Annotated in this window: 48 protein-coding genes and 4 pseudogenes (2 of these 52 cut by a window edge); 30 read left to right on the top strand and 22 right to left on the bottom strand. The window is 69.9% G+C overall.

Translation table 11 applies throughout. The annotated features are described in order from the left end of the window. Window positions 1-702, bottom strand: partial view of a MarP family serine protease gene (locus OHU89_RS15420; RefSeq protein WP_405643196.1) — the 5' portion only. The gene continues 483 nt to the left of window position 1, outside the view; 702 of the gene's 1,185 nt are visible here — the first part of the coding sequence; the start codon lies at window positions 700-702; its stop codon lies off the left edge, out of view. Between the two features lie 304 nt (window positions 703-1,006). Here OHU89_RS15420 and OHU89_RS15415 point away from each other — a divergent pair. Next, window positions 1,007-1,756 (top strand): annotated as a pseudogene (locus OHU89_RS15415) (peptidoglycan recognition protein); the annotation flags it as partial. A gap of 213 nt (window positions 1,757-1,969) precedes the next feature. On the opposite strand, the gene OHU89_RS15410 reads toward OHU89_RS15415, so the two are convergent. Both OHU89_RS15410 and OHU89_RS15405 read right to left on the bottom strand, forming a co-directional pair. Continuing rightward, entirely contained in the window at window positions 1,970-3,097 is a 1,128-nt protein-coding gene (locus OHU89_RS15410) for a lipid II:glycine glycyltransferase FemX (RefSeq protein ID WP_405643195.1), read from the bottom strand. 101 nt (window positions 3,098-3,198) lie between these two features. Beyond that, on the bottom strand, window positions 3,199-3,507 hold the full coding sequence (locus OHU89_RS15405) for an STAS domain-containing protein (RefSeq protein ID WP_405643194.1): 309 nt from the start codon (window positions 3,505-3,507) through the stop codon (window positions 3,199-3,201). Here OHU89_RS15405 and OHU89_RS15400 point away from each other — a divergent pair. Beyond that, on the top strand, window positions 3,506-4,519 hold the full coding sequence (locus OHU89_RS15400; protein ID WP_405643193.1) for a methyltransferase: 1,014 nt from the start codon (window positions 3,506-3,508) through the stop codon (window positions 4,517-4,519). The genes OHU89_RS15405 and OHU89_RS15400 overlap by 2 nt on opposite strands. 108 nt (window positions 4,520-4,627) lie before the next feature. Continuing rightward, window positions 4,628-4,840, top strand: a complete 213-nt coding sequence (locus tag OHU89_RS15395; RefSeq protein WP_361477060.1) for a hypothetical protein — start codon at window positions 4,628-4,630, stop codon at window positions 4,838-4,840. 3 nt (window positions 4,841-4,843) lie between these two features. On the opposite strand, the gene OHU89_RS15390 is transcribed toward OHU89_RS15395, so the two are convergent. The 5 genes from OHU89_RS15390 to OHU89_RS15370 all read right to left on the bottom strand — a co-directional run bounded on the left by OHU89_RS15390 (window position 4,844) and on the right by OHU89_RS15370 (window position 10,821). Next, window positions 4,844-5,383, bottom strand: a complete 540-nt coding sequence (locus OHU89_RS15390; protein WP_405643190.1) for a carboxymuconolactone decarboxylase family protein — start codon at window positions 5,381-5,383, stop codon at window positions 4,844-4,846. 20 nt (window positions 5,384-5,403) lie between these two features. Next, a complete protein-coding gene (locus OHU89_RS15385; RefSeq protein ID WP_405654507.1) occupies window positions 5,404-5,922 on the bottom strand; it encodes a DUF4240 domain-containing protein in 519 nt (172 codons plus the stop codon). Between the two features lie 56 nt (window positions 5,923-5,978). After that, the gene (locus tag OHU89_RS15380) at window positions 5,979-6,956 is read right to left on the bottom strand and encodes a helix-turn-helix transcriptional regulator (protein ID WP_405643188.1); all 978 of its coding nucleotides are present in this window, start codon (window positions 6,954-6,956) and stop codon (window positions 5,979-5,981) included. Window positions 6,957-7,019: 63 nt separating this feature from the next. Then, window positions 7,020-9,725 carry a pyruvate dehydrogenase (acetyl-transferring), homodimeric type gene (aceE, locus tag OHU89_RS15375; RefSeq protein WP_405643186.1) on the bottom strand — a complete coding sequence of 902 codons (2,706 nt, stop codon included), beginning with the start codon at window positions 9,723-9,725 and terminating at the stop codon, window positions 7,020-7,022. A 463-nt stretch (window positions 9,726-10,188) separates the two neighbouring features. Continuing rightward, window positions 10,189-10,821: a GntR family transcriptional regulator gene (locus OHU89_RS15370; protein WP_046257782.1), complete on the bottom strand. Its 633-nt coding sequence runs from the start codon at window positions 10,819-10,821 to the stop codon at window positions 10,189-10,191. Window positions 10,822-11,108: 287 nt separating this feature from the next. Here OHU89_RS15370 and OHU89_RS15365 point away from each other — a divergent pair, with 287 nt between their 5' ends. Further along, window positions 11,109-11,774, top strand: a complete 666-nt coding sequence (locus OHU89_RS15365) for a hypothetical protein (RefSeq protein ID WP_405643184.1) — start codon at window positions 11,109-11,111, stop codon at window positions 11,772-11,774. 63 nt (window positions 11,775-11,837) lie between these two features. Here OHU89_RS15365 and sucB read toward each other — a convergent pair whose 3' ends face one another. The 3 genes from sucB to OHU89_RS15350 form a co-directional block, all read right to left on the bottom strand. Beyond that, on the bottom strand, window positions 11,838-13,658 hold the full coding sequence (gene sucB, locus OHU89_RS15360; RefSeq protein WP_405643182.1) for a 2-oxoglutarate dehydrogenase, E2 component, dihydrolipoamide succinyltransferase: 1,821 nt from the start codon (window positions 13,656-13,658) through the stop codon (window positions 11,838-11,840). 67 nt (window positions 13,659-13,725) lie between these two features. Next, entirely contained in the window at window positions 13,726-15,114 is a 1,389-nt protein-coding gene (gene lpdA / locus OHU89_RS15355) for a dihydrolipoyl dehydrogenase (protein ID WP_405643181.1), read from the bottom strand. Between the two features lie 393 nt (window positions 15,115-15,507). Next, the gene (locus OHU89_RS15350; RefSeq protein ID WP_405643179.1) at window positions 15,508-17,028 is read right to left on the bottom strand and encodes a leucyl aminopeptidase; all 1,521 of its coding nucleotides are present in this window, start codon (window positions 17,026-17,028) and stop codon (window positions 15,508-15,510) included. Window positions 17,029-17,409: 381 nt separating this feature from the next. Between OHU89_RS15350 and OHU89_RS15345 the strand changes: the two genes are divergently transcribed. The 5 genes and pseudogenes from OHU89_RS15345 to OHU89_RS15325 all read left to right on the top strand — a co-directional run bounded on the left by OHU89_RS15345 (window position 17,410) and on the right by OHU89_RS15325 (window position 23,928). Beyond that, window positions 17,410-19,395 (top strand): hypothetical protein, encoded by a 1,986-nt coding sequence (locus OHU89_RS15345; RefSeq protein WP_405654505.1) that lies wholly within the window; start codon window positions 17,410-17,412, stop codon window positions 19,393-19,395. A gap of 136 nt (window positions 19,396-19,531) precedes the next feature. After that, window positions 19,532-21,084: pseudogene (gene pelF / locus OHU89_RS15340) on the top strand (GT4 family glycosyltransferase PelF). Next, entirely contained in the window at window positions 21,081-22,532 is a 1,452-nt protein-coding gene (locus OHU89_RS15335) for a hypothetical protein (RefSeq protein WP_405643177.1), read from the top strand. Before pelF ends, OHU89_RS15335 begins: the two are co-directional and overlap by 4 nt. Then, window positions 22,529-23,155, top strand: a complete 627-nt coding sequence (locus tag OHU89_RS15330) for a spherulation-specific family 4 protein (protein ID WP_405643175.1) — start codon at window positions 22,529-22,531, stop codon at window positions 23,153-23,155. Before OHU89_RS15335 ends, OHU89_RS15330 begins: the two co-directional genes overlap by 4 nt. Next, on the top strand, window positions 23,152-23,928 hold the full coding sequence (locus tag OHU89_RS15325) for an endo alpha-1,4 polygalactosaminidase (RefSeq protein WP_405643173.1): 777 nt from the start codon (window positions 23,152-23,154) through the stop codon (window positions 23,926-23,928). Before OHU89_RS15330 ends, OHU89_RS15325 begins: the two co-directional genes overlap by 4 nt. A 32-nt stretch (window positions 23,929-23,960) precedes the next feature. Here OHU89_RS15325 and OHU89_RS15320 read toward each other — a convergent pair whose 3' ends face one another. Further along, the gene (locus OHU89_RS15320; RefSeq protein ID WP_405643171.1) at window positions 23,961-24,755 is read right to left on the bottom strand and encodes an adenosylcobinamide-GDP ribazoletransferase; all 795 of its coding nucleotides are present in this window, start codon (window positions 24,753-24,755) and stop codon (window positions 23,961-23,963) included. 60 nt (window positions 24,756-24,815) lie between these two features. On the opposite strand from OHU89_RS15320, the gene OHU89_RS15315 reads away from it, so the two are divergent. Next, window positions 24,816-25,565, top strand: a complete 750-nt coding sequence (locus OHU89_RS15315; protein ID WP_405643169.1) for a hypothetical protein — start codon at window positions 24,816-24,818, stop codon at window positions 25,563-25,565. A 328-nt stretch (window positions 25,566-25,893) separates the two neighbouring features. Here the strand turns inward: OHU89_RS15315 and OHU89_RS15310 are convergent, their stop codons facing one another. Next, a complete protein-coding gene (locus tag OHU89_RS15310) occupies window positions 25,894-26,568 on the bottom strand; it encodes a hypothetical protein (protein ID WP_405643167.1) in 675 nt (224 codons plus the stop codon). A 184-nt stretch (window positions 26,569-26,752) separates the two neighbouring features. After that, the gene (gene cobT, locus OHU89_RS15305) at window positions 26,753-27,847 is read right to left on the bottom strand and encodes a nicotinate-nucleotide--dimethylbenzimidazole phosphoribosyltransferase (RefSeq protein WP_405643165.1); all 1,095 of its coding nucleotides are present in this window, start codon (window positions 27,845-27,847) and stop codon (window positions 26,753-26,755) included. Window positions 27,848-27,984: 137 nt separating this feature from the next. Here cobT and OHU89_RS15300 point away from each other — a divergent pair, with 137 nt between their 5' ends. After that, window positions 27,985-28,500 (top strand): methyltransferase domain-containing protein, encoded by a 516-nt coding sequence (locus OHU89_RS15300; protein WP_405643163.1) that lies wholly within the window; start codon window positions 27,985-27,987, stop codon window positions 28,498-28,500. Here OHU89_RS15300 and OHU89_RS15295 read toward each other — a convergent pair. After that, complete coding sequence (locus OHU89_RS15295) at window positions 28,489-29,691, bottom strand: bifunctional adenosylcobinamide kinase/adenosylcobinamide-phosphate guanylyltransferase (protein WP_266893475.1); 1,203 nt, start codon at window positions 29,689-29,691, stop codon at window positions 28,489-28,491. The two genes, OHU89_RS15300 and OHU89_RS15295, sit on opposite strands and share 12 nt — an antisense overlap. Window positions 29,692-29,840: 149 nt before the next feature. Between OHU89_RS15295 and OHU89_RS15290 the strand changes: the two genes are divergently transcribed. Further along, window positions 29,841-30,053 carry a hypothetical protein gene (locus OHU89_RS15290; RefSeq protein ID WP_266893477.1) on the top strand — a complete coding sequence of 71 codons (213 nt, stop codon included), beginning with the start codon at window positions 29,841-29,843 and terminating at the stop codon, window positions 30,051-30,053. Window positions 30,054-30,256: 203 nt separating this feature from the next. Here the strand turns inward: OHU89_RS15290 and OHU89_RS15285 are convergent, their stop codons facing one another. Both OHU89_RS15285 and OHU89_RS15280 read right to left on the bottom strand, forming a co-directional pair. Next, the gene (locus OHU89_RS15285) at window positions 30,257-30,958 is read right to left on the bottom strand and encodes a methyltransferase domain-containing protein (RefSeq protein ID WP_405643161.1); all 702 of its coding nucleotides are present in this window, start codon (window positions 30,956-30,958) and stop codon (window positions 30,257-30,259) included. Between the two features lie 83 nt (window positions 30,959-31,041). Next, a complete protein-coding gene (locus tag OHU89_RS15280; protein WP_405643160.1) occupies window positions 31,042-31,719 on the bottom strand; it encodes a DUF3043 domain-containing protein in 678 nt (225 codons plus the stop codon). Window positions 31,720-31,924: 205 nt separating this feature from the next. On the opposite strand from OHU89_RS15280, the gene OHU89_RS15275 reads away from it, so the two are divergent. The 7 genes and pseudogenes from OHU89_RS15275 to OHU89_RS15245 all read left to right on the top strand — a co-directional run bounded on the left by OHU89_RS15275 (window position 31,925) and on the right by OHU89_RS15245 (window position 40,709). Next, window positions 31,925-32,719 (top strand): PspA/IM30 family protein, encoded by a 795-nt coding sequence (locus OHU89_RS15275; RefSeq protein ID WP_266893481.1) that lies wholly within the window; start codon window positions 31,925-31,927, stop codon window positions 32,717-32,719. Between the two features lie 23 nt (window positions 32,720-32,742). Continuing rightward, window positions 32,743-33,021: a PspA-associated protein PspAA gene (locus OHU89_RS15270; RefSeq protein WP_266893482.1), complete on the top strand. Its 279-nt coding sequence runs from the start codon at window positions 32,743-32,745 to the stop codon at window positions 33,019-33,021. Between the two features lie 115 nt (window positions 33,022-33,136). Then, entirely contained in the window at window positions 33,137-34,357 is a 1,221-nt protein-coding gene (locus OHU89_RS15265) for a sensor histidine kinase (protein WP_405643157.1), read from the top strand. Between the two features lie 73 nt (window positions 34,358-34,430). Beyond that, window positions 34,431-35,114: a response regulator transcription factor gene (locus tag OHU89_RS15260; protein ID WP_266893484.1), complete on the top strand. Its 684-nt coding sequence runs from the start codon at window positions 34,431-34,433 to the stop codon at window positions 35,112-35,114. 241 nt (window positions 35,115-35,355) lie between these two features. Then, window positions 35,356-36,292, top strand: a pseudogene (locus tag OHU89_RS15255) (efflux RND transporter permease subunit); the annotation flags it as partial. A gap of 337 nt (window positions 36,293-36,629) precedes the next feature. Further along, window positions 36,630-38,354 (top strand): annotated as a pseudogene (locus OHU89_RS15250) (efflux RND transporter permease subunit); the annotation flags it as partial. Between the two features lie 111 nt (window positions 38,355-38,465). Next, the gene (locus OHU89_RS15245) at window positions 38,466-40,709 is read left to right on the top strand and encodes a protein kinase domain-containing protein (RefSeq protein ID WP_405643156.1); all 2,244 of its coding nucleotides are present in this window, start codon (window positions 38,466-38,468) and stop codon (window positions 40,707-40,709) included. 18 nt (window positions 40,710-40,727) lie between these two features. Here OHU89_RS15245 and nadA read toward each other — a convergent pair whose 3' ends face one another. Then, window positions 40,728-41,912 (bottom strand): quinolinate synthase NadA, encoded by a 1,185-nt coding sequence (gene nadA / locus OHU89_RS15240; protein WP_307031907.1) that lies wholly within the window; start codon window positions 41,910-41,912, stop codon window positions 40,728-40,730. Window positions 41,913-42,179: 267 nt separating this feature from the next. Here nadA and OHU89_RS15235 point away from each other — a divergent pair, with 267 nt between their 5' ends. Next, entirely contained in the window at window positions 42,180-42,536 is a 357-nt protein-coding gene (locus OHU89_RS15235) for an iron-sulfur cluster assembly accessory protein (protein WP_266893491.1), read from the top strand. A 108-nt stretch (window positions 42,537-42,644) separates the two neighbouring features. Here OHU89_RS15235 and OHU89_RS15230 read toward each other — a convergent pair whose 3' ends face one another. Both OHU89_RS15230 and OHU89_RS15225 read right to left on the bottom strand, forming a co-directional pair. Beyond that, window positions 42,645-44,579 carry a hypothetical protein gene (locus OHU89_RS15230; protein WP_405643153.1) on the bottom strand — a complete coding sequence of 645 codons (1,935 nt, stop codon included), beginning with the start codon at window positions 44,577-44,579 and terminating at the stop codon, window positions 42,645-42,647. A 151-nt stretch (window positions 44,580-44,730) separates the two neighbouring features. Next, window positions 44,731-44,940 carry a hypothetical protein gene (locus tag OHU89_RS15225; RefSeq protein ID WP_046262616.1) on the bottom strand — a complete coding sequence of 70 codons (210 nt, stop codon included), beginning with the start codon at window positions 44,938-44,940 and terminating at the stop codon, window positions 44,731-44,733. A gap of 131 nt (window positions 44,941-45,071) precedes the next feature. Between OHU89_RS15225 and OHU89_RS15220 the strand changes: the two genes are divergently transcribed. Then, the gene (locus OHU89_RS15220) at window positions 45,072-46,046 is read left to right on the top strand and encodes a carbohydrate kinase family protein (RefSeq protein ID WP_405643151.1); all 975 of its coding nucleotides are present in this window, start codon (window positions 45,072-45,074) and stop codon (window positions 46,044-46,046) included. Between the two features lie 87 nt (window positions 46,047-46,133). Here the strand turns inward: OHU89_RS15220 and OHU89_RS15215 are convergent, their stop codons facing one another. Beyond that, window positions 46,134-47,510 (bottom strand): cysteine desulfurase/sulfurtransferase TusA family protein, encoded by a 1,377-nt coding sequence (locus OHU89_RS15215; RefSeq protein WP_405643149.1) that lies wholly within the window; start codon window positions 47,508-47,510, stop codon window positions 46,134-46,136. Window positions 47,511-47,757: 247 nt separating this feature from the next. On the opposite strand from OHU89_RS15215, the gene coxB reads away from it, so the two are divergent. From coxB to OHU89_RS15195, 4 genes are all read left to right on the top strand, one after another. Beyond that, window positions 47,758-48,717 carry a cytochrome c oxidase subunit II gene (gene coxB, locus OHU89_RS15210; RefSeq protein ID WP_266893500.1) on the top strand — a complete coding sequence of 320 codons (960 nt, stop codon included), beginning with the start codon at window positions 47,758-47,760 and terminating at the stop codon, window positions 48,715-48,717. Then, complete coding sequence (gene ctaD, locus OHU89_RS15205) at window positions 48,714-50,447, top strand: cytochrome c oxidase subunit I (RefSeq protein ID WP_405643147.1); 1,734 nt, start codon at window positions 48,714-48,716, stop codon at window positions 50,445-50,447. The genes coxB and ctaD overlap by 4 nt, the downstream gene beginning before the upstream one ends. After that, window positions 50,444-50,842: a cytochrome c oxidase subunit 4 gene (locus OHU89_RS15200; RefSeq protein ID WP_405643146.1), complete on the top strand. Its 399-nt coding sequence runs from the start codon at window positions 50,444-50,446 to the stop codon at window positions 50,840-50,842. The genes ctaD and OHU89_RS15200 overlap by 4 nt, the downstream gene beginning before the upstream one ends. Window positions 50,843-50,972: 130 nt before the next feature. After that, window positions 50,973-52,235 (top strand): Ig-like domain-containing protein, encoded by a 1,263-nt coding sequence (locus tag OHU89_RS15195; RefSeq protein WP_046261220.1) that lies wholly within the window; start codon window positions 50,973-50,975, stop codon window positions 52,233-52,235. 9 nt (window positions 52,236-52,244) lie between these two features. Here OHU89_RS15195 and OHU89_RS15190 read toward each other — a convergent pair whose 3' ends face one another. After that, on the bottom strand, window positions 52,245-52,646 hold the full coding sequence (locus OHU89_RS15190) for a hypothetical protein (protein ID WP_405643143.1): 402 nt from the start codon (window positions 52,644-52,646) through the stop codon (window positions 52,245-52,247). Between the two features lie 189 nt (window positions 52,647-52,835). Between OHU89_RS15190 and OHU89_RS15185 the strand changes: the two genes are divergently transcribed. The 5 genes from OHU89_RS15185 to trpD form a co-directional block, all read left to right on the top strand. Further along, entirely contained in the window at window positions 52,836-53,456 is a 621-nt protein-coding gene (locus OHU89_RS15185) for a heme-copper oxidase subunit III (RefSeq protein WP_171141838.1), read from the top strand. A 63-nt stretch (window positions 53,457-53,519) separates the two neighbouring features. Next, window positions 53,520-54,329 (top strand): c-type cytochrome, encoded by an 810-nt coding sequence (locus tag OHU89_RS15180; RefSeq protein ID WP_405643141.1) that lies wholly within the window; start codon window positions 53,520-53,522, stop codon window positions 54,327-54,329. Then, window positions 54,326-55,387 carry a Rieske 2Fe-2S domain-containing protein gene (locus OHU89_RS15175; RefSeq protein ID WP_405643139.1) on the top strand — a complete coding sequence of 354 codons (1,062 nt, stop codon included), beginning with the start codon at window positions 54,326-54,328 and terminating at the stop codon, window positions 55,385-55,387. The genes OHU89_RS15180 and OHU89_RS15175 overlap by 4 nt, the downstream gene beginning before the upstream one ends. Beyond that, window positions 55,384-57,024, top strand: coding sequence for a cytochrome bc complex cytochrome b subunit (locus tag OHU89_RS15170; protein WP_405643137.1), 1,641 nt, complete (start codon window positions 55,384-55,386; stop codon window positions 57,022-57,024). Before OHU89_RS15175 ends, OHU89_RS15170 begins: the two co-directional genes overlap by 4 nt. Before the next feature lie 120 nt (window positions 57,025-57,144). Beyond that, window positions 57,145-57,671, top strand: partial view of an anthranilate phosphoribosyltransferase gene (trpD, locus tag OHU89_RS15165; protein ID WP_405643135.1) — the start only. Its footprint extends 538 nt past the window's final position; only the first 527 of its 1,065 coding nucleotides appear in the window; it begins with the start codon at window positions 57,145-57,147; the stop codon falls past the right edge of the window.

The following is a 57,671-nucleotide window of genomic DNA, read 5'->3' as shown; positions in this document are numbered from 1 at the left end:
GCCGGCCACCACATGGGCGTTGGTCATGACGTGCTCGGTGGAGTAGACGAAGCCGCTGCCCTCGCGGCCCTGGGTGCCGGAGATGCCCTCGATCTTCACGGTGCTGCGCTTGGCCGCGTTCGTGGCGCTCGCGGTGACGCTGTCGCCGGTGGGCTTGGCGACCCGGGCCGTCGACTCGTTCTCGAAGGGGTTGAAGACCTGGGGGAAGCCCGCCTCGGTGAGCGCGGACGTGGCCCGGGAGAACCAGGCCGGAGTGGTGTCCGGCATGGCGTTCTGCACGGCACCCAGCAGCCGTGAGTCCTGGATCGCCGTGGTGAGCACCGCGGACGAGGACGCGCCCAGCACGCTCGCCGCCACCCACGCCACGATCAGCACGGCGATCGAGTTGGCAGCGGCGCCGCCGACCCCGTCGGCGACCCGCAGCGGCCCCTGGTCCAGCTCCCGGCGCAGCCGCAGCGCCAGACGCCCCGCGAGTTCGTGCCCGACGACGGCCGGAACCAGCACCGTGAGCACCGCCGTCACCGTCGCCGAAGTGCTGCCCGGGGTCACCAGGTCCATCATCCAGGGCAGCACCCACACGCCGATGATCGCGCCGCCCACGAAACCGGCGAGCGAGACACAGCCGGCCACCAGGCCGCGCCGGTAGCCGGATGCCGCATAGGCCAGGGTCACCAGCACCAGCAGGATGTCGAGCAGGTCCACGGAGCCGCCTTTCTCTTGGACCCCTTATTACGGAGGGGACGGGCCCAGTGATCAGCAGACACGCGCGCGTGACACCCGGAACCGGCCACGCGTGCGTGCACACGCTGTGCGTGTATCCGGAGAAACGCCCCGGACCAGGACGATGGTTCCACCGGGTGGCACACCACACATCGCGGACGCGGAGGATCCGTCCGAGAGTGGGACCATGCGTGTCCGAAGAGCGCGGGGGATACGACGGCGGCGAGCGGTCCGAATACGGACCGGGGCGCCGCGCCGGAGGATCCACCTGCCGACCGGAGTGCTGCTGCTGCTCGCCTGTGTCCCCGGGCTGGCGGCCGTCGTGGTCCTCGTCCTCTGCGCGCACGGCGTCGAGCGCCGGGCCGAGGCCCGCTCCGCACACCCCCTCGCGGCCCGCCCCGCCGCACTCCACCACGCGGCGAAGCCGCGCATAGTGCCGAGGTCGGTCTGGACAACGGACACGGGCGAGGCCAACACGGCCGCCCTCACCCCGCCCCCGGCCCGCTACGACGACAAGGTCGTCGCCGTCTTCATCCACCACACCGACTCGCCCAACACCTACGACTGCGCAGACGCGCCCCGCATCATCCGCTACCTCGCCGCCGGCCAGACCGGCGCCCGCGACTGGGACGACATCGGCTACAACTTCCTCGTCGACCGCTGCGGCACGATCTACGAGGGCCGCGCGGGAGGTGTCGACCGCCCCGTCACCGGCGCCCACACCCAGGGCTTCAACCACCGCACGTCCGGCATCGCGGCCCTGGGCACCTTCACGGCGGGCGTCCCGGTACCGCAGGCGATGACCGACGCGATCGCCTCGCTGGCGGCCTGGAAACTGGGCCTCGCGGACGTGGACCCGCGCAGAACCGTGAAACTGACATCGAGCAACGGCCTCAGCCGCTACGCCGCCGGCACCACCGCCGCCCTCCCCGCCATCGCCGGCCACGAGGACGGCTACATGACCAGCTGCCCCGGCGCGGCCCTCTCGGCCCGCCTCCCGGAGATCAGACAGACGGCGGCGAGACTCCAGGGCAGGTACCCGCCGTCGACCTCGCCACAGAGCGGCCTCCCGACGACGGGCGACCGGGTGGCGTTGCCGCAGCGCGGCTTCACCGCCCCCGGCGACCGGACGATTCCGCCGTGGGGTGACGCTCCGGCGCCGGACAGCCGCGTCCCCGGGCCACAGGCGGGCCGCCCACCGTCCGAGCAGCCGCCCCCGCCCGCGCCTTGAGCGTCGTCATCGACCGGCTCACCGGCGCCCGAGATACGCCCGCAGGGCCCGCTGGAGCACCTTCCCCTGGCTGCCGACGGGCCGTTCCCACTCGCCGAGGTACTCCACGGCGTAGCCGCCCGCGCCCGTCTTGAAGCGCAGGCGGCCCAGCAGCCGGTCGTCGGTGAGGGCGGGGGTGATGGACCGCAGGTCGTACGTCTCGCAGCCCGCCGACCGCGCGTCGTTCATCATCCGCCACAACAGGGCGCTGCTGGGCCGCAGTTGACGCCCCTGTCGCCCGGACGCGGCGTAGGAGTGCCATGCGCACGAGCCGACGTTGATCATGAGCGCGGCGGAGAGCACGATGCCGTCGTACTCGGCGAGATAGAGCCGCACCCGGTCGTCGTCCTCGGCGTTCAGGGCCTTCCACATTCGGCGGAAGTAGTCCAGCGGCCGGGCCTTGAAGCCGTCGTGCGCGGCGGTCGAGACATACAGCCGGTGGAAGTCGGGCAGGTCCGACGCCGAGCCCCAGGAGACCCGGACCCCGGCCCCCTCCGCCGTACTCAACGACTGCTCCCAGTGCGGGGCGAGGCCCTCGCGCAGATCGTCCGCCGTGCGCCCCTCGAGCGGGACGAGGCACCCATAACGCGGCTGACCGAGCCCGAAACCGTTCCCGTCGCCCTCCGCGCACCGCCGCCACCCGAGCCGCCCCAGCCGCTCGGCCGCGTCCAGCGCGTATCCGTCGATGGCGGCCGCGGGCAGGTCGTTGAGATGGCCTACGGCGGGGTCGGCGATGCCCGTCGCGACGGTCCCCGGGTCCCACTGCCGTACGACGACCGGCGGCCCGATCCGCACCGAGAACGCCCCGCGCGCCTCCAGATGGGCGATGAGCGGGTCCAGCCAGCGCTCCAGCCGGGGGTCCCGCCAGTCGATCCCGGGCCCGTCGGGGAGGTACGCCAGGAAGCGCCGCGTCCCGGGCAGCGGCCGGTACAGCACCAGCGCCGCCGCGGCCAGCGCCTCGCCCTCGAACCAACCGACGCTCTCCGCCCGCCAGTCCGGCTTCGCATCGCCCCACTCGGGGATCTGGAGATGGCTCGCGTCGGGATGCAGCCGCAAGTGGGCGAGATGTTCCTCGCGCGATATCTCCCGCACGTCCGGGCTGGTCATGGGCAGGGTGCTCCTGTTCGGGGCCGCCACGGTACGCCGGGGATCACGGCACCGGTCAAGAGTTCAAAGGTGAACCTTCCGGACGCGTCCCGTGACGTCGGTCACCGGATCGCCCGCAGCGCCTCGGTCAGCCGGGGGTGGACCTCCAGGTGCCGGTCGGCGGCGGTGAGACGCAGGACGCGGCGGGTGAGCGGGTGCGGGGCGACGACGAGGAGCCTGACCGTCACCGAGTCGGCGAGGTCCCGTAGGTCCTCCAGTACGTCGACACCGGCCGAGGTCAGACACGGATCGCGCAGGTCGACGACGACCGTGCTCGCCTCCTGGCCGCGGGCGCGCAGCAGTTGGCGTACGAGGGAGGCACGTATGTGTTCGGCGTTGGCGATGTCGATGATCTCGTCCACCCCGACCATGCCGACCGATTCGCGCAGTTCCGCCGCATTCCTCGTCGAAGAGTCGCTGGGCTACCTCTTCCCCGCCGCGCTGCGTGCGGCGGCGGCCGTCGGGGTGGCGGACCACCTCACCGATGGCCCCCGCTCGCCCGCCGAACTGGCCGAGGTCACCGCCACGGACGCCCGCAACCTCTACCGGGTGCTCCGACTGCTCGCCACCCGCGGCATCGTCGCGGAGGACCCGGAGGGCCGCTTCCGACTCACCGCCACCGGCGACGCCCTGCGCACCGACGCCCCGCACTCCGCCCGCTCGGCGATCCTGATGAACACCGACCGCAGCCTGTGGCTCCCGGCCGCCGAGATGGGCCGCTGTCTGACCGAGGGGACCTCGGTGTTCGAGGGCATCTTCGGGATGCCGTTCTTCGCACACTTCGCCCAGGACGAGGCGACCGCCGCCGTCTTCCACACAGGGATGGCCGCCATGTCCGACCCCGAGAACGAACCGATCGCTGCCGCGTACGACTTCCTGCGGACGGGCACGGTCGTCGACGTGGGCGGCGGCCACGGAGGCCTCCTCCTGGAGGTCCTGCGCCACAACCCGGGCCTGCGGGGTGTGCTCTACGACCAGCCGCACGTACTGGCCGGCCATCGCCTCGACGTCGAGGAGACCGCGGGCCGTTGGAGCGTGGCGGAGGGCGACTTCTTCACCGCCGTGCCCCCGGGAGACGTCCACCTCCTCAAGCGCATCCTCCACGACTGGGAGGACGACCGGTGCGTGACCGTCCTGGAGCGCTGCCGGGAGGCCATGGCGCCGGGCGGCCGGATCCTGGTGGTGGACGCGGTCGTTCCCCGGGACAACGCACCCCACCAGGCCAAGACCCTCGACCTCCTGCTGATGTCCGCCCTCGTCGGCCGCGAACGCACCGAGGCCGACTTCGCCGGACTGTTCGCGGCGGCGGGCCTCAGGATCTCGCGCATCGTGCCGACACCGACGGTCCTGTCGGTCGTGGAGGCGGTGGCCGAGTCGACGTAGCCGAGCCCACGCCCGGTCCGCTCACAGGTTCCTCGCAGGCGACTCATGGATCACCCCGAAACTGCCGCCCTACCGTCATGCCATAGGCACTGACTGGAGGTGGGGAAGATGAACAGCAGTCACAGCAACACCAAGATGTCCCGCGGCCCCTGGGCGGCCCTGTGCGCCGCCGTGGCCGTCGTCCTCGGCCCGGCCGCCGTCACGGCCTCCGCCCTCGACCAGGCGAACGCGGCCCCGATGCACCACGTGGTCCTGAAGGTCGACCAGACCCAGGCGTACATCCCGACGGACACGACCCGCAGGCGCGCGACCGCCGTCTGAGTCTCACCCGGGTCCGTCGCCCGTCAGACCGAGGAACTGTTCCCCGGACGGGTCGACGTCCACTCCGAGGCCGTTCATGAGGCCCGCCAGCATGACGTAGTAGCCGACCGTCGTGACGATCTCGACGACCTGGCGATCGGTGAAGGAGGCGCAAAGAGCCGTCAACACGCCCTCGGACAGGGTGTATCGGGAGACGAGCTCGAAGGTCGCCGCGACCGCAGCCGACTCCGCCGGGTCGAACTCCGGCCCGCTGGAGCGCAGTTCGGCGATGGTCGTCAACTGGGCGTCCGACACACCGGAGTTGAGCGCGATCGGCCGGTGCTGCGCGGCTTCGTACGCGCACTCCGTGCCGGCGGCCACCGCCATGATCACCAGCTCGCGCAGCCGGACCGGCAGCGTCGACTCGAGCAGGACCGCCAGGCCCAGGTCGATCGCCGTGTCCGTGAGCGGCGGGGCGTGGGAGAGCATGCGGAAGGCGTTGAGCGGCACGGGAAGCTTCGCGACACCGTCGGCGGGATGTTCCGGGTACGGGATTCGAGCCATGGTTCCCCCTGAAGTAGACGTCAGCCCCTGAACCGCTCCCACAGCTTCGGATACCGCTCCGACAACACCCGCTCGCTCTCGAAGTCGACCGGTGTCCCCTCCGGCTCGGGCGGCGCGGGCGGGATTCCGAGGTCGGGGGCGACGACGCCGGTGAGCTGTTCGTACGCCTCGTCGGCGGCGTACCCCAGCTCCTCCCCGTCGCCGTCGATCTCTTCGTCGAAGTCGTTCAGGAGGTCGGACAGCGAGTCGGGTGCGTGCACGGCACCCTCGTACACCTCGCGCCCCTGCCCGATCAGCCAGCAGCGGAAGAAGTCGAAGGCGTCGTCGCTGGCCCCGTCGAGCAGGACCCAGGCCGCGCCCCACAGGTCCCAGGTGTACGCACGGTTGTAGCGGGCCTCGAAGTGACGGGCGAAGTCCAGGACCATGTCGGGGTCCATCTGGAGGAGCCGGTCGATGAGAAGGTCCGCCTGCTCCTCGGGGTCGCCCTCGGCGGCCCCGCGGGCGGCGTCCACCAGCTCCCAGAACTCCGTCTCGTCCATCACGGGTCCAGCATCGGCCCTGGACGGGTGAGGCGCACGTGGAGTGCGGCGGATTGTTATGTCCCGTACAGACCGGCCAGACGGCGCGCGTCCTCCGCGAAACATGCCCGCAGACCCTCCGGAGCCAGCACCTCCACCTCCGGGCCCAGCGACAGCAACTGCGTACGGGCGACCTTCTCCGACTCCACGGCGACCGTCACGGTCACCCAGCCGTCCTCGTCCGGCGCCCCCGCCCGCTCCAGCGCCTCCCCGGTGGAGACCCGGTCGGCCAGGGCGTACGGCAGCCGGCGCACCCCGTCCGGTGACAGCCGTACGACGACCTCGGCCCGCAGGATCGACCGTGCGAACCGCTCCGCCTGGTCCTCCCAGAAGGCGGGGAGATCGAACTCCTCGTCGCGTTCGAAGCGGTCCGCCGAGGGTTCCACCGTCGTGAACCGGTCGATCCGGTACACCCGGAAGGAACCGGGGTCGGGAATCCGCGCGCACAGGTACCAGACCCCCGCCTTCAGCACGAGCCCGTACGGCTCCAGCTCCCGCTCGACCTCCACCGCCCCCTTGCGATAGCGGGCGGTGACCCGCCGGTCGTCCCACACCGCGTCGGCGATCGCGGGCAGCAGCTCGGGCGTCTTCGGCTCGCTCCACCAGTTCGGGGCGTCCAGATGGAAGCGCTGGGACGCCGTCCTCGAGGCGTCCCGGAGCGAGGGGAGCAGCGCCGCGGAGACCTTCAGACGGGCGGCCGAGGCGGCGTCCTCCAGGCCCATCTCGCGCAGCGCCCCGGGCACACCGGACAGGAACAGCGCCTCCGCCTCACCCCGCGCCAGCCCGGTCAGCCGGGTCCGGTACCCGCCGATCAGCCGGTAGCCCCCGGCCCGCCCCCGATCCGCGTACACCGGAACCCCGGCCTCCGACAGCGCCTGCGCATCCCGGGTGATCGTCCGCTCGGACACCTCCAGCTCCCGCGCCAGCTCGGCGGCGGTCATGGAGGGCCGGGACTGGAGAAGCAGGACCATCTTGATGAGGCGGGCGGCACGCATACAGCCCATGATGCAATGGGGCCCCCGCCGAAGCGGGGGCCCCATCACACAACCACCACAGACCTACAGGCCGTACTTCTCGCGCGCTTCCTTCACCGCCGTCGCCTTGACCTCGCCGCGCCTGGCGAGCTGGGCCAGGGCCGCGACCACGATGGACTCGGCGTCGACGCCGAAGTGGCGGCGGGCCCCCTCGCGGGTGTCCGAGAGGCCGAAGCCGTCGGCACCGAGCGACGAGTAGTCCTGCTCGACCCACTGCGCGATCTGGTCCGGGACCTGGCGCATGTAGTCGGAGACCGCCAGCACCGGACCCTCGGCGCCGTGCAGCGCCTGACGGACGTACGGCACCCGCTCCTCGCCGCGCAGAAGGGCCGCGTCGGCCTCCAGCGCGTCGCGGCGCAGCTCGGTCCAGGAGGTCGCGGACCATACGTCGGCGGCCACACCCCACTCCTCGGCCAGCAGCTTCTGCGCCCGAAGCGCCCAGTGGATCGCCGTGCCGGAGCTCAGCAGCTGGATGCGCGGGGCGTTCGCCGCGGCCACGTCGAGGCCCGCCGACTCCGCCGTGTTGAAGCGGTACAGGCCCTTGACGATGCCCTCGTCGATGCCGAGCCCGGAGGGCTTGGCCGGCTGCGGCATGGGCTCGTTGTAGACCGTGAGGTAGTAGAAGACGTTCGGGTCCTCGCCCGGGGCCGCCTCGCCGTACATCCGGCGCAGACCGTCCTTGACGATCGCCGCGACCTCGTACGCGAACGCCGGGTCGTACGTCAGGGAGGCCGGGTTCGTCGCCGCGATCACCGGCGAGTGACCGTCCGCGTGCTGCAGCCCCTCGCCCGTCAGCGTCGTACGGCCCGCCGTCGCACCCACCAGGAAGCCGCGGCCCAGCTGGTCGCCGAGCTGCCACATCTGGTCGGCCGTGCGCTGCCAGCCGAACATCGAGTAGAAGATGTAGAACGGGATCATCGCTTCGCCGTGCGTGGAGTACGCGGTGGACGCGGCGATGAAGTCGGCCATCGAACCGGCCTCGGTGATCCCCTCGTTGAGGATCTGGCCGTTCTTGGCCTCCTTGTAGTACATCAGCTGGTCACGGTCGACCGGCTCGTACGTCTGGCCCTTGGGGGAGTAGATGCCCAGGGACGGGAAGAGGCTCTCCATGCCGAAGGTGCGCGCCTCGTCGGGGACGATCGGCACCCAGCGCCTGCCCGTCTCCTTGTCGCGGACCAGGTCCTTGATCAGGCGGACGAAGGCCATGGTGGTGGCCACGTTCTGGGAGCCGGAGCCCTTGTCGAAGGAGGCGAAGGCCTTCTCGGCGGGGGCGGGCAGCGGGGCGAGCGCGTGCGTACGACGGGCCGGGGCGGGACCGCCGAGAGCGGCGCGGCGCTCCTGGAGGTAGCGGACCTCGGGGGAGTCGGCGCCGGGGTGGCCGTAGGGCACGACCCCGTCGACGAACTGAGCGTCGGAGATGGGGAGTTCAAGAAGATCACGCATCGTCTTGAACTCGTCCACCGTGAGCTTCTTCATCTGGTGGTTGGCGTTCTTCGACGCGAAGCCCTCGCCGAGGGTGTTGCCCTTGACCGTCTGGGCCAGGATGACCGTCGGGGCACCCTTGAACTCGACGGCGGCCTTGTAGGCGGCGTAGACCTTGCGCGCCTCGTGGCCACCGCGGGAGAAGTGGAAACACTCGAGGATCTTGTCGTCGCTCAGCAGCTTCGCCATCTCGGCGAGCGCCGGGTCCTTGCCGAAGAAGTCCTCGCGGATGTAGGCGGCACCGCGGGTCTGGTACGTCTGGACCTGCGCGTCCGGTACCTCGCGGAGCCGTCGTACGAGCGCACCCGTGGTGTCGAGCTGGAACAGCTCGTCCCAGGCCGTGCCCCACAGCGTCTTGATGACGTTCCAGCCGGCGCCGCGGAACTGGGCCTCCAGCTCCTGCACGATCTTGAAGTTCGCGCGGACCGGGCCGTCGAGGCGCTGCAGGTTGCAGTTGATGACGAAGGTGAGGTTGTCGAGACCCTCACGGCTCGCGAGTGCGAGTGCCGCCGTCGACTCCGGCTCGTCCATCTCGCCGTCGCCGAGGAAGGCCCAGACGTGGGAGGCGGAGACGTCCTTGATGCCGCGGTTGGTCAGGTACCGGTTGAAGCGCGCCTGATAGATCGCGGAGAGCGGGCCCAGACCCATGGAGACGGTCGGGAACTCCCACAGCCAGGGCAGCCGGCGCGGGTGCGGGTAGGACGGCAGACCGTTGCCCCCCGACTCCCGGCGGAAGTTGTCGAGCTGGTGCTCGTTCAGTCGGCCGTCGAGGAAGGCGCGGGCGTAGATGCCGGGGGAGGCATGGCCCTGGATGTAGAGCTGGTCGCCGGAACCGTCGGCTTCCTTGCCCTTGAAGAAGTGGTTGAAGCCGGTCTCGTAGAGCCAGGCCGCGGAGGCGAAGGTGGCGATGTGGCCGCCGACGCCGTATTTGGAGCCACGGGTGACCATCGCGGCCGCGTTCCAGCGGTTCCACGCGGTGATCTTCCGCTCGATCTCCTCGTCACCGGGCGCCGAGGGCTCGGCGGCGGTGGGGATGGTGTTGACGTAGTCCGTCTCGAGCAGCTTGGGCAGCGCGATGCCGTTGCCCTCCGCGCGCTCCAGCGTGCGGCGCATCAGGTACGCGGCACGGTGCGGGCCGGCAGCCGTGGCGACCGCGTCCAGTGAGGCCTGCCATTCGGCGGTCTCCTCGGGGTCACGGTCCGGGAGCTGGTCGAGCTCGCTCGGCTGGATGGCGTTGGGGTCGGTCATGTCGCCGCCTTCCTCAGTCGAAGGGGGTTCCCTCATCGGTAAGGGTTCGGGGGTGCCCTAGGTCTTTGGCAGGACAGGGCTCAAGCCTCGGTGGAGGCCAGTCAGCCTCGGTAGAGGCCCGTCGGCGACTTTAACTCCCTGATCGATGATCGATCAAAGGGTTGAAGGGCAAAACCTCTCGATTGCGAGAAAGTAGGCACGGGGTGCCTCCGGCGGTGGCACGGGGTGACGTTATCGCTCCGGTGTTTTTGCAGGTGAGAGTGCGTTTGAGCGAGGGCACGCTCGGTTGGCCAGGGGTGCGGGCCTGTGGCGATGTGCGGCTCTGCCGCGCGGGCGTGACCAGCCCCGCGCGACCGCAGATACACACGCATCCGCAACACCCCTGGCGGGGTCGAAGGGGCGCCAGCCCCTGGGGACGGGACGGGTGGGGGCGGCGGGGGCGAAACACCTCCGGCGACGACGGCTAGTCGGCTTCGTGCCGCGGCGCGCAGCCCAGCACATGCGCCTTCACCAGCTCCGCGATCCGCGGATCCCGGCGCCGGAACGCCTGTACGAGCTCCTCGTGCTCCTCCGCGTACGACTGCTGGACCGTGCCCAGCCAGCGGATCGACAGGGCCGTGAAGACCTCGATGCCGAGCCCCTCCCAGGTGTGCAGGAGGACGGAGTTGCCGGCCGCGCGGACCATCTCCCGGTGGAAGCCCACCGTGTGCCGCACCTGTCCCGTCCCGTCGGACGCGCGGTCGGCCTCGTAGAGCGCGGCGACATGCGGCTCGAGCGCCGAGCAGTCCTGCGCCAGCCGCTCCGCCGCCAGCTCCGCCGCGATCGCCTCAAGACCGGCCCGGACCGGGTAGCTCTCCTCCAGGTCGGCCGCCGTCAGGTTCCGCACCCGCACGCCCTTGTTCGGCGCCGACTCGATCAGCCGCAGCGACTCCAGCTCGCGCAGCGCCTCCCGCACGGGGGTCTGACTGACCTCCAGCTCGGTGGCGATCCGTCGCTCCACGATCCGCTCGCCCGGCTTCCAGCGACCGCTGACGATCCCTTCCACGATGTGCTCGCGGATCTGTTCGCGCAGCGAGTGGACGACGGGCGCGGTCATGAGTGCTCCTTAGGGAGGGGCCGCCCATCGGCCCCGGGGGCGTTTGACGTTTAGACAATAAGGCCGCACGCGCTTTCCCGAGGGGCGCACGGGGGCGCTTTCATGCAGGTGAGACGAGACTTACACGCTCCACAGGGCGGCTCACCCTGTAAAGACCCGTACCGGGTACGGCCCGGAGCGGTCACCACCGTGTCACCACCGGAACCCTGTGAGCCCCCACCCCCGTCGCGGTCGGCGTGGGAGTGCCCGCCAGGGGCGCCCCCTTGCACCAACCATCGGGGGATGGCATGAACAACCAAGGACGACGCGGAGCCCTCCGCTGGGCGGCCACGGCGGCCGTGATCGGTATGGTCCTGGGCGTGACGGGCTGCCAGCAGACGTCGACCCGGGCGGCGGCGAAGCCCCAGGCCTCGGAAGCGATCACCGGCAAGGCGGCCTCCGGTTCCTCCGGTGGCGCCTGCGTCTTCATCAAGCCCGACGGCGCCCAGAAGTTCGGCCACGTCGGCTGGGGCTTCCGCGTCGCGGGCACCGACCGCTGGGTGTACGGCGCGGTGGAGAACCCGAGCGGCAAGCTGTACACGCCTCCCGGCGGCAACATCGGTGCGTGGCATGCGGAAGGGTCGTACGACCGCATGCTCGGCGAGATGTCCCGCGACGCCCACTACCCCGGCAACTCCGAGCACCCGTACAGCCGTTACCGCTGCACGAAGTCGTCGACACACGACACGAACGCCGCCCGCGCGATGATCCGCACCGTCGAGTCCCGCGGCTTCCTCGTCGGCTTCGACCCGAAGACCGGCGACCTCACCTCCCGGGACTGCCTGGACGCGACGTACGACGTCCTGAAGGCGTACCGCACCAAGGGACTCACACGCGCCGACAAGCTGTCCGTCCCGAACGCGTGGGTCGAGCTGCTGTGGGGCTGGTCGGACAAGCGGCTGACGCCCCGGTGACACGACGGTGCCCCGTCCGGAAAGCTCCGGGCGGGGCACCGTACAGGCACTGCTTCCTGAGGCTTACAGGCCGAGCTCGACCTCGAACTCGCCCGCCTCCAGGATCGCCTTGACCGCGGTCAGGTAGCGGGCCGCGTCGGCGCCGTCCACCAGACGGTGGTCGTAGGAGAGGGTCAGGTAGGTCATGTCGCGGACGGCGATGACCGTGCCCTCTTCGGTCTCCAGGACGGCCGGGCGCTTGACGGTGGCGCCGATGCCGAGGATCGCGACCTGGCCCGGCGGCACGATGATCGTGTCGAAGAGCGCACCGCGCGAACCGGTGTTGGAGATGGTGAAGGTCGCGCCGGACAGCTCGTCGGGCGTGATCTTGTTGGCGCGGACCTTGCCGGCCAGCTCCGCCGTGGCCTTCGCGATGCCGGCGATGTTGAGGTCCCCCGCGTGCTTGATGACCGGGGTCATCAGGCCCTTCTCGGAGTCCACCGCGATACCGATGTTCTCGGTGTCGAAGTAGGTGATCGTGCCTTCGCCCTCGTTGATCTTGGCGTTGATCGGCGCGTGCGCCTTCAGCGCCTGGGCCGCGGCCTTGACGAAGAACGGCATCGGGGAGAGCTTGACGCCCTCACGGGCGGCGAAGGAGTCCTTCGCGCGGCCGCGGAGCTTCATCAGACGCGTGACGTCGACCTCGACGACCGAGGAGAGCTGCGCCTGCTCGTGCAGCGCCTTGACCATGTTGTCGCCGATGACCTTGCGGATGCGCGGCATCTTGACGGTCTGGCCACGCAGCGGCGAGGCCTCCAGCGTCGGCGCCTTCTTGGCGGCGGGGGCAGCCGGGGCGGCAGCGGCCGGAGCCGGAGCAGCGGCGGCGGCCTTCGCGGCCTCGGCGGCGGCGATGACGTCCTGCTTGCGGATACGACCGCCGACGCCGGTGCCCTTGACGGCGGCCAGGTCGACACCGTTCTCGGCGGCGAGCTTGCGCACCAGCGGGGTCACGTAGGCACCGTCGTCACCCGCGGTGGCGGCGGGCGCGGCCGGAGCGGCGGCGACCGGAGCCGGAGCGGCCGGCGCGGGGGCCGGGGCAGCCGGAGCCGGGGCAGCGACGGCCGGGGCCGGCGGAGCCACGGGCGCGGCGGGGGCCGGAGCCGGGGCCGGCGGGGCCACGGGGGCGGCCGGGGCAGCCGGAGCCGGAGCGGCGGCGGCCGGGGCCGGAGCGGCGGCGGCCGGGGCCGGAGCGGCGGGAGCCGGAGCAGCGGCCGGAGCCGCACCCGGGGCACCGATGACGGCCAGCTTGGCGCCGACCTCAGCGGTCTCGTCCTCGCCGACCGTGATCTCCAGCAGCACACCCGAGGTGGGCGCCGGGATCTCGGTGTCGACCTTGTCCGTGGAGACCTCGAGCAGCGGCTCGTCGGCCTCGACGGAGTCACCGACCGACTTCAGCCAGCGGGTGACGGTGCCCTCGGTGACCGACTCGCCGAGCGCGGGCAGGACGACGTCCGTGCCCTCGGCGGAGCCGGCGCCGGTGGCGGCCTCGGCGGTCGGAGCGGGCGCCGGAGCGGCCTGCTCGGTGGAGGGGGCCGCAGCTGCCGGCTCCGGAGCCGCGGCGGGCTCGGGCTCGGCGGCGGGGGCCGGGGCGGCAGCGGGCGCGCCCGAGCCGTCGTCGATGACGGCCAGCTCGGCGCCGACCTCGACCGTCTCGTCCTCGGCGACCTTGATGGAGGCCAGGATGCCGGCGGCGGGGGAGGGGATCTCGGTGTCGACCTTGTCGGTCGAGACCTCGAGCAGCGGCTCGTCGGCCTCTACTCGCTCACCCTCGGCCTTCAGCCAGCGGGTGACAGTGCCCTCGGTGACGCTCTCGCCGAGCGCCGGAAGGGTTACGGAAACCGCCATGGTTTCGGTTGCTCCTTACGAATTGCGGAAGTCTGTGTCGTCGCGAAGTCGCTTCGTCGACCGAGGGTCAGTCGTGAGCGTGCAGCGGCTTGCCGGCCAGTGCCAGGTGGGCCTCGCCCAGCGCCTCGTTCTGCGTCGGGTGGGCGTGGATGAGCTGGGCGACCTCGGCCGGCAGCGCCTCCCAGTTGTAGATCAGCTGGGCTTCGCCGACCTGCTCGCCCATGCGGTCGCCGACCATGTGGACGCCGACCACGGCACCGTCCTTCACCTGGACGAGCTTGATCTCGCCCGCGGTGTTCAGGATCTTGCTCTTGCCGTTGCCCGCCAGGTTGTACTTCAGAGCGACGACCTTGTCCGCACCGTAGATCTCCTTGGCCTTGGCCTCGGTGATACCGACGGAGGCGACCTCCGGGTGGCAGTAGGTCACGCGGGGGACACCGTCGTAGTCGATCGGGACGGCCTTGAGGCCGGCCAGACGCTCCGCCACCAGGATGCCCTCGGCGAAGCCGACGTGCGCGAGCTGGAGGGTCGGGACCAGGTCGCCGACGGCGGAGATGGTGGGGACGTTCGTCCGCATGTACTCGTCGACCAGGACATAGCCGCGGTCCATCGCGACGCCCTGCTCCTCGTAACCGAGACCGGCGGAGACCGGGCCACGGCCGACGGCGACGAGCAGAAGCTCGGCCTCGAACTCCTTGCCGTCGGCGAGGGTGACCTTGACGCCGTCGGCGGTGTACTCGGCCTTCGAGAAGAAGGTGCCCAGGTTGAACTTGATGCCGCGCTTGCGGAACGCGCGCTCAAGAAGCTTGGAGGAGTTCTCGTCCTCGAGCGGGGCGAGGTGCTTGAGACCCTCGATGATCGTGATGTCGGTGCCGAAGGACTTCCAGGCGGAGGCGAACTCGACGCCGATGACACCGCCGCCGAGGACGATGGCCGACTTCGGCACGCGGTCCAGGACGAGGGCGTGGTCCGAGGAGATGATGCGGTTGCCGTCGATCTCCAGGCCCGGCAGCGACTTCGGCACGGAGCCGGTCGCGAGGAGGACGTGGCGGCCCTGGATGCGCTGGCCGTTCACGTCGACCGAGGTGGGGGAGGACAGCCGGCCCTCACCCTCGATGTACGTCACCTTGCGGGAGGCGACCAGACCCTGCAGGCCCTTGTAGAGCCCGGAGATCACGCCGTCCTTGTACTTGTGGACCCCGGCGATGTCGATGCCCTCGAAGGTGGCCTTCACGCCGAACTGCTCGCTCTCGCGGGCCTGGTCGGCGATCTCGCCCGCGTGCAGCAGGGCCTTGGTGGGGATGCACCCTCGGTGCAGGCAGGTACCGCCGACCTTGTCCTTCTCGATCAGGGCGACGTCAAGCCCCAGCTGCGCCCCGCGCAGGGCCGCGGCGTAACCGCCACTACCACCGCCGAGGATCACTAGGTCGAAAACGGTGCTGGCGTCGTTCGCCACGTCACGTCCTCCATGCATGTGCGCCGTACGCCGGTCTCCTGTGACCGCGCGGCGGCTGGTGTCCGGCCGCTCTTTCTTCGGCCCTGTGGTGGGGGCCCTGTCCTGCCGAGTGCCATCTTCGCACTTGTCGGAGGAGAACGAGACGCCGGGCCGGGGTGTGAGACACCACACGCTCACATGTGAGCACCTCACTTTGAGGCAGGGGCCGCGGTGAGACACGTAGGGGCGCGGGGCTGTGTCGATGTGCGGCTCCGCCGCGCGGGCGCGATCAGCCCCGGGGGCGGTCGGGCGTACGGGGCACCGACCCACCCGGGGGCGCGGGGAACTGCGCGACCAGCCACCACCGGTCCGCACTCGCCCACGCCCCTCGGCGACCGAGCTCTCAGGCGAACGTCACCCCAGGTCACCCGCAGCCGTCAGCTCCGCCAGCCGCACCAGCGTCCTGACAGCGGTACCCGTGCCCCCCTTGGGCGTGTACCCGAAAGGCCCACCCTCGTTGAACGCGGGACCCGCGATGTCGAGGTGCGCCCACGTGATGCCCTCACCCACGAACTCCCGCAGGAAGAGCCCCGCGACCAGCCCGCCACCCATCCGCTCACCCATGTTCGCGAGATCGGCCGTGGGGGAGTCCATCCCCTTGCGCAGGTGCTCCGGCAGCGGCATCGGCCAGGAAGGCTCGCCCACCTCTGCCGCGGCCTCGTACACCGCGGAGCGGAACGCGTCGTCGTTCGCCATGATCCCGAACGTCCGGTTGCCCAGCGCCAGCATCATCGCGCCGGTCAGCGTCGCCACGTCGACGATCGCGTCCGGCTTCTCCGCGGAGGCGGCCCACAGCGCGTCCGCGAGGACCAGCCGGCCCTCGGCGTCGGTGTTGAGCACCTCGACGGTCTTGCCGCTGTACATCCGCAGCACGTCACCCGGCCGCACGGCGGAACCCGACGGCATGTTCTCGGCGAGCGCCAGCCACGCGGTGACGTTCACTTCCAGACCCAGCCGCGCGACGGCCACGATGGCGGCGAAGACAGCGGCCGCCCCGCTCATGTCGCACTTCATCGTCTCGTTGTGACCGGCCGGCTTCAGCGAGATGCCGCCCGAGTCGTACGTGATGCCCTTGCCGACGAGCGCGAGGTGCTTCTTCGCCTTGGGCGAGGTGTACGTCAGCTTCACCAGCCGGGGCGCCGCCGCCGAACCGCCGCCGACGCCCAGGATGCCGCCGTAGCCGCCCTTGAGCAGTGCCTTCTCGTCGAGCACCTGCACCTTGATGCCGTGCTCCTTGGCCGCGGCCTGCGCGACGGCCGCGAAGGCCTCCGGGTACAGGTCGTTCGGCGGGGTGTTGACGAGGTCACGGGCCCGGTTGAGCTCCTCGGTGACCGCGAGGGCACGCTCCACGGCCGCCTTGTACGCCTTGTCGCGCGGCTTGCCGCCGAGGAGGGTGACCTCGGCGAGGGGCGCCTTGCCGTTCTTCGGGTCCTTGGCGTTCTCCTTGTACGCGTCGAAGGAGTACGCGCCGAGGAGAGCGCCCTCGGCGACCGCGCCGGCGTCGGCGGCGTCCGTCAGCGGCAGCGCGAAGGCGGCCTTCTTGGAGCCGGTCAGCACGCGGGCGGCGGCGCCGGCGGCCCGGCGGAGCGCCTCGGAGTCGAAGGAGGAGTCCTTCTCGGGCTCCGGGCCGAGCCCCACCGCCACCACGAGGGGAGTCTTGAAGCCGGACGGCGCCGGCAGCTTCGTCACCTCGCCCTCGGCGCCGGAGGCACCGAGGGTCTCCAGGACGCCGGCGAGGCTGCCGTCGTAGGCCTTGTCCACAGCTTCGGCGCCCGGGGCGACGACCGGGCCCTTCGCGCCCTTGGCGACACCGATCACGATCGCGTCGGCCCGCAGGCCGGGCGCCGCGGCGGTGCTGAGAGTGAGAGCAGTCACGGTGGTGAAATCTCGCTTCCGATGTGAAGTTCAGTTGGTCGAATGTGGGTGGGTCGACCGGGCCCGACAGCCGACCCTAGAACCGTGTCCGGGGGCGGCATCGACCGGGGCCTTCACCCCGTCGATGAACACCCGGAACGAGCCTACGCGCGTATGGCTGGTTCGCTCATTCCTACGGGCGTTCACCTGTGAGTGGCGTCATGGCCACTTCTCAATCCTTACTCCCGGTGAGCTCAGTCACACTCCTCGTGTTCCGGTGAGCGCATCGCTCACCGCTTTGCATGATTTCCACTGATCATCCTTGGATTTACCACAAGGGGATCTTCTGGGGGAGGACACACACAATGGAGTGCGCACAGATGGAGGGGCGCGGCCGCTTCCCTGACCGCCGCCGGGCTACTGGCGTTGGGTCTCGGAGCACCAGGTGCGGCGGCCGCGGTGACGCCGCGCATCGATCTCAAAGTGCTGGTCGTGGACAACGGCGACAGCCTCGTCCAGGCCATCACCGCCCAGCTGAAGAGCACGGGCATCCCGTACACCACCGTCGACCTGAACGACGCGAACCGCCCCGCCATCACGGCCGCGTTCCTCAGCGACACGGTCAACGGCACGCCCCGGGCCAGGTACCAGGGCGTCGTCCTGCCCAACGAGGCCCCGTTCGGCGCCGGTTCGGCCGAACAGACCGCGCTGGAGACGTACGAGAAGACGTACGGCATCCCGCAGGTCGACGCCTACACCTGGGCGCACCCGGGCGTCGGCCTGGAGTACAGCAGCTACTCCGGCTCGCTGGACGGTCAGGCCGCGGGCATCACGGCCGCCGGCAGGTCGGGGTACTTCGGATACCTCGACGGCGCCCTCGCCTTCGAGGACAACTCCCCGTCGGTGATGGAGAGTTACGGCTATGTGGCCACCCCCGGGGCGGGCTTCACCAGCTATGTCGACACCGCCGTGCCCGGCGGCTCGGGCCGCGGCAGCCTCGTCGGCGAGTACGTCCACGACGGGCGCCGCGAACTCGTCGTGACCTTCGCGTACAACCAGTACCAGCAGCAGTTCCGGGTACTCGCCCGCGGCATCGTCGAGTGGCTGACCCAAGGAGTGCACCTGGGACAGGCGCGCAACTACTTCGCCGTGCACATCGACGACGTCTTCGCTCCCGACGGCCGCTGGGACACCGAACACAACTGCACCCCCGGCGACTTCGACTGCGCGGGCGGTGACGGCGCGGGAACCACGCCGATCCGGATGACCGCCGCCGACGCGGTCCGCGCAGCCCAGTGGCAGCAGGAGCAGGGCTTCACGCTCGACATGGTCTACAACGCCGGTTCCGGCGAGGAGTGGAAGACCGAGAACGGCGGCACGGACGCCCTCGCCACCCAGCTGCTCGCCGACAAGGCCAAGTACCGCTGGATCAACCACACGTACACGCACAAGTTCCTCGGCTGCGTCCAGGACACCTCCACGGTGCCGTGGAGCTGCGCGAAGAACACCAGCGGCGCGACCCAGTACATGAGCCGGGCCGACATCTCCGCGGAGATCCGCAACAACTACAACTGGGGCGTCAACAAGGGCCTTCCGCTGACCCGCGCCGAGCTGGTCACCGGCGAGCACTCGGGCCTGAAGACGCTGCCGCAGCAGCCGAACGACAACCCCAACCTCGCCGGCGCCCTCGCCGACAACGGCATCAAGTGGACCGCCTCCGACAACTCCCGTGAACCCGACCAGCGTTCGGTCGGCAGCGGCGTCCTGACCGTGCCCCGCTACCCGATGAACGTGTACTACAACGTCGGTACGAACGCCGAGATGGTCGACGAGTACAACTGGATCTACGCCTCGGCGGCCGACGGCGGCAGCGGCATCTGCGAGAACAACCCGTCCTCCACCTGCCTGGCCGAGCCGCTCGACCCGGCCACGGGCTACACGTCGTACATCGTCCCCCAGGAGGCCCGCACCGCCCTCGGACACGCCATCAGCAACGACCCGCGTCCGCACTACGCCCACCAGTCGAACCTGGCCGAGGACCGGACCCTCTACCCGGTCATGAACAAGGTCCTCACCGACTACCGGGCGCTCTTCGCCGACAACACCCCGGTCCAGAACCTTGCCCAGGCCGCCCTCGGCACCGAACTCCAGCGCCGCGCCACCTGGCAGGCCGCGCTGGCCTCCGGCAAGGTCACGGCGTACCGCGTCGGCACGACGGTCACGATCACGGCACCGAACGGGACGCAGATCCCGGTGACGGCCCCGGAGGGCACGAAGCAGCAGCTCCTGATCGGCACGACCACCTTCGGTACGGCGTACGCGGGAAGGCGCTCGGCCTGGACCACGCCGGCGGTACTGCAGTCCGCGTTGACACTGAAGCTGCCGTAGGGGGAGCGCCCCTCAAGGGGCGCGGGGCTGTATCGATTTGCGGCTACCGCCGCGTGGGCGCGACCAGCCACGACGCGGCGGTAGCCGGAGCACAGCCCCCGTACATCATCCGCAAACAGGGGGGAACCGCGCCGCGATGCGCACGGGCCGTCACGTCACCATGCTCACCGAAGGCACCTATCCACATGTCCACGGCGGCGTCAGCACCTGGTGCGACCAGCTCGTCAAGGGCATGCCGGAGGTCGACTTCCACATCCTCTCGCTCACCGGCAGCGGCCGCGAACCCGTGACCTGGGAGCTGCCGCCGAACGTCTATCGCCACACCTCCGTGCCGACCTGGGGCCCACGCCCTGGCCGCAGACACGCCCCGTACGGCAGGGTGCGGCGCCGTTTCATCGACTCCTACGAGCGTTTCCTGCTCTCCTTCCTCGACCCCGAGGCCCACTGCGACTTCGGCGAGGCCCTGTACGAGCTGGCCGAACTCGCCCGCGACGGACGCCTGTCGGCCGCACTGCGCACGGAGTCGGCACTGCGCTCGCTGATGTGGATATGGACGATGCCGCACCTGGCGACGGCCGAGGCCCGCCCCACGGTCCACGACGCACTCACCGCGACGGACCTGCTGGAACATGCCCTGCGCCCGCTGGGCGTCCGCATCCCCGAGGACTCGGTGGCACACGCGGTGAGCAGCGGCCTGGCCACCCTGCCCGCCCTCGCCGCCCATCAACTGGACGGCGTACCGTTCCTCCTCACCGAGCACGGCATCTACCTGCGCGAGCGCTACCTCGGCTACCGCTCGGACGCCCAACGCTGGCCCGTGAAGGCGTTCATGCTCGGCTTCTACCGCGAGCTCAACTCCCTTGGCTACAAGGTCGCCGACCTCATCACCCCGTGCAACCAGTACAACCGCCGCTGGGAGGAGCGCGGCGGCGCCGACGCCGACAAGATCCGCACGGTCTACAACGGCGTGGACCCCGCCGCCTTCCCGCACGCGGGACCCGAACCCGAGGTCCCGACCCTCACCTGGTGCGGCCGCGTCGACCCCATCAAGGACCTGGAGACCCTGATCCGCTCCTACGCCATGGTCCGCGCCGAGATGCCGGAGACCAGGCTCAGACTCTTCGGCCCGGTCCCGCCCGGCGGCGAGGAGTACAAGACCCGGCTGGAGAAGCTCGCCGCCGAACTCGGCGTCACCGACGGCCTCACCTTCGAGGGCCGTATCAGCGAGGTCTGGCGGGCCTACGCGGCCGGCCACGTGGTCATGCTCTCCTCCATCTCCGAGGGCTTCCCGTTCTCCATCATCGAGGCCATGTCCTGCGGCCGTACGACGGTGTCGACGGACGTCGGGGGAGTGAGCGAGGCGGTCGGCGACACAGGTCTGGTGGTGCCCCCGCGTGAGCCGGAGAAGCTGGCGGCAGCGGCCCTGACCCTGCTCAGGGATGACGAACGGCGGCTGAAACTGGGCGAGTTGTCACGGCAGAGAGTGATCGACCGGTTCACACTGCGCCGTTCCGTTGACAATTTCCGTTCACACTGCGCCGTTCCGTTGACAATTTCCGGACGATCTACCAGGAGCTCGCCGGTATGCCCGAGGTGTACGAGCCCGCGCTCGAGACCGTCGCCGACTGGACCCTCGAACTGCGCGACCCCTGGTACGCCGCGGTCGCGACGGACGGGACCGGCTGGTGAGCGGATCCGTCTGGCTGCCCCCGGGTGCCCGCCCGGACACCCTGCCCAGCATCCCCAGGCAGCGCACCCCCAGCTGGGCCCGACCCGACCCCCTCGACGAACTCGCCGAGCGCCTCGACGACTTCGTCGCCGCGGCCGTCCATCCCGACGAGATAGCCGCGCTCCTGGAGTCCGACGGCATGTCGGACGACCAGATACGCGAGCGGCACGGCCTGAAGAACTCCTTCGCCCTCGCCGAGGAGCTCTACGAACGCGTCGAGCGCCGCTATCCCGAACCGGAGGGCCCGGTCCACGACCTCTGGCAGGTAGGCCTGTTGGGCTGCCTCTTGCGGGGCGTCGTCTTCGCCCTCCCCGGCTTGGGCTACGTACTGGGCGCCCCGCTGATGGCCGCCCCCAGAGACCTCGGCCTCCCGGCAGGCACGGTCCCCCTTCTCGCCGGCGCCCTGGTCGGCTGGACCTGCAACCAGGGTCTCGCGCACCGGGCGTACTCCTGGCTGGGCCTGGGATACCGCACGGCGGCCCAACGCAGCCTGCTGCTGGGGGCGCCGGTGGGCGTGGTGCTGGGCGCCCTGGTCGCCCTCCTGGTCGCGGGCACGGGCGACATGACGGGGGTGGCCTTCGCCGCCGGACAGTCCCTGTACCTGGGCGCGTCGACGGTCCTGCTGGTCCTCGGTCGCGAACGCTCCCTGTTGTTCGCCCTGTTGCCGATGTCGGCGGGCGCGGCCCTGGCTTTGTTCCACACCCCGTCGACGGCACTCAGGCTCGTCCTGCTGTTGGGCTCCTTGCTGGCGGTGGTGGTCCTAGGTCTACTGGAAGTCCTGCCTGTGGGTGACGGACCTCAGGGGCGCGGGGCTGTATGGAATGTGCGGCTACCGCCGCGTGGGCGCGACAAGCCACAACGGACCCGCGGCCGACAGTCGACAATGGGCCCCCGACTCGTTTCCTCCCTCCCCTACGCCCTGTTCGGTCTGGGCACCGGCGTCCTCGTCCTCTACGCAGCCCTGGACAACGCCCTGACCGCCGTAGCCCTCACCCTCAGCATGGGCCCCGCCGAATGGCTCCTCCACCGCTTCCGCAGCGGCAGCCTCGCAGGCCTGCGCAACACCAGCACCTCAAGGGCCTTCTGGTGTACGACGGCCACCACGCTGGTCGAATGCCTGACCGCCTACCTGGTCACCCTTCTCGTCCTGGGCCTCGCCATGTCCGCCCTGTCGCCAGGTCTGCTGGTGCTGGGCGTGGTCCTCTGGACCGGTCTGCTGCTCCAGTCCTTCGGCGCGATCCTCAGCGCGACGGCGGTCTGCTGCGCCGCGGCGCTGGCCCAGACCCTCGCGCTGCTGACCCACACGGGCAACCCGCACTGGGTCGCCCTGATCGTCCACGGCACGGCGGCCGCGGCCCAAACCGCCCTCGTCTGGGCCCTGTTGGGAAGGGTGACGGCCCACCGATGAGCACTCTCCTGATCCCGTACTACGAGCACCCGTCCGTCCGCCCCGCCGAATGGAACGCGATCATCGCGGCCGCACCCCGCCTCTACGGCGTCGTCCTCAACCCGGCCAGCGGCCCCGGCGACGCCCCCGACGAGGCCTTCTCCGAGGTCGCCGCAAGGCTGCGGGCAGCAGGCACACAGGTGTTGGGCTACGCCGACACGGACTACGCCCGCAGAGCGCCCGCCGACGTGGTCCGCGACCTCACCCGCCACCGCGACTGGTACGGCACGGACGGCGCCTTCCTGGACCAAGTCACCTCGGGCCCGGAGGAGTTCGCGTACTACCGGCGGCTCGCCACCGCCGTCCGAGGCACCCTCGACCTGAACCACGGCACCACACCACACCCCTCCTACGCCCGCATCGCCGACGTCCTCGTCACCATCGAGGGCACCTGGTCGACGTACCGCCGACAGCCCCCGCAACCCTGGCGCGGCGGCAAGGACGTACGGCTGTGCCACCTGGTGTACGGCGTCCCGGACGGCGCCGATCCGGCGGCGGAAGGGGCGGACCTGTACTGCGCGGTCCCCGGGGTGGGAGATCATCCTTGGGGTACGTTGCCCCACACTCTGGAGCCCGCTCGGTGAGACGCGTTTTCTGGCTGGTCCCCCTGCTTCTGCTGGCCGCCTGCACGGCGACCCCGGACGCGAAACCGGGCCCGCGCTGGCAGCCGGCCCCCGGCCTGGACTGGCAGTGGCAGCTCAGCGGCCGGACGGTCGACACCTCCGTCGACGTCCCGGTCTACGACATCGACGGCTTCGACCAGCCCAGGTCCACCGTCACCGCGCTGCACGGCAAGGGCCGCAAGGTGATCTGCTATCTCTCCACCGGCGCCTGGGAGGACTGGCGCCCCGACGCGCAGAAGTTCCCCAAGTCGGTCATCGGCCGCGGCAACGGCTGGGAGGGCGAGAAGTGGCTCGACATCCGCAAGACGGACGCCCTGGAGCCGTTGATGGCGGACCGCATGGACATGTGCCGTGAGAAGGGCTTCGACGCGGTGGAGCCCGACAACATGGACGGCTACAAGAACCGCACCGGCTTCCCTCTGAAGGCCGCCGACCAGCTCCGCTACAACCGCCTCATCGCGAAACTCGCCCACGACCGGGGCATGTCGGTGGGCTTGAAGAACGACCTGGACCAAATCCCCGAACTGGTCGACGACTTCGACTTCGCGGTCAACGAACAGTGCGCCCAGTACGACGAGTGCGAGGCCAACGCGCCGTTCATCGAGGCGAAGAAGGCGGTCTTCCACGTGGAGTACGAACTGCCGACGAGCAAGTTCTGCGCGGAGTCACAAAAGCTGAAGCTGAGTTCGATGCTGAAGAAGTACGAGCTGGGAGTATGGCGCCGAGCATGCTGAAACTGCGCGTCCAGCCACGACGTACTCGCCACTCAGCCACCCAGCGAAAGCACCACGAGCGCGGTCGTGGCCGCAGTCTCCGCGAGCCCTCCGAAGACATCCCCGGTCACCCCGCCGAAGCGCCGCGTGCAGTGCCGTAGCAGGAGTTCGGCAACCCCGGCGGCGACGACGACCGCGAGCGCCGTACGGACGATGTCGTACGGCCCGAAGAACGCCCCCGCACCTGCTGCCGCCGACGTCACGGCAACGGCGACGATCGCCGCACCCCGTACCGGGACCACCCCGGCCACGGCCGCTCCCAAGCCCTCGGGCCGTGCCGCCGGTACCCCGCGGCGCGCCGCCAGCGTCAACACCAGCCGGGCCGCGGTGGCCGACACGACCGCGGCCACCGCACCCCGCGCCCACGACTCGCCGTACGCCTGCGCCAACGCCGCCACCTGCGCGAGCAGCACGAAGACGAGGGTGATGACCCCGAACGGCCCGATGTCCGACTGCTTCATGATCCGCAGCGCGTCCTCGGCGGGCTTACCGCTGCCGAGCCCGTCCGCGGTGTCGGCGAGCCCGTCGAGGTGGAGCCCTCGCGTGAGAGCGGCGGGCACGGCGGCGGTGGCGACGGCGGCGAGCAGCGGTCCCGAGCCCAGGGCCAGCAACAGGAGACCCAGGCCGGCGGCCACCACACCCACCACCAACCCCGTCAGCGGAGCGCACAGCATGCCCCCGCGCGCGGCGTCACGGTCCCAGCGGGTCACCCTGACCGGGAGCACGGTCAGGGTGCCGAAGGCGAAGCGGAGGCCGTCGGGCCAGGGGTTCGAAGAGGGCGCAGACACCGGAGGAGGCTATCCGGCGGTCAGGAAGTCGCCACGGCCCGCCCTGGATAAAGTGCACATATGGGACATTGGCTCCAGCGGAACATCATCGAGCCGGGCAAACTGCCGCTGCTCCTCGCCCTCACCTCCTTCGTCGTCACCTTCCTGGTCACCCGGGTCATCACCCGGCTCATCCGCGCGGGCAAGGGTCCCTTCGGGAACGTCAGCTCCGGCGGGGTGCACATCCACCACGTGGTGCCCGGGATCGTCCTGACGGTGGTCGGCGGCTTCGGTGCCGTGGGCAGTGGCCGGCACGGCTTCGGGACGGCCGCGTGTGCGGTGATCTTCGGTGTCGGCGCGGGCCTCGTGCTGGACGAGTTCGCGCTGATCCTGCACCTCGACGACGTCTACTGGACGGAGGAGGGCCGCAAGAGCGTGGAGGTGGTCGTGCTGACCGCCGCCCTGGTGGGACTGGTGCTGTCGGGATTCTCGCCGTTCGGCGTCAACGACCTGAACCAGGACGAGCTCCAGGACCGGGCCAACGTGATCTCGACCGTGGTGGTCAACTTCCTGTTCGCCCTGGCCGTCCTGAGCAAGGGCAAGGCCCGCATGGCGATCTTCAGCGTCATCGTCCCGCTCGTCGGCCTGATCGGCTTCGTCCGCCTGGCCCGCCCAGGCTCACCCTGGGCCCGCCGCTTCTACCGCCGCCGCCCCCGCGCCCGCGCCAAAGCCACCCTCCGCGCCTACCACCACGACCGCCGCTGGGCGGGCCCACGCCGCAGACTCGAGGACCTGATCGGCGGCAAACCCGACCCACAGGCCCTGCCGTGACCTGACGCCCGCGAGCCGACAGCTGACACACCCAGCCACCGACGTGGATACCTGAGGGGCGCCGTCCCACACACCGGCCACCGGCACCGCTGTCTGCCCGGGCCCATCCCGCAGGCTCGCGGACTTGCTCGGGGCAAGCCCGACCGCAGGCCCTGCCGTGACAGGGCGCCCGCGAGGCGACAGCTGACACGCCCCAGCCACCGGCATGGACATCACCAGGGCGCCGTCCCGCGCGCCCGATCACCGACCAGGCCGCCTTGCCCGGCGACGCCCCCGCGCCCAGCTCGCCGACGCGGCCGCCGGTCGGGCGATGCCCGACGTGCGCCCGTCACCGCATCGCCACCCGCTCCGTGCGCCGCCGATGGCGTACCTCCGAGATCCCGCACAGCGCCAGCACCGCCGCGATGGCCGCCAGATGTTCCTTGCCTGCGAGGTTGTCCTTCAGCAGTACCTCGACCACCATCGCCGCGATCACCACGCCCCCGGTGACGTACGCGCGATAGCGCCAGGCCAGGAACACCGCGAGGCCCACCACGGCCGCCGAGGGGCCGGTGTCGACGACCTGGGCGTCCGTGCCCGGGAGGCCGAGCGGGCTGTCGGGGCCCAGCCAGATGCCGAGGCGTGCGTAGAGCGTGCCGGCGAGGGTGGCGGCGTAGACGATGACCAGCGTGCGCCACCAGCCCAGGCAGATCTCCGCGATGCCGAAGACGATCAGGAGCTGCGCCAGCGCGCCCCACACGGGCAGATCCAGCGCGGGTACGAACAACGACAAGGGCGTTCGCAGGAGGGCCGGCCACAGCGGATCCTCCGCCCGTACGGCCCCGACGTTCTGCACGAACTGGTAGCCCCACGACTGGTTCTGCACGAACTGCAGCACCGCCGTCAGACACACCGCGCCGATCGCCATCGGCACCGCCCGCCACCGCCGGCGGACCAGCGGCCCGCGCACCGCGATGTACAGCAGCCCCCATTCACTGCGGGCCCAGCGGACGATCCTCTTCATCGGCGCGTCTCCAGGTACGTACGGTGCGGGCCATGTCCGAAGACCGATCCGAACCGTGCGCAGTTGAGCCACACCTACGTGATCTGGATCTCCCGGGCCTGTTGCACACCTTCCCGGCAGATCGGAGACATCCACGCAAAGGTGTCACATTGACACCCCTGCTGCGCCTGTGCTGTCCTCTGGGCTACTCCTCTTTCTCCGGCTCCTCGGCGGCCGACGGCTCCTCGACGACCTCCGGCTTCTCGGGCAGCTCTGCGGCCAGCGCCGCCGCGGCCTGCACCAGCGGCAGTGCCAGCAGTCCGCCGGCGCCCTCCCCGACCGTCACCCCGTGCTCCAGCAGCGGCTCCAGCGCCATCCGGTCCAGCGCCTTCGCCTGCCCCGGCTCCCCGCTGTTGTGCGCGGCCAGCCACCAGTCCGGCGCCCGGAAGGCGATCCGCTGCCCGACCAGCGCACAGGCGGCGACCACGACCCCGTCGAGCACGACCGGCAGCTTGCGCACCGCACTCTGCAGCAGGAACCCGGTGATCGCCGCGAGATCGGCGCCGCCCACCGTCGCCAGCAGCTGCAGCTGATCCCCGAGCACCGGGCGGGCCCGCCGCAGCGCATCGCGGATCGCCGCGCACTTGCGCATCCAGGCGAGGTCGTCGATGGCCAGCCCGCCGCGCCCGGTCACCACGGACGCGTCGGTCCCGCACAGCGCGGCGACCAGCACACCCGCCGCCGTGGTCCCGCCGACGCTCACATCGCCGAGCACCACCAGATCCGTACCGGAGTCGGCCTCCTCGTCGGCCACCGCGACCCCGGCCCGGAACGCGGCCTCCGCCTCCTCCAGGGTCAGCGCGTCCTCGACGTCGATACGGCCGCTGCCGCGCCGCACCCGATGCCGTACGACCTCGCCGGGCAGCGACTCCGGATCGCAGTCCAGCGACAGGTCGACGACCCGCACCGGCACCCCGAGCCGCCGCGCGAGCACGGACACCGGCCGCCCGCCCTCCAGGACCTCACGCACCAACTCCCCGGCGCTGCCCGCCGGTCGGGCCGAGACACCGAGCTCGGCGATGCCGTGGTCACCGGCGAAGAGAATCACCCGCGGCTGTTCGATCGGCCGTACCGGAACGGCGGACTGTGCCGCCGACAGCCACTCGCCCAGGTCGTCCAGGCGGCCCAGCGACCCGGGCGGCACGATCTGACGTTCCCGGCGCGCCTCGGCGTCGCGGCGCACCCCACCGTCGGGGCGCTCGATCAGATCGGTGAAGTCGTCGAGATTAAGCGAGCTCATTCGCCGAACAGTACCGGCACCGATCGAACAGGACGGCGCCACATGGCCACCACGCGCACCTGACGTCGTTGCTCCCAAGATCGAGATCCCATACGTTCCGTTTTGCAGTGAAATGTCGTATGTCTCAGGGAGCCCCTATGAAACGCCTGCGCACCCGTGTCAGCGACCTCGACCGCAGACGCCGCCACCGCTCGACGGCACGCGCGATCCTGCGGCTCCTCCCCGAACCCGAGAGCTGGCTGGACGTGGGCACCGGCGACGCCCGCTTCCCCCAGGCGGCCAAGGAGCTCTTCCCGTACACCTCCTTCGACGGCATCGACCCGACCGCCCGCGTGGAACGGGCCCGCGAGGCCGACCGGGTGGAGGAGGCGTACGTCGGCAGCCTGACGGACGAGCGGATCGCGACCGGCCTGAGGGCCCGCTACGACGTCGTCACCCTCCTCCGGCCCCCGGACCCCGCCGACGAACTCCGCGCCGCACTCGCGGTCCTGCGCCCCGGCGGCTACCTCCTTCTGGAGGGCGTGGACGCCGCGGAGGAACTCCGCGCGGAACTGGAGTCCCAGGGCTGCACGATCCTCCCGCCGAGGAACCGCCGTCCCCGCCCCTGGACGACGTACCGCGTCATCGCCCACAAGGAGCCCTCAGCCCCGTAGTACGACCGCCTGCCCGGCCACCACCAGCACCACGTGCTCGCACTCACCGGCGAACGCCGCGTTGAGCCGCCCGAGTTCGTCCCGGTAGCGCCGTCCGGAGGCCGTGGCCGGCACGATCCCCGATCCCACCTCGTTCGACACGGCGACGACGGTCCGCCGGGTCGCCCGCACCGCGTCCGTCAGCTCCCGCACCCGCTCCCGCAGCGCCCGCTCCCCGCCGTCGGCCCACTCCGCGTCGTCCCACGCCCCGACGGCGTCCATCGCATCCGTCAGCCACAGCGACAGACAGTCGATCAGCAGCGGAGGCCCGTCGTCGGCGAGCAGCGGCACGAGGTCGCAGGTCTCGGCCGTACGCCAGGACCCGGGCCGCCGCTCGCGGTGCGTGGCCACGCGCGCGGCCCACTCGCCGTCCCCGTTGCGCGTGCCGCCGGTGGCGACGTACAGGACGTCCGGGAACGCCTCCAACCGCCGCTCCGCCTCCACCGACTTCCCGGACCGTGCCCCGCCCAGCACCAGCGTCCGCCGGGGCACGTCCGGTACGTCCTCGTAGACGCCGACGGTCAGCGTCGTCCCGTCGGGCACGGCCCGCGCTCCCGCCGCCGCGAGCCGTCGCCGCAACTCGGCGCCGGGCGGCACGTCATGGTCGAGATGGACGGCGATGACATCGGTGGCCGGCCCCATCGCACCGACCGCGCGCAGCTTGGCGAGCGCGTCCGGCCGCCCCACGACATCGGCGAGGACCATGTCGTAGCTGTCCTTGCCGTTCTCCTCCAGCCCGGCCGGAGCGCCCCCGGGCGGCAGATAGAGCAGCCGCTGCCCGTCAGGGCCGGTCACCGCGTACCCGGTCCCGGGCGAGTCCATCGCCACCGCCCGCACCCGATGCCCCGTCAGCAGCGCCAACTCCCGTCCGTCCGGCACCCGTCCCGGCTGCGGCAGCCCCGCCGGCACCTCCACGGCCGGCCCGTCGTGCGGATGCGACAGCAACACCTGCCGCACCTGCCCCAACGACTGCCCCGCCCGAGCCGCCGCGAACACCGCGCCGGGCGTCAGATCGAGCAGCAACGCCCCGTCGACGAGCAGCGCGGTGGCGGCCCGGGCGTCGGAGCCGAGCGCGGTCGCGCAGACGGCGCAGGGACAGTCGGGTCGGGGAAGGCCTGAGGGGGCGCCGGTGCCGAGGAGAGTCAGTTCCACGGCTAGATTTTCGCCGGTCACCGCTGATCTTGCGCGCGCTGGGTTGCCTTTAGGGGCGCGGGGAACTGCGCGACCAGCCACACACGACCCGCGCCCGACCGACTACCGTATGTTGATCACGGCCTAACCAGCGGAGCGAGGAGGCGTACATGGCGGCATGGACGTGGCGATTCGAGAAGGCCGACGGGACGGAGGTCCAGCCCGCGCTGCAGCCCGAGGAGTTCACCACGCAGGGGGATGCCGAGTCCTGGGTCGGTGAGTACTGGAAGGACCTCGTCGAGGGGGGCGCGGATCAAGTGCACCTGTTCGAGGACAGTACGAAGATCTACGGGCCGATGAGCCTGCACGCCGAAGAGGCGTAGGTCCTCGAAGAAGGGGCGGCCATGGCTGTGGCCGCCCCTTCACCCCGCCCCTACTGCTCGCCCGGCGTCACATCCGCCTTCGAGGAGTCCCCGAAGGTCGCCGCCGCCTCGCTGTTGGGGGTCGTGACCTGGAAGGTCCATGCCCCGAGTCTCTCCACGGGGTGAATGTCCGGCTTGTGCTGCTCACCCGAACGAGCGCACCTTCAGCCCCGCACTCCGCACAGGTGCAGCAGCGCCGCGACCCGACGGTAGGGGTCCGTCCGTCCGGCCCGCTCCTCGGCGGCCAGCAGCGTCTCCACGTCGCCCGGGATCTCCGCCCCGTCCGCCGCAGTGTCCGTGAACACCCGCACCCCGAACCAGGCGTGCAGCGGTGCCCCGATCCCGGCCAGCGTCGCGGTCAGCGTCTCCAGGCGGTCGGCCCGCACGTCGAGCCCGAGCCGGTTGGTGTACGACACGGTGTCGAAGGCCCCGAGCGCACCGGTCCAGTCGCCCGACAGGCCCGGCCGCATCGCCAGCGCGTCCGCGTTCCGCACGAGCAGCGACAGCAGCCCGCCCGGTGCGAGCATCCGCGCCAGCCCCGCCAGCAGGGGATCCGGCTCCTCGACGTACATGAGGACGCCGTGGCACAGCACGACGTCGAAACTGCCCGGCAGGAAGTGGACCCCGGTGTCCCGGCCGTCCCCCTCGATGATCCGCATCCGGTCCCGGATGCCCTCGGGCTCGGCGCACAGGGACTCCCGGGCCACCGCGACCATCGTGGCGTCCTGTTCGAGCCCGGTCACCTGATGCCCGGCCCGGGCCAGACGCAGCGCCTGGGTGCCCTGGCCCATCCCGACGTCGAGCACACGCAGCCGCTGACCCACCGGGAAGCGCCCGGCTATCTGCTCGTCGAGCTGCCGGGCCACCAGCTCCTGTCGTACGACATCCCGCAGCCCGCCCAGCCTGCTCAGCCAGGCATCCGCCGCGCCCCCGGTGAACGGCGTAGTGCTCAGGGCCGCTCTCCGCGCTTGACCTGCGGCTTGGGCAGCCGGAGCCGACGCATCTGGAGGGAACGCATGAGGGCGTAGGCGACCGCGCCCTTCTTGGACTGGTCCGGGAAGCGCTCGGCGAGCCGCTTCTTCAGACGGACGCCCGTGAGGATCGAGTCGAGCACGATGAGAACGATCACGACGAGCCACAGCAGGAGCGCGATGCTCTGCAGCGCGCCCACCTGCACCATGCTCAGCACAAGGATGATCACGGCCATCGGCAGGAAGAACTCCGCCACGTTGAACCGCGAGTCGATGAAGTCGCGGGCGAACTTGCGGACCGGGCCCTTGTCGCGGGCCGGCAGGTACCGCTCGTCGCCCCCGGCCAGCGCCTGGCGCTGCTTCTCCAGCTGCGCACGACGCTCGTCGCGCTGGCGCTTGGAGGCGTCCTTGCGCGTCATCGACGTATTGGCCACGCTGCGACGCTGCGACTGGGCCTCACTCCGCTTGGGAGTGGGGCGGCCCTTCTTCGCCTCGGGGTGGCGGATCTGACTGGAGTCGGTCACCTGCGCCTTGTCGGCGGGGGTGGCCTTCTCGTCCTTGGTGGAACGGCTACGGAACACAAAACCCAAGGGTAAGGGGTGCCCGGGGTTGGACCCCAGCCCGGTGGGGAACGATCCGGCAACACCAGTCGTCATGTAGGGGGACAGAGGGGACGTCCGGTGACCGACTGCTCACCCTGAAGGTCACCTACTCCTTACGCCGGAGCAAGGCCTTGGTCAGTCGTCCTTGGGGAGGAGCGCATCCGTCCCCGAACAGTGCGTCAATGGATGCAGGGCCCGTACTGTGGGTTCTGTCGCAGAGCTGAAGCTGGACTCGGTCAGAAGGGGGCGCGCGAAGCCCATGAGCGGTGTCATGAAGCGTATGGGGATGATCTTCCGCGCGAAGGCGAACAAGGCCCTTGACCGGGCCGAGGACCCGCGCGAAACCCTCGATTACTCGTACCAGAAACAGCTGGAGCTGCTCCAGAAGGTGCGCCGAGGCGTGGCGGACGTCGCCACGTCCCGCAAGCGCCTGGAACTTCAGCTCAACCAGCTGCAGTCGCAGTCGTCCAAGCTGGAGGACCAGGGCCGTAAGGCGCTCGCGCTGGGCCGTGAGGACCTGGCCCGCGAGGCGCTCTCCCGCCGTTCCGCCCTCCAGCAGCAGGTGACGGACCTCGAGACACAGCACTCCACGCTCCAGGGCGAGGAGGAGAAGCTCACCCTGGCGGCCCAGCGGCTCCAGGCCAAGGTCGACGCCTTCCGTACGAAGAAGGAGACGATCAAGGCGACGTACACCGCGGCCCAGGCGCAGACCCGTATCGGCGAGGCATTCTCCGGCATCTCCGAGGAGATGGGCGACGTCGGCATGGCGATCCAGCGTGCCGAGGACAAGACGGCGCAGCTCCAGGCGCGGGCCGGTGCGATCGACGAATTGCTGGCCTCCGGCGCCCTCGACGACCAGTCCGGCATGCACAAGGACGACATCCAGGCCGAGCTGGACCGGCTCTCCGGTGGTACGGATGTAGAGCTGGAACTGCAGCGCATGAAGGCGGAGCTGGCCGGCGGTACGAGCGGTCAGCAGGCCATCGAGGGTGGCCCGAGCCAGTCGCAGTCCCAGCAGCAGCCGCAGGACACCCCACGCTTCGACAAGCAGTAGGGCCCACGCCTTAGGAGGGCGACATGATCGTCAGGATCATGGGGGAGGGGCAGGTGAGACTGGCCGACAGCCACCTCACCGAGCTGAACAAACTGGACGACGAGTTGCTGGCCGAGATGGAGAACGGCGACGGCCCCGGCTTCCGCCGCACCTTCGAGGCCCTGCTCTCCAAGGTCCGCGAGCTGGGCGAGGCGCTGCCGGACGACGCCCTGGAACCCTCGGACCTGATCCTCCCGTCCCCGGACGCCACCCTGGAACAGGTCCGGGAACTGCTCAGCGACGACGGCCTGATCCCGGGCTGACACAGGCCCGGGCGCTCTCCCCGGCAAGGGCACGCCCAACACTCGGCAAGTACACAGGAAACCTACAGCTGGCCCCCGTTCCAAGCCCCGCAGGTCACCCGTACCGTTGGCAGACGTGAGCACCCTCGAGCGCGTCCGGCACCAGCTGAAGGCGCACCCCATGGCGCTGGACGCCGTACTCGCGGTCGGCGTACTCGGCTGCATGGTGGCCGGCTCGTTCGTGGACCCGCACGGACCGGACGGCGTCACCTGGGGCTTCCGCACCCCGGACCTGCTCAGTCTGGTCCTCATCGGCCTCAGCGCCGTGGCCCTCGTCTTCCGTCGCCGCGCCCCGATGACGGTGTTGGCCCTCACCGGCAGCTTCTCGATCGTCGAGTGCGTCACCGGCGACCCCCGCGCCCCCGTCGCCATGTCCGCGGTGATCGCCCTGTTCACCGTCGCCTCCGCCACCGACCGCCCCACCGCCTGGCGGGTCGGCCTGCTCACGATGACCGTCCTCACCGCCGCCGCCATGCTCGGCGGCCCACTCCCGTGGTACGCCCAGGAAAACCTCGGCATCTTCGCCTGGACCGGCATCGGCGCCACCGCCGGCGACGCCGTCCGCAGTCGCCGCGCCTTCGTGCAGGCGATCCGGGACCGCGCCGAGAAGGCGGAACGCACCCGCGAGGAGGAGGCCCGGCGCCGCGTCGCCGAGGAACGCCTGCGGATCGCCCGCGATCTGCACGACGTCGTCGCCCACCACATCGCCCTGGTCAACGTGCAGGCGGGCGTCGCCGCGCACGTCATGGACAAGCGCCCCGACCAGGCCAAGGAGGCCCTGGCCCACGTACGCGAGGCCAGCCGCTCGGCGCTCAACGAACTCCGGGCCACCGTCGGCCTGCTCAGACAGTCCGGCGACCCCGAGGCACCGACCGAGCCCGCCCCCGGCCTGGACCGCCTCGACGAACTCGTCGGCACCTTCCGCAGCGCCGGCCAGCATGTCGAGGTGGCCCGCGCCGACGGCGACACCAAACTCCCCGCCGCCGTCGACCTGGCCGCCTACCGGGTCATCCAGGAAGCCCTCACCAACGTCCAGAAGCACGCCGGGACGGAGGCGAAGGCCGAGGTCAGCGTCGTCCGCGTAGGACCGAACATCGAGATCACCGTCCTCGACAACGGCGCCGGGGAGTACGACGAACCGGCCGACGGCGGTGGCCACGGCCTCCTCGGCATGCGCGAGCGGGTCACCGCCCTGCGCGGCACCCTCACCACCGGTCCCCGCTACGGCGGCGGCTTCCGCGTCCATGCGATCCTGCCGGTCAAGACCCGCAGCCGCGCCGCCGACGACGCCGTATGACCGGCGCGCGGAACTCAGACGCACCCCGCGGAAGTTGTCGTAGCACCGAGCCCCCTGCCGCAGAGGACCCCGAATGACCATCCGCGTCCTGCTCGCCGACGACCAGGCACTGCTGCGCAGCGCCTTCCGCGTGCTCGTCGACTCCGAGCCCGACATGGAGGTCGTCGGCGAGGCGTCCGACGGGGCGGAGGCGGTGCGGCTGGCCAAGGAGGAGCGGGCCGACGTCGTGCTGATGGACATCCGGATGCCCGGCACCGACGGCCTCGCCGCCACCCGCCTGATCAGCGAGGACCCCTCCCTCGCCCAGGTCCGGGTGGTCATCCTGACGACCTTCGAGGTCGACGACTACGTCGTGCAGTCGCTGCGGGCCGGCGCCTCCGGCTTCCTCGGCAAGGGCAGCGAACCCGACGAGCTGCTCAGCGCCATCCGGATCGCGGCGGGCGGCGAGGCCCTGCTCTCCCCGGCCGCCACCAAGGGCCTGATCGCCCGCTTCCTCGCCCAGGGCGACGCGGCGGACGACGCCAACGACCCCGCCCGCGCCGCCCGCCTCGACGCGCTCACCGTCCGCGAGCGCGAGGTCCTCGTCCAGGTCGCCGGCGGACACTCCAACGACGAGATCGCCGAGCGCCTCGAAGTCAGCCCGCTCACCGTGAAGACGCACGTCAACCGGGCCATGGCCAAGCTGGGCGCGCGGGACCGGGCGCAGCTCGTGGTGATCGCGTACGAGTCCGGGCTGGTACGTCCGAGGGTGGAGTGACCCCAATTGCCCGTACTGTGCAGCCAATTGAGGTAAGCTGCGTTGCACCGGGCTGGTTCCAACCCGGCTGGTGTTGATCGCGTCAGACTCGGTCGTTCGTTGAGCGGTTGAGCAGCGAGAGCCAGGAATCCCCGGTCCCGGCCGGGGAGGGTTCAAAGAATTGAGAGCCCTGACTCGCGCAGCGAGCTAGGGCAGAAGTAGGTACCGGGGGTCGCGATCGCCTGCCGTGTGATCGCGGCGCCCCCACCTCTCGCAGCAGCTGCTGCCCTCCATCGAACTGCCGATGGTGTCCGTGCTCGCCCCCTACCAGGGCGCCTCGCCGGATGTCGTCGAGAAGCAGGTCGTCGAGCCCATCGAGGACAGCCTCGAAGCGGTGGACGGCATCGAGGGAGTCACCTCCACGGCCAGTGAGGGCAACGCCGTCATCATGGCGTCCTTCGACTACGGCAGCGGCACCAAGCAGCTCGTCGCCGACGTCCAGCAGGCCGTCAACCGGGCCCGTGCCCAGCTGCCGGACGACGTCGACCCGCAGGTCGTCGCCGGCTCCACGGACGACATGCCGACCGTCGTCCTCGCCGTCACCTCCGGCAAGGACCAGCAGGCCCTGGCCGACCAGCTCGACCGGACCGTCGTGCCGGACCTGAAGTCCATCGACGGCGTCGGCCAGGTCACCGTCGACGGCGTCCGCGACCTCCAGGTCACCGTCACCCCGGACGACACGAAGCTCACGAAGGCGGGCCTCAGCTCGGCCGCCCTCGCCCAGGCCCTCCAGGCGGGCGGCGCGACCGTCCCGGCCGGCTCCTTCGACGAGGACGGCGCCAACCGCACCGTCCAGGTCGGCGGCGGCTTCACCTCGGTCGGGCAGATCCAGGACCTGATGGTCACCGGCCAGACCGGAAAGAAGCCCGTCCGCCTCGGTGACGTGGCTACGGTCGAGCAGGAGCAGGCCGCGGCCGACTCCCTCACCCGCACCGACGGCAGGCCCAGCCTCGCGGTCATGGTGACGATGGACCAGGACGGCAGCGCGGTCTCCATCTCCGACGCGGTCGAGGACAAGCTCGCCGACATGCGCAAGGATCTCGGCTCGGACGCGACGGTCACCGTCGTCAGCGACCAGGGCCCCGCGGTCGCGAAGGCCATCGACGGCCTGACCACCGAGGGCGCGCTCGGCCTGCGCCTGCCGCTGGTGAACATCAGGCTCGATGCTCTCGAGGTTGATGTTCACCAGTGGCAGGGCGGGTGAGCTGTTCGGCTCCTTCAGCGTCTCTGATCAGCTGACTGCTCCTGCGGGGCACGCAGGACCGTGACGCAAGAAACCGCGCCGTGGGCCGATCGTCATCGTGCCCTGGTGCCGATGGTCAAGCCGTCGGCCCGCGTGACACGTCCCTCCGGACGCTGGCCGGTCAGGCATGTGCGCCCTGACCGGGGAGGGTGCTCGACGTCGCCTGGGCGCCGAGCGTGCACGTCACACTCTGCCACAGCGTGACTACGGTTGGCTAATCTGACTGGTGGGCCACCGTCACGGCCGCCCTGCTGGCATCGCTGCTCGTGTCCCTGACGGTCGTCCCGGTCCTGTCGTACTGGTTCCTGCGCGCCCCCAAGGGCACCCCGGCCGACGCCGAGGAAGCCCGCCGCCTGGCGGAGGAGAAGGAGGCGAAGAGCAGGCTCCAGCGCCTCTACGTCCCCGTCCTGCGGTTCGCGACCCGCCGGCGCCTGACCAGCGTGCTGATCGCCGTGGTGATCCTCATCGGCACGTTCGGCATGTCCGGACTGCTGAAGACCAACTTCTTCGACCAGGGCGAGCAGGAAGTCCTCACCGTCAAGCAGGAGTTGAAGCCCGGCACCAGCCTGGCGGCCACCGACGAGCAGGCCAAGAAGGTCGAGGGGCTGCTCGCCGGCACCAAGGGCGTCAAGGACTACCAGGTCACCATCGGCTCGTCCGGCTTCATGGCGGCCTTCGGCGGCGGCACGGACACCAACCAGGCCTCGTACCAGGTGATGCTGGACGACTCGTCCTCGTACGAGGACGTGCAGGACCGCATCGAAGCGGGCCTGAAGAAGCTCGACGGCATCGGTACGACGACCATCGCGGCCGGCGACGGCTTCGGCAGCCAGGACCTCAGCGTGGTCGTGAAGGCGGCCGACGCGGACGTCCTGCGCGAGGCGTCGGAGGAGGTCCGCAAGACGGTCGCGGGCCTGGACGACGTCACCGACGTGACGAGCGACCTGGCGCAGAGCGTGCCGCGCATCTCGGTGAAGGCCAACGACAAGGCCGCCGCTGCGGGCTTCAACGACCAGACCCTCGGCGCGGCCGTCGCCGAGGCGGTCAAGGGCACCACGGCCGCCAAGGCGATCCTGGACGACACCGAGCGCGACGTCGTCATCAAGTCGGCCAAGCCGGCGCAGACCCTGGACGAGCTGAAGAACCTGAAGCTCGGCCCGGTGAAGCTGGGTGACATCGCCACGGTGAAGCTGGCGGACGGCCCGGTCTCGATGACGAGGATCGACGGACAGCGCGCGGCGACCGTCACCGCCAAGCCGACGGGCGACAACACGGGCGCCGTGAGCCAGGACCTCACGTCCAAGCTCGACGCCCTGAAGCTCCCGGAAGGCGCCACGGCCTCGATCGGCGGCGTCACCTCGGACCAGGACAGCGCGTTCAAGAACCTGGGCCTGGCGATGCTCGCGGCGATCGCGATCGTCTTCATGCTGCTGGTGGCGACGTTCCGTTCGCTGGCCCAGCCGCTGATCCTGCTGGTCTCCATCCCGTTCGCAGCGACGGGCGCCATCGGCCTCCTCATCATCACGGACACCCCGATGGGCGTCCCCGCGATGATCGGCATGCTGATGCTCATCGGCATCGTGGTGACGAACGCGATCGTGCTGATCGACCTCATCAACCAGTACCGCAAGCAGGGGTACCCGACGGTGGACGCCGTCATCGAGGGCGGCCGCCACCGGCTCCGCCCGATCCTGATGACGGCCCTGGCGACGATCTTCGCCCTGCTCCCGATGGCCCTCGGGGTCACCGGCGAGGGCGGCTTCATCGCCCAGCCGCTGGCGGTGGTCGTGATCGGCGGTCTGATCACGTCGACGCTGCTGACCCTCCTCCTGGTCCCGACGCTCTACACGATGCTGGAGCTCCGCAAGGAGCGCCGCGCGAAGAAGCGGGCGGCCAAGAAGGCGAAGAAGGCTCAGAAGACGGAGGCACCGGCCCAGCCGGAACCCGCGGGCGTGTGACGGCCGCGACGGCCGGGTTCTGGACGACGACCGTCCGGAGCCCGGCCGTCGGCGTTCCGGCGTTCTGTATCTTGTGGCTCGAACTGCTTTACGGTGAAGGGGATCCCGGTCGTGCCACTGCACAAGGACGACCCGAAATCGGTCGGAGGATACAAGCTGGTCGACCGGCTCGGCTCCGGAGGCATGGGGGTCGTCTACTGGGGCAGATCGCGCTCGGGCCGTGACGTCGCCGTCAAGGTGGTGCACGCCCAGTACGCGGAGGACAAGGTCTTCCGCGCCCGCTTCCGGCACGAGATCGAGTCCGTCCGCAAGGTCAGCGGCGCCTTCACCGCGCCCGTGGTGGACGCCGACCCGGAGGCGATACGGCCCTGGATGGCGACCCAGTACGTCCCCGGCAGCTCCCTCGCCGAACGGATCCGCGACCACGGAGCCCTCAAGGGCGCCGAACTGCGGCGGCTGGCCCTGGGGTTGGTGGAGGCGCTGGAGGACATCCACCGGGCCGGAGTGGTGCACCGGGACCTCAAGCCCGCCAACGTCCTGATGGCCGAGGACGGCCCCCGCGTCATCGACTTCGGCATCTCCCGCGCCGCCGAGAACCACCAGACCCTGACCGAGACCGGCCAGATGATCGGCACCCCGCCCTTCATGTCACCGGAACAGTTCACCGACGCCCGCACGGTCGGGCCCGCCTCGGACGTCTTCTCGCTCGCAGCCCTCCTGGTCTTCTCGGCCACCGGACGCGGCCCCTTCGACGCCGACAGCCCGTATCTGACCGCCTTCCGGGTCGTCCACGAGGCGCCCGGACTGGACGGTGTGCCGCAGCCGTTGCGCACGGTCCTGGAGCGCTGCCTGGTCAAGGAGGCCGCCGACCGGCCCCGACTGGACGTGCTGGCCAAGGAGTTCGCCGAGGCCCTGCCCGAGCCCGACCCCATGGACCCGGACACCACGACCCTGCGGCTGGCCGACCTGAGGACCACCGAGGAGACCTACGGCGACGCCGACCCGGCGATGGTGACCGGCCTGCCGAAGCCCCGCAGCCGGACCCGGAGGGGCCGCCGCCTGCTGGTGACCGTCGGCACACTGGGCGCGGTGAGCCTCGGCCTGCTCGGGTACATACGCTTCGGCCCGGGATTCTCGGACACCCCCCAGGAGACGAGCTCGGTCGCCACGTCCGGGGTCACCCGCTGGTCGGCGGTGCCCAAGGGCTGGCAGGCCTGGCAGACGACGATGTTCGAGACCGCACGGTCGGGCGAGGTCAACCCGCTGGCGAAGGCCGGCGAGGACACGAGCGACGCCACCTGCCAGCCGTACGAGAACGCGGTCTACTGTGCGGGCAACACCGTCCTCCCGGTCCGCCTGGACAGCCGTACCGGCGCCACCGTCTGGCGCTCCGCCCTCGCGACCTCCGCCGAGGGCACGGACTCGTCGGGGAACAACTTCGCACTCCTCGGCGTGCGGGACGACGCGATGATCCTGCAGCACGACGTCTTCGCGGCCGACGGGAGCACCAGGTCGAGCATCGTCGCCCTCGACACCGAGACCGGCGACCAGCTGTGGGCCCGCGACCGGGGAGGGCCGAGCGCCGACCAGCTCATGGCCGGCGACCTCATCATGACCCCCGACGCCGGCGGCCGGCTGGTGACGGCCCGTTCCCCGCGCACCGGCACCGACCGCTGGACCACACAGCTGCCCGCCGGCGACTACTGCTCCTTCGGGACGGCGGGCTCCCGCCTGTACGCGCACTGCTTCCCGGACGACGAGTCCAAGGACGCCGTACTCCTGGAACTGAACAAGACCGACGGAACAGTGCGCCGACGTCTGAGCACCCCGAACGGGAGCGGCCTGCTCGGCACCGTCGACGGCCGCCTCGCCGTCGGCGTCGCGGTCAACGGCGGCTCAGGCCCGGCCCGCCTCGAGGAGAACACCTTCGACGAGATCCGGCTCATCGACCCGGACACCGGCGCCACCACCACGACCGAACTCAAGCAGACCTACAAGAGCTCGATCCGCCTCGCCGCCGGCACCGTCTGGATCACCGGAGCCAATGGCCAGGTCACCGCGGTCTCCCCCCTGACCGGCAAACAGCTCTGGCAGACCCGAACCAGCGTCGAGGACTCGGGCCGGCCCACCTACGACCCCACCACCCACACGCTCTACCTGGCCAGCATCAGCGGCCGGGTCGCCGCCCTCGACTCCCGCAAGGGCACGCTGCTCTGGGAGACCGGCGCCCGAGCCGACCAACTCGCCAGCGGCGAAACGACCAAGTCCAAGGTGTCGCTGGACGGCGGGGCGGTGGTCGTGAACACGCCGAACGGGACGGTCTTCAGCCTGGACCCCGCTCACCCCGAGGGGTGAGCGGGCGCCGCAGGAGTCCTACGGCAGCGCCAGCATCCGCTCCAGCGCCAGCTTCGCGAACGCCTCGGTCTCCTTGTCTACCTCGATGCGGTTGACGAGGTTGCCCTCGGCGAGGGACTCCAGGGTCCAGACGAGGTGGGGGAGGTCGATGCGGTTCATCGTCGAGCAGAAGCAGACCGTCTTGTCGAGGAAGACGATCTCCTTGCCCTCGGGCGCGAAACGGTTCGCGAGCCGGCGTACGAGATTCAGCTCGGTCCCGATGGCCCACTTGGAGCCGGCCGGAGCGGCCTCCAGGGCCTTGATGATGTACTCGGTCGAACCGACGTAGTCCGCCGCGGCCACGACCTCGTGCTTGCACTCGGGGTGCACCAGCACGTTCACGCCCGGGATCCGCTCGCGCACGTCCCGCACCGACTCCAGGCTGAAGCGGCCGTGCACCGAGCAGTGACCCCGCCACAGGATCATCTTCGCGGCCCGCAGCTCCTCGGCCGTCAGCCCGCCGTTCGGCTTGTGCGGGTTGTAGAGGACGCAGTCCTCCAGCGTCATCCCCATGTCCCGCACGGCCGTGTTCCGGCCGAGGTGCTGGTCGGGGAGGAAGAGAACCTTCTCGCCCTGCTCGAAGGCCCACTCAAGAGCCTTCTTGGCGTTGGACGAGGTGCAGATCGTGCCGCCGTGCTTGCCCGTGAACGCCTTGATGTCCGCGGAGGAGTTCATGTACGAGACGGGCACGACCTGCTCGGCTATCCCGGCCTCGGTCAGCACGTCCCAGCACTCGGCGACCTGCTCGGCGGTGGCCATGTCGGCCATCGAGCACCCGGCGGCCAGGTCCGGCAGCACGACCTTCTGGTCGTCGCCGGTCAGGATGTCCGCGGACTCCGCCATGAAGTGCACACCGCAGAACACGATGTACTCGGCCTCCGGGCGCGCGGCCGCGTCCCGGGCCAGCTTGAAGGAGTCACCCGTGACGTCGGCGAACTGGATGACCTCGTCGCGCTGGTAGTGGTGGCCGAGCACGAAGACCTTGTCCCCGAGCTTCTCCTTGGCCGCGCGGGCACGCTCCACCAGGTCCGGGTCGGACGGCGAGGGCAGGTCGCCGGGGCACTCGACACCCCGCTCGCTCTTCGGGTCGGCCTCACGGCCGAGGAGCAGCAGGGCGAGAGGAGTCGGCTGTACGTCGAGCTCCGTGGTCTGGGCGGTGGTCACGGCACGCACCCTTTCTACTTTTCGTCGATCTGACGTTATCTATCATAACCCGGTTCACGTCACTTTGACGACGGTCATAGCGTCGATGTGACATGAATCCCGGCACCGCACCGGCGGGTGATCTTCGGGCCGCTGTTCGCTTCGTCGCGGGTGTGCGAGCATGAAAGAACAGGCGAAAAGACAAGGCGCGCGGCCCGGAATGAATCCGCGGCCCTGACGGTTGGAACCGTCGGCAAGCAGTCTCCGTACAACCCGGGAGAGATGTAGATGTCCGTATCGGACGAGAAGACCACTGTCAGCGACGGCATCCTCCTGTCCGACGCCGCCGCGGCGAAGGTCAAGGCCCTGCTCGACCAGGAAGGCCGTGAGGACCTGGCCCTGCGCGTGGCCGTTCAGCCCGGTGGCTGCTCGGGCCTGCGCTACCAGCTCTTCTTCGACGAGCGCTCCCTCGACGGCGACGTCGTCAAGGACTTCGGCGGCGTCAAGGTCGTCACCGACCGCATGAGCGCTCCCTACCTCGGCGGCGCGTCGATCGACTTCGTCGACACCATCGAGAAGCAGGGCTTCACGATCGACAACCCCAACGCGACGGGCTCCTGCGCCTGCGGCGACTCGTTCAACTAAATCCGTACGCCGGCTGCATCCGCGAGATCCAGCCGAATCCGTACGACGGTGAAGGCGGCGGCCCCCTCCGACAGGGCCGCCGCCTTCATGTGTTCCGGAGCGTGCGGACTACCGCGCCCCGGACGTCTCCGGCAGCCGTGCCCCCGCCTTCTCCAGCGGGACCCCGGTGCCGTCCGTGCCCACGACCTTCCGGTCGCCCACGGGCTCGTCCAGCTGCACCGTCTCGTGGTAGATCTTCGCGATCATGATGCAGATCTTCTTGTCCGGCCAGGGCGTCTCGGTCACCTGGACCGTCACATGGTCGGAGCCCTCGACCACCGACGCCTTGTAGTCGGCGCAGACCCCGCCCGTGTAGGTCACGGTGAGCTCGTCGCCCTCGGCGGTGTAGCCCTCCACCTTCACATCACGCTCGGCCGGCGCCGCAGTCGGCTCGTCGGGGTCGGGACCGGTCGGCCGCGGGCTCGGCTGGCCCGTCGGCTCGTCGGTGGGCGCCGAGGACGGTGTGGTCGAGGCCAGGTACTTCGGGTCGATCGCGGGGTACGTCACCGTGAAGCCGTCCTGCGCGCCGGACGCCCGCACCTCGAAGAGCCACGACGGCACCAGGGCCTGCCGGGCGTCCACGTAGTGCGAGGCCAGCCCGAACACGGCCTTCTCGACCGTGATCGTCTCCTGCTTCGGCGTACTGGTCCCCTCCGCCCCGCAGGGCGTCTCGAGGCGGTCCTTGAGCGGTACGGAGGTGGCGCAGCCGCCGATGCCCATGCGGTGGTCGGTCGCCGGCACGGTGTTCAACAGGTCCAGCGCCTTCTCGGCGCTCACGACGGGGTACGTGTCGCTCTTCGCCGGCGTCTTCAACTGACCGCTGCCGCCGACCACTTCGCCCTGCGCGTTGACGGTGACCCCGGTCGTCCAGCCGTGCGTCGGCAGCCCACCGACCACCGGATCGGCGTTCACCACCCGCTGGGCGCCCATGACCTGGCTCGCGTCGACCTTCGCGTCGTCCTGCCCGACCGCCTTCAGCACCGGCGCCGCCGCCTGCTTCGCGGCCTCCTCGCTCACCGGGTCGCCGGCCGGCGCGGCGGGGTCGCTCGCACACACGGTCTCGCTCTGGCAGTCGTCGGTCCCCGGCGCGTACCGGTGGAACGTCCACGCCCCCGGCGCCTGCTGGTTCACCTGCAGACTCGGCCCGGCCGCCTCCTGCCCGCCGACCTTCCAGGCCTTGCCCTCCAGGACGGGCGTCCCGTCCACTCCGAGCGCCTTCGCCAGCCGGGCCACGTCGTCCTTGGTGACCTCGCCGATCGCCCGGTACACGGGGGCCTCGCCGGGGCCGTCCGGCAGTGTGCCATCGGCCTGATAGGTGACGCCGTACGGGTTGGGCTCACCCGGCGCGATGCCGGTCGTGCCGCCGTCGCCCCCGGTGTACCCGTCGAGGTTGAGCAGCGGGGGAGTGTCGTCGCCGTTCGCCCCGGACGTCGTACCGCCACCGCCCGACCCACCGGAGGCCGAGGTGGCGAGATACGCCCCACCGCCCCCGACGAGCAGCACGGCGGCCGCGACGGAGGCGATGAGCACGGGGGAGCGGCGCCGGGCGGAGTGCGGGGCCTCGGGCTCGCCGTCCCGGGGAATCTCCTGCTCGGAAGCCTCGGAAGCCTCGGAAGCCTCGGAAGCCTCGGAAGCCTCGGAAGCCGCGGGAGCTCCGGCGGGCTCGTGAGCCTCGGGAGCTCCGGCGGGTTCGGAAATCTCGTTGGGCTCGGCAGCCCCGGAAGCTACGGCGGGCTCGGGAATCTCGTCGGGCTCGGGAGCCTCGGAAGACTCGCTGACCCCGGCGGTCTCGTCCGCCTCGGAAGTCTCAGCGACCCCGGAAGCCTCGGACGCCTCCGCGGCGTCCTCCTGGGGGGCTTCCCCGGGGGCCTCCGCCTCCGGGGCCCCCTCCGCCGCCGTACCGCCGTCTTCGTCGGCGATCTCGGCGACCCCGGCACCCTCATCGGCGCCCGTGGCCTTGCCGACCTCGGCGTCGTCGTCGTTGTCGGGTCGCTCGGTGTTCACCGCATCGCTCCTTCGGCCGCGCATCTGTCCCTATGACCCTGACCCGGCCCTGTCAAAACGGCCGGCTGGAGGGTCGTATCCCACATCCCCTTTACGGGGGACAGCGATGGGACGCAGCGGGGGAGTGCATGGTTCCCCGGGAGGCGCTGTTTCAGTCGCCGTAGTCCGACATCGCGTCCAGCAACCGGGCGGACTCGGTCGGAACGGTCACGCCGTGGATGAGTGAGGGGGAGACGGGAAGGGCAGCGACCCGGTCGGGAGCCAGCCAGTGCGGGGCCATCCGGGCACAGTCGCCGAGCAGCGCCGCGAGATCGCCGTCCAGGTCGGCCGGAACGGGGGCGTGGACCTTGAGGTTCGTCATGACGGCACCGTATGCAGGTCGGAGCCCGCGAAGAAAGATCTACTATCGGGTAGTTTTGGCGGCTTCAGAGGCCCGTGCCGACCGGGTAGCGTGAACTGTCAATAAACCCTCCCCTCAGGAGAGTCCTCGCCGTGCGCATCGCAGTCACCGGCTCCATCGCCACCGACCACCTCATGACCTTCCCCGGCCGCTTCGCCGACCAGCTCGTCGCGGACCAGTTGCACACGGTCTCGCTCTCCTTCCTGGTCGACAATCTGGACGTACGCCGGGGCGGCGTAGGCGCGAACATCGCCTTCGGTATGGGCCAGCTCGGCACCGCGCCGATCCTGGTCGGCGCCGCGGGTTTCGACTTCGACGAATACCGGGCCTGGCTGGACCGCCATGGCGTCGACACCGCGTCCGTCCGTATCTCCGAGACGCTGCACACCGCGCGCTTCGTCTGCACCACCGACGCCGACCACAACCAGATCGGCTCCTTCTACACCGGGGCGATGAGTGAGGCCCGCCTCATCGAGCTGAAGACCGTCGCCGACCGCGTGGGCGGCCTCGATCTGGTCCTCATCGGCGCCGACGACCCCGAGGGGATGCTCCGTCACACGGAGGAGTGCCGTTCGCGCGGCATTCCGTTCGCCGCGGACTTCTCCCAGCAGATCGCCCGTATGAACGGCGACGAGATCCGGATACTGCTGGAGGGCGCGACGTACCTGTTCTCCAACGAGTACGAGAAGGGCCTCATCGAGTCGAAGACCGGCTGGACGGACGAGCAGATCCTCGCCAAGGTCGGCCACCGGGTCACGACGCTGGGCTCGCGCGGTGTCCGTGTCGAGCAGGTCGGTCAGGACCCGATCGAGGTCGGCTGCGCGGAGGAGGAGCGCAAGGCCGATCCCACGGGCGTGGGTGACGCGTTCCGTGCGGGGTTCCTGTCGGGACTGGCGTGGGGGGTCTCGCTGGAGCGTGCGGCGCAGGTCGGGTGCATGCTGGCGACGCTCGTCATCGAGACGGTCGGTACGCAGGAGTACCAGCTGCGTCGGGGGCACTTCATGGAGCGGTTCACCAAGGCGTACGGGCATGAGGCTGCGGCTGAGGTTCAGGGGTATCTGGGCTGAGTTTGCCGTCTGCGGGGGCGTAGGGGCTGGTTGCGCACACGCGGAGGTAGCCGCATATCGACACGGCCCCGCGCCCCTTTGGGTGGGTCAGGTGAGCCGGCGGATCAGATATGCCGTTCCGTTTTCCGCCGGTTCCTCGCCCACGTACTCCTGCTCGCGCATCTCGCACCACGCGGGGATGTCCAGTCGTGCTGCCTCGTCGTCCGACAGGACCCTGATCAGGCCGCCCACCGGAACGTCCCCGATGACCTTCGCGAGCTCGATCACAGGGATCGGGCACCGCTTGCCCAGGGCGTCGACGACGAGCTCGTCCTCCTTCATGACCGCCACCGGTGTCGGCGCGCCCAGCTTCTCCCGTACCCCCGACACCGCCCCCGGCAGCACGGCGAGGAACCTCTCCACATCCTCCGCCGTCGCCCCTCGTGGCAACGAGACCCGCACATTCCCCTCACTCAGCACCCCCATCGCCTTCAGCACATGGCTGGGCGTCAGCGTGCTGCTCGTGCAGGACGAGCCGGACGAAACGGAGAAACCCTTCCGGTCCAGCTCGTGCAGCAGTGTCTCCCCGTCGACATAGAGACAGGAGAAGGTGACGATCCCGGGCAACCGCCGCTCCGGATCCCCCACCACCTCCACATCCGGCACCAGCCGCGGCACCCGTACCCGGATCCGCTCCGTCAGCTCCCGCAGCCGTACCGCCTCTTGGGCCGCCTCGGCCCGCACGGCCCGCAGCGAGGCCGCCGCCGCGACGATGCCCGGCAGATTCTCGAACCCCGGCGCCCGCCCCGACTCCCGCTCGTCCACGGGCCCTTGAGCGGCGAACCGCACCCCCTTGCGTACGACGAGCAGCCCTACCCCGGACGGCCCACCCCACTTGTGCGCACTGGCCGCCAGCAACGACCAGTCACCCTCGACCGTCCCCCACCCGAGCGACTGAGCCGCGTCCACGAACAACGGCACCCCGGCCGCCCGGCAGGCCTCGGCCACGGCGGCGACCGGCTGCTCCGTCCCCACCTCGTGGTTGGCCGACTGGAGACAGGCCAGCGCGGTGTCCTGCCGGAGCAGAGCCGCGTAGGCGGAGGGATCCACCCTCCCCGACCGCTCGACCGTCACCCGATCGACCGAACCGCCCTCCCTCTCGTGCACTTCGGCCGAATGGAGCACGGAAGAATGTTCAACCGCTGACACGATCAGGTGACGCCCGACGCGCCGCCGCCCAGCCAGAACACCCGCGATTCCGGTGTGTACGGCCCGTGTGCCGGACGAGGTGAAGGTCAGCTCATCAGGACGACACCCGACAGCCTCGGCAGCGGCTTCCCTGGCGGCGTCCAGCAGCAACCGCGCCCGTCGGCCCTCCCGGTACAACCGCGCGGGATCAGCCCACCCCTCGTCCAGGGAGGCCAACAGCGCCTGACGAGCGACGGGATGAAGGGGAGCACTGGAAGCAGCGTCGAAGTAGGACACGCGCCAACGCTAACGCCGCCAGGGGCGCGGAGAACTGCGCGATCAACCACAAACAACCCGCAGCCGCCATTCCAGCGAACCGCCCAACCCTCTAGGCCCCCCTCCCCGCGAACCCCCAGAACGCGTCGGCTAGGGTTTGGTCCGCATAAACATCCAAACCCCTGCCCGACGCAGGGCGGCGACCGACCACCGAGTAAGGCAGGCCGCAGCCAACTACGCGCGGGCGAGACTCTCGGGAAGGCGCTACGTGAGTCCCAACGGCTCCGACCGCTCGCCGCGGCGCCCGATGCGGCGGAAGCTGCTGCAGGCAATGACCGCGGGCCTGGTCCTGGCGACCGCGACCGGTTGCACATACAAGGACTTCCCCCGCCTTGGTATGCCCACCCCCACCACCGAAGAGGCTCCGCGGATCCTCTCCCTGTGGCAGGGCTCGTGGGCGGCCGCGCTCGCCACCGGCGTGCTGGTCTGGGGCCTGATCCTGTGGAGCGCCATGTTCCACCGGCGCAGCCGCACCAAGGTCGAGGTTCCTCCGCAGACCCGGTACAACATGCCCATCGAGGCGCTGTACACGGTGGTCCCCCTCATCATCGTCTCGGTGCTCTTCTACTTCACGGCTCGTGACGAGTCGAAGATCCTGAGCCTCGACAAGAAGCCCGACGTCACTGTCAACGTCGTCGGCTTCCAGTGGAGCTGGGGCTTCAACTACGTCGAGAACGTCGACGGTTCCACCGGTGACGCGAAGACCGACAAGAATCTGGACGCGATCCCGCAGCGGTTCAAGGACCAGTTCCCGGCCGCCGCCGGCGGTGTCTACGACGTCGGTACGCCCGGCACCCGGAACCCGCAGACCAACAACCCGGGTCCGACCCTCTGGCTCCCCAAGGGCAAGACGGTCCGCTTCATCCTCACCTCGCGTGACGTCATCCACTCCTTCTGGGTGGTGCCGTTCCTGATGAAGCAGGACGTCATCCCGGGGCACACCAACTCCTTCCAGGTGACCCCCAACAAGGAGGGCACCTTCCTGGGCAAGTGTGCCGAGCTCTGCGGCGTCGACCACTCCCGAATGCTGTTCAACGTGAAGGTCGTCTCTCCCGAGCGCTACGAGCAGCACCTCAAGGAACTCGCCGAGAAGGGGCAGACCGGTTACGTTCCCGCGGGCATCGAGCAGACCGCCCACGAGAAGAACCGGGAGACGAACAACCTGTGAGCATCCTCAACGAACCCCAGGGTGCCGCGGCAGAGTCCCACTACGCGGACGAACTGCCGGTCCGGCGCAAGCAGCCCGGCAACGTCGTGATCAAGTGGCTCACCACCACTGACCACAAGACGATCGGAACGCTGTATCTGGTCACGTCGTTCGCGTTCTTCTGCATCGGTGGTCTGATGGCGCTGTTCATGCGCGCCGAGCTGGCCCGCCCCGGTCTGCAGATCATGTCGAACGAGCAGTTCAACCAGGCGTTCACGATGCACGGCACGATCATGCTGCTGATGTTCGCGACGCCGCTGTTCGCCGGCTTCGCGAACTGGATCATGCCGCTGCAGATCGGCGCGCCGGACGTGGCCTTCCCCCGGCTGAACATGTTCGCCTACTGGCTGTACCTGTTCGGCTCGCTCATCGCGGTCGGTGGCTTCCTCACCCCGCAGGGCGCGGCGGACTTCGGCTGGTTCGCCTACAGCCCGCTGTCCGACGCGGTCCGCAGCCCGGGCATCGGTGCCGACCTGTGGATCATGGGTCTGGCCTTCTCCGGCTTCGGCACCATCCTCGGCTCGGTCAACTTCATCACCACGATCATCTGCATGCGCGCACCCGGCATGACCATGTTCCGCATGCCGATCTTCGTGTGGAACGTGCTGCTGACCGCGGTGCTGGTCCTGCTGGCCTTCCCGGTCCTCGCGGCCGCGCTGTTCGCCCTGGAGGCGGACCGCAAGTTCGGTGCGCATGTCTTCGACTCCGCCAACGGCGGGGCCTTGCTATGGCAACACCTCTTCTGGTTCTTCGGCCATCCAGAGGTGTACATCATCGCCCTACCATTCTTCGGAATCATTTCCGAAGTGATCCCGGTCTTCTCCCGTAAGCCGATGTTCGGCTATATGGGCCTGGTGGCCGCGACGATCTCGATCGCTGGTCTGTCCGTGACGGTGTGGGCGCACCACATGTATGTCACCGGCGGTGTGCTCCTGCCGTTCTTCTCCTTCATGACGTTCCTCATCGCCGTGCCAACAGGCGTGAAGTTCTTCAACTGGATCGGAACGATGTGGAAGGGCTCGTTGAGTTTCGAGACCCCGATGCTCTGGGCCACCGGCTTCCTGATCACCTTCGTCTTCGGTGGTCTGACCGGTGTCATCCTGGCCTCGCCGCCGATGGACTTCCACGTCTCGGACTCGTACTTCGTGGTGGCGCACTTCCACTACGTGGTGTTCGGCACCGTCGTCTTCGCGATGTTCTCCGGCTTCCACTTCTGGTGGCCGAAGATGACCGGCAAGATGCTCGACGAGCGCCTCGGCAAGATCACCTTCTGGACGCTGTTCATCGGCTTCCACGGCACCTTCCTGGTCCAGCACTGGCTGGGTGCCGAGGGCATGCCGCGTCGTTACGCGGACTACCTGAACGCCGACGGCTTCACCGCCCTGAACACGATCTCGACGATCAGCTCGTTCGTCCTCGGCGCGTCGGTCCTGCCCTTCCTCTACAACGTGTGGAAGACGGCCAAGTACGGCAAGAAGGTCGAGGTCGACGACCCGTGGGGCTACGGCCGCTCGCTCGAGTGGGCGACGTCCTGCCCGCCCCCGCGGCACAACTTCCTCACCCTGCCGCGGATCCGCAGCGAATCCCCGGCGTTCGACCTGCATCACCCGGAGATCGCGGCTCTCGATCAGCTCGAGAACGCGCCTCACGGTGAGAAGGCCCTGGCTGGTGGCAAGGAGGCCGGCAAGTGAAGGTCCAAGGCTGGTTGTTCATGTGGCTGAGCGTCTTCGTGCTCGCCATGGCGGTCGTCTACGGCGTGTGGTCGAAGGAGCCTGCCGGTACCACGGCGCTCTTCCTGGCCTTCGGCCTGTGCATCATGATCGGCTTCTACCTGGGCTTCACGGCCAAGCGGGTCGACGTCGGTGCGCAGGACAACAAGGAGGCGGACGTCGCGGACGACGCCGGCGAGGTCGGGTTCTTCAGCCCGCACAGCTGGCAGCCGCTGTCGCTCGCCATCGGTGGCGCGCTGGCGTTCCTGTCGATCGCGATCGGCTGGTGGCTGATGTACTTCTCGGCGCCGCTGATCATGATCGGCCTGTGGGGCTGGGTCTTCGAGTACTACCGCGGTGAGAACCGCACCCAGTAGCACGAGCTGAGCGCAAAAGAGCCCGGACACTCCGACAGGAGCGTCCGGGCTCCCGCTTTTGCAGCAGTGCTGTTCCCTCGTACGAGTTACCCACCGCGCCGCCGCTGACGAAGCTTCCTAGCGTGAAGTCATGAGCCAGACTCCGCGTACACGCACCGTCATCTCCTGCACGCTGCTGGTGGTCGCCCTGACCGCCGGCGGCACCGCCTGCAGCAGCGAGGGCAGCCCGCTGTCGGCGGCGCCGTACGACGCGGCGGACCAGATCTCCTTCAACGGCCCCTCGGGCGACGGCAAGAAGGCCGACCCGGACAAGCCCCTGGAAGTCACCGCCGAGGACGACGACGGGCGCATCACGGACGTCACGGCCCTGGACGCGACAGGACGCTATGTGGCGGGCGAACTCTCCGCCGACGGCACCCGCTGGCACAGCACCAGCCCGCTGGCCGCCAGCGCCCACTACACGGTGCGGGTGAGCACCGAGGACGAGGACGGGGCGCCCGGCCGCAAGGTCCTCGCCTTCGACACCGGCAAGCCCCTCACCAAGAAGCGCCTGAAGGTCACCTTCGGTCCCAAGGCGGGCAAGTACGGCGTCGGCCAGCCCATCACGGCCGAACTCAGCAAGCCCGTCAAGGACAAGGCGCAGCGGGCCATCGTGGAGCGCGCGCTCAAGGTCGACTCGATGCCCGCCGTGGAAGGCGCTTGGCACTGGGTGGACGACAAGGAACTCCACTACCGCCCCAAGGAGTACTGGCCCAGCAAGGCCACCATCCAGGTTCGAAGCAATCTGGACGGCATCAAGATCAGCGATCGGCTGTGGGGCGGCAAGGTCAAGCCCCTCAAGCTGACCACGGGCGACCGGGTCATCGCCGTCACGGACGCGTCCTCGCACTCCATGACGGTCTACAAGAACGGCAAGGCGATCAACGACATCCCGGTCACCACCGGAAAGCCCGGCTTCGAGACCCGCAACGGCGTCAAGGTCGTACTGGGCAAGGAGTACTTCGTACGGATGCGCGGCACCAGCATCGGTATCTCCGAGGGCTCCTCGGAGTCGTACGACCTGCCCGTCTACTACGCCACCCGCGTCACCTGGAGCGGCGAGTACGTGCACGCCGCCCCCTGGTCGGTGGGGTCACAGGGCTATGCCAACGTCAGCCACGGCTGCACGGGCATGAGCACCGGCAACGCCGAGTGGTTCTTCGACAACGTCCGTGAGGGTGACGTCGTCAAGGTCGTGAACTCCTACGGCGACACCATGGAAGCCTTCGGCAACGGCTTCGGGGACTGGAACCTCGGCTGGAAGAAGTGGCGCAACGGCAGCGCCCTGGTGGGCGGAAGCCCCGACGGCCCCCGCCCGGAGGAGAAGGCGAGACTGCGTCCCGAATCGGTCTGAGCGGCCGTATCAGGCGCTCAGAGCCTTCTTCTGACGCAGCAGGGACGCCAGCGCCGGCGCGAACTCCACCGGGTCCACGGGATGCGTCACCGCGGCCTCGGCACGGCTCCAGGTGGCCAGCCAGGCGTCCTGGGGGCGCCCGATCAGCAGCAGCACCGGCGGGCAGTTGAAGATCTCGTCCTTGGCCTGCCGGCACAGCCCCATGCCGCCCATGGGCACGGCCTCGCCGTCCAGGACAGCGACGTCGATACCGCCCCGGTCCAGTTCCTTGATGACGGCGGCAGGCGTCGCGCACTCCACGAACTCGACTTGGGGGACGTCGGGAGCGGGCCTGCGTCCGGTGGCGAGCCGCACCTGCTCGCGGGTGTTGGAGTCGTCGCTGTAGACCAGCACCGTGGCGGTCGCCTGCATGGTTCCTCCGTGACATCAGTGTCGTACGGCCATGAACGGGCAGAGCCCGATGCGGCGGATGCTACTCCCTTGAACAGCCGGTCAACACCCGCTTGAACACCCCCGCGATGGGCCATACGGGCAGTACACACCCTGCGGACACCCCGAACGGCACCCCCGGGAGTGAGGGCGGGATAAGGGACCGACATAATGTCGGTCGTGGCGACAGCAACGACAGTAGAAACCGGGCACGCGCACCCGTCGGTCAACCGGCCGAACCTCACCAGCGTCGGAACCATCATCTGGCTGAGTTCCGAGCTGATGTTCTTCGCGGCCCTCTTCGCGATGTACTTCACCCTCCGATCGGTGACCGGTCCCGAGTTCTGGAAGGAGAAGGCAGACTTCCTGAACCTCCCGTTCTCGGCGACGAACACCACGATCCTGGTGCTCTCCTCCCTCACCTGCCAGCTCGGCGTGTTCGCCGCCGAGCGCGGTGACGTGAAGAAGCTCCGGATGTGGTTCATCGTCACGTTCGTGATGGGTGCGATCTTCATCGGCGGTCAGGTGTACGAGTACACCGAGCTGGTGAAGCACGAGGGCCTCTCGCTCTCCTCGGACCCGTACGGCTCGGTCTTCTATCTGACCACCGGTTTCCACGGTCTGCACGTGACGGGTGGCCTCATCGCCTTCCTGTTCGTTCTCGGCCGCACCTACGCGGCCAAGAGGTTCACGCACGAGCAGGCGACCGCCGCCATCGTCGTGTCCTACTACTGGCACTTCGTCGATGTCGTCTGGATCGGCCTCTTTGCCACGATCTACCTGATCAAGTAGCAGGGCCCGCTCCCGCACATTCCAGAAGCATCGACGCAGAAGATCCTGACACCGGGGTAATCCGTGAAAAAGCTCTCCGCACGACGACGCCATCCGCTGGCGGCGGTCGTCGTCCTACTCCTCGCGCTGGCGGCCACCGGGGGGCTGTACGCCGCGTTCGCGCCGGCGGACAAGGCGCAGGCCGATGAGACCGCCCAGTCCCTCACCATCGAGGAGGGCAAGAAGCTGTACGCCGTGGGCTGCGCAAGCTGCCACGGCACCGGTGGTCAGGGCACCACCGACGGCCCGAGCCTCGTGGGTGTGGGCGCCGCGGCCGTCGACTTCCAGGTCGGCACCGGCCGTATGCCGGCCCAGCAGCCCGGCGCGCAGGTCCCGAAGAAGAAGGTCATCTACACGCAGGCCGAGATCGACCAGCTCGCCGCGTACATCTCCTCGCTGGGTGCCGGTCCGGCCATCCCGACGAAGAACGAGTACAGCCCGGACGGAGCGGACATCGCCAAGGGTGGCGAGCTGTTCCGCACCAACTGCGCGCAGTGCCACAACTTCACCGGCAAGGGTGGCGCGCTGACGCACGGCAAGTTCGCGCCCGAGCTCGAGGGCGTCGACCCGAAGCACATCTACGAGGCCATGCAGACCGGCCCGCAGAACATGCCGTCGTTCCCCGACACCATCCTGTCGGAGCAGAACAAGCAGGACATCATCGCGTACCTCGACGCGGTCAACGGGGAGGACACCGAGAGCCCCGGCGGCCTCGAACTGGGCGGACTCGGTCCGGTCAGCGAGGGTCTGTTCGCTTGGGTGTTCGGACTCGGTGGGCTCATCGCGGTTGCCGTCTGGCTCGCCGCCCGGACCGCAAAGGCCAAGAAGTCATGAGTAGCCAAGACATTCCGGAAGAGAACGAGAACCTGCCCGCAGAGCAGGACTCACATGGTGCGGTAAGCGTCGCGGACGACAAGAACCCGTTCGCCGACCCCGGCCTGCCGCCCCACGAGCACCGCGTCCAGGACATCGACGAGGTGGCAGCCCGGCGCTCCGAGCGCGTGGTCGCCTTCCTGTTCACGCTGTCGATGCTGGCCACGGTCGCCTTCATCGCCTCGTACGTGGCGGTGCCGCACGACAAGGCGATCTACGTCTTCCCGATCGGTCACATCAACGCGCTGAACTTCGCGCTCGGTCTGACCCTCGGTGTGGCGCTCTTCTCGATCGGCGCGGGCGCGGTCCACTGGGCCCGCACGCTGATGTCCGACGAGGAGATGGTCGACGAGCGGCACCCGATCTCGGCCACTCCCGAGGTCCGCGAGAAGGTCTTCGACGACTGGAAGGCGGGCACCAAGGAGTCCGCGATCGGCCGTCGCAAGCTGATCCGCAACACGATGCTCGGTGCGCTCACCCTGGTGCCGCTCGCCGGAGTCGTGCTGCTGCGTGACCTCGGCCCGCTGCCCGGGACCAAGCTCCGCCACACCATGTGGAAGAAGGGGCTGCTGCTCGTCAACATGAACACGAACGAGCCGCTGCGCCCCTCGGACGTCGCCGTCGGTTCGCTCACCTTCGCCAAGCCCGACGGCCTGGAGGAGGACGACCACGAGTTCCAGACGGAGATCGCCAAGGCGGCCCTGATGATCGTCCGGCTCCAGCCGGACGACATCAAGGACAAGCGCGAGCTCGAGTGGTCGCACGAGGGCATCGTCGCGTACTCGAAGATCTGCACCCACGTCGGTTGCCCGATCTCCCTGTACGAGCAGCAGACGCACCACGTCCTCTGCCCCTGCCACCAGTCCACCTTCGACCTCTCCGACGGTGCCCGAGTGATCTTCGGCCCCGCCGGTCACGCCCTGCCGCAGCTGCGCATCGCCGTGAACGACGAGGGCTACCTCGAAGCGCAGGGCGACTTCGAAGAGCCTGTCGGTCCTGCCTTCTGGGAGCGCGGATGAGCACCAACGAGAACAACGAGCCCGCCCGCGAACGCGGGAAGGCGCCGGCCGGCGAGAAGCTCGCCGACTGGGCCGACGGCCGGCTGGGGATCTACTCCCTGGCCAAGGCCAACATGCGCAAGATCTTCCCCGACCACTGGTCGTTCATGCTGGGTGAGATCTGCCTGTACAGCTTCATCATCATCATCCTCACGGGTGTGTATCTGACGCTGTTCTTCCACCCGTCGATGAACGAGGTGGAGTACCACGGCAGCTACGTCCCGCTGCAGGGACAGCTGATGTCCGAGGCGTTCAACTCGACCATGCACATCTCCTTCGATGTGCGCGGTGGTCTGCTGATCCGGCAGATCCACCACTGGGCGGCGCTGATCTTCCTCGCCGGCATGTTCGTGCACATGATGCGCGTGTTCTTCACGGGCGCGTTCCGCAAGCCGCGTGAGGTCAACTGGCTGTTCGGCTTCCTGCTGTTCGTCCTGGGCATGTTCACCGGCTTCACCGGCTACTCGCTCCCGGACGACCTGCTCTCCGGCACCGGTGTCCGCTTCATGGAGGGCGCGGTCCTGTCCGTGCCGATCGTCGGCACGTACCTGTCGTTCTTCCTCTTCGGCGGCGAGTTCCCGGGCGGCGACTTCGTGGCCCGCTTCTACTCGGTCCACGTCCTGCTGCTGCCGGGCATCATGCTCGGCCTGATGGTGGCGCACCTGATCCTGGTGTTCGTCCACAAGCACACGCAGTACGCGGGCCCCGGCAAGACCAACAAGAACGTGGTCGGCATGCCGCTGTTCCCGGTCTACACGGCCAAGGCCGGAGGCTTCTTCTTCCTGGTCTTCGGTGTCATCGCGGTCATCTCGGCGATCGCCTCGATCAACCCGATCTGGTCCATGGGCCCCTACCGGCCGGACCAGGTGTCCACGGGCGCCCAGCCCGACTGGTACATGGGCTTCTCCGAGGGTCTGATCCGTGTGATGCCGGGCTGGGAGATCAACTTCTGGGGTCACACGCTCGTCCTGGGTGTGTTCATCCCGCTGGTGATCTTCCCGCTGGTCCTGGTCGCGATCGCGGTCTACCCGTTCATCGAGGCCTGGGTCACCGGCGACAGGCGCGAGCACCACATCCTGGACCGCCCGCGCAACGCGCCGACCCGTACGGCCTTCGGCGTCGCGTGGATCACCTGGTACATGGTGCTGCTCATCGGCGGTGGAAACGACCTCTGGGCCACGCACTTCCACCTGTCGATCAACTCGATCACCTGGTTCGTCCGGATCGCGTTCTTCGTCGCCCCGGTGCTCGCGTTCGTCGCGACCAAGCGGATCTGCCTCGGCCTCCAGCGCCGCGACAAGGACAAGGTGCTGCACGGCCGCGAGTCGGGCATCATCAAGCGCCTGCCGCACGGTGAGTTCATCGAGGTGCACGAGCCGCTCACCCAGGACGCGCTGCACACGCTCACCGCGCACGAGCAGTACGTGCCGGCCGAGATCGGCCCGACGGTCGACGACAACGGCGTCGAGCGCAAGGTGAAGGGTTCCGAGAAGCTGCGGGTCAAGCTGAGCAAGGCTTACTTCGGCGAGGAGTCCCAGATCCCCAAGCCGACCGCCGAGGAGTACAAGGAGATCACGAGCGGCCACGGCCACCACTGATCGCTGCGCTCGCCACGCGCGCCGAAGGGCCCCGTCCGAACACCGGACGGGGCCCTTTGCCGTGCCCTGCGGCTGGATAGGGTGGGGGCACACTCTTCTACGACATCCTGGAGCGGCCTTATGAGCGCTGTGACCCCCGCTGGAGGCGACATCGCGGCGGGCCGTTCCTGGCCCGACGTACTGAGCGCCCTGCTCGCCGGGCAGGACCTGAGCTCCGGTGACACGGCGTGGGCGATGGACCGCTTCATGAGCGGCGAGGCCACGGACGCCCAGATCGCGGGGTTCATGGTGGCGCTGCGGGCCAAGGGGGAGACGGTCGAGGAGATCACCGGTCTCGTCGAGGCGATGTACGCGCACGCGCAGCCGCTGGACATCCCCGGGCCGGCCGTCGACATCGTCGGCACCGGCGGCGACCGGGCGAAGACGGTCAACATCTCGACGATGTCCGCCATCGTGATCGCGGGCACCGGGGCGAAGGTCGTCAAGCACGGCAACCGGGCCTCGTCCTCGGCGAGCGGTTCCTCCGACGTCCTGGAGAAGCTCGGCATCAACCTGGACCTGTCGCCCGCGCGGGTGGCCCAGGTGGTGGACGAGGCCGGCATCACCTTCTGTTTCGCGGCCAAGTTCCACCCGTCGATGCGGTTCGT

It is taken from the genome of Streptomyces sp. NBC_00019, from assembly GCF_045041015.1.
GTDB lineage: Bacteria > Actinomycetota > Actinomycetes > Streptomycetales > Streptomycetaceae > Streptomyces.
Note: the sequence above shows the minus strand (reverse complement) of the source record. Positions and strands in the feature narration are given on the sequence as shown.

Coding starts and splice junctions, on each gene's coding strand:
- OHU89_RS15300 (WP_405643163.1), top strand. CDS start 27,985: ATGAAACGCCTGCGCACCCGTGTCAGCGACCTCGACCGCAGACGCCGC.
- OHU89_RS15395 (WP_361477060.1), top strand. CDS start 4,628: ATGAACAGCAGTCACAGCAACACCAAGATGTCCCGCGGCCCCTGGGCG.
- cobT (WP_405643165.1), bottom strand. CDS start 27,847: ATGAGCTCGCTTAATCTCGACGACTTCACCGATCTGATCGAGCGCCCC.
- OHU89_RS15170 (WP_405643137.1), top strand. CDS start 55,384: ATGAGCACCAACGAGAACAACGAGCCCGCCCGCGAACGCGGGAAGGCG.
- OHU89_RS15290 (WP_266893477.1), top strand. CDS start 29,841: ATGGCGGCATGGACGTGGCGATTCGAGAAGGCCGACGGGACGGAGGTC.
- OHU89_RS15410 (WP_405643195.1), bottom strand. CDS start 3,097: ATGACCAGCCCGGACGTGCGGGAGATATCGCGCGAGGAACATCTCGCC.
- OHU89_RS15195 (WP_046261220.1), top strand. CDS start 50,973: ATGAGCCAGACTCCGCGTACACGCACCGTCATCTCCTGCACGCTGCTG.
- OHU89_RS15385 (WP_405654507.1), bottom strand. CDS start 5,922: ATGGACGAGACGGAGTTCTGGGAGCTGGTGGACGCCGCCCGCGGGGCC.
- OHU89_RS15405 (WP_405643194.1), bottom strand. CDS start 3,507: ATGGTCGGGGTGGACGAGATCATCGACATCGCCAACGCCGAACACATA.
- OHU89_RS15175 (WP_405643139.1), top strand. CDS start 54,326: ATGAGTAGCCAAGACATTCCGGAAGAGAACGAGAACCTGCCCGCAGAG.
- sucB (WP_405643182.1), bottom strand. CDS start 13,658: ATGGCGGTTTCCGTAACCCTTCCGGCGCTCGGCGAGAGCGTCACCGAG.
- OHU89_RS15270 (WP_266893482.1), top strand. CDS start 32,743: ATGATCGTCAGGATCATGGGGGAGGGGCAGGTGAGACTGGCCGACAGC.
- OHU89_RS15225 (WP_046262616.1), bottom strand. CDS start 44,940: ATGACGAACCTCAAGGTCCACGCCCCCGTTCCGGCCGACCTGGACGGC.
- OHU89_RS15330 (WP_405643175.1), top strand. CDS start 22,529: ATGAGCACTCTCCTGATCCCGTACTACGAGCACCCGTCCGTCCGCCCC.
- OHU89_RS15370 (WP_046257782.1), bottom strand. CDS start 10,821: ATGACCGCGCCCGTCGTCCACTCGCTGCGCGAACAGATCCGCGAGCAC.
- OHU89_RS15310 (WP_405643167.1), bottom strand. CDS start 26,568: ATGAAGAGGATCGTCCGCTGGGCCCGCAGTGAATGGGGGCTGCTGTAC.
- aceE (WP_405643186.1), bottom strand. CDS start 9,725: ATGACCGACCCCAACGCCATCCAGCCGAGCGAGCTCGACCAGCTCCCG.
- OHU89_RS15235 (WP_266893491.1), top strand. CDS start 42,180: ATGTCCGTATCGGACGAGAAGACCACTGTCAGCGACGGCATCCTCCTG.
- OHU89_RS15390 (WP_405643190.1), bottom strand. CDS start 5,383: ATGGCTCGAATCCCGTACCCGGAACATCCCGCCGACGGTGTCGCGAAG.
- OHU89_RS15400 (WP_405643193.1), top strand. CDS start 3,506: ATGCCGACCGATTCGCGCAGTTCCGCCGCATTCCTCGTCGAAGAGTCG.
- OHU89_RS15275 (WP_266893481.1), top strand. CDS start 31,925: ATGAGCGGTGTCATGAAGCGTATGGGGATGATCTTCCGCGCGAAGGCG.
- OHU89_RS15280 (WP_405643160.1), bottom strand. CDS start 31,719: ATGACGACTGGTGTTGCCGGATCGTTCCCCACCGGGCTGGGGTCCAAC.
- OHU89_RS15315 (WP_405643169.1), top strand. CDS start 24,816: ATGGGACATTGGCTCCAGCGGAACATCATCGAGCCGGGCAAACTGCCG.
- OHU89_RS15380 (WP_405643188.1), bottom strand. CDS start 6,956: ATGCGTGCCGCCCGCCTCATCAAGATGGTCCTGCTTCTCCAGTCCCGG.
- OHU89_RS15365 (WP_405643184.1), top strand. CDS start 11,109: ATGAACAACCAAGGACGACGCGGAGCCCTCCGCTGGGCGGCCACGGCG.
- OHU89_RS15260 (WP_266893484.1), top strand. CDS start 34,431: ATGACCATCCGCGTCCTGCTCGCCGACGACCAGGCACTGCTGCGCAGC.
- OHU89_RS15190 (WP_405643143.1), bottom strand. CDS start 52,646: ATGCAGGCGACCGCCACGGTGCTGGTCTACAGCGACGACTCCAACACC.
- OHU89_RS15185 (WP_171141838.1), top strand. CDS start 52,836: ATGTCGGTCGTGGCGACAGCAACGACAGTAGAAACCGGGCACGCGCAC.